Here is a 53,781-nt window from a genome sequence, read left to right as displayed (position 1 = left end):
ACCGGAAGGCATCATGCACGACCATGTTCGAACACTGGCTCTCGGACTCGCCTGCGCGGGCGGGCGTCGCCGGAACGACCGCTGTAATCGACGCGACGACGAGCATGACCGCGAGCGCGACCGCCGGATTTCGAGCAGTCACTTGAACCACCCCCAGGCCTTCGAGCGATAGGACTGTGCGTCCTCGTAGGCGTCCTCCCCCGCCTCACCCGTCCACAGTCGATGTGCCTTCCCCCGGATTCGCTGAATCGGGAGAACCACGTAGAGGAACTGGCTGAGGATGACGCCCGCGAAAACGACGATAACGACCGAATTCGCGGCCACACTCAACACGAGGAACACGAGCACAAGCGCGAAGAACAACCCTATCGAGACGCCCTTCGCTATCGAGCGCCCCGAGAACACGTCACGGTCCACGCTTCCGCTTCCGCGGAGTCGTTGACGGAGGTCAGGCATAATCAGTCACGCTCCCACCCGATAATATCGTAGTCGTTCTTGACGGGGAGTTTCGCCGTCGTGTCCTGCCACGTCCGATTCACGAACGGGATATTCCGACCGAGCGCGACAACCACCATGAGCGTAAGAACCACCGCCGCGCCGATGAGCAGGCCACCCGTCAGGAACGTCGCAAAATACGCGAGCACACCGAGAATCACAGCCGCCGAGAACTGCTTCGTGCGTGGCGTCCCCCGGAGTCCAAGCGCCTTCGGGAGAAGGTCGATTACTTCCTGAATCGCGCCCGCCAACCCCGACGGCATCAAGCGGTCTAGCGTAATCCATCCGAGGAATCCGCGAGTCCGCCGCCACGTCCCCACGGTCTGTCGGGCGAGGAACCCGAACAGGGTCATCGGGAGTCCCAGCACGAATATGAGCGCGTCCGTCACGCCCTCTCGTGACTTGCGTTTCACATGGTCCGTGGTGTTCTCCCACCGCGAATAGGCGGCTTCACGATGCTGTTTCGACTTCTCTCGACGGTCATCGTCAAACGGCATCAGGCGTCACCTCCGAGATAGAAGCCGAGTTCGACGAACACGAACACCACGTCGACGAGAAGGACTTGAGCGAGGCCGTCCTCGAACTCCGGGGGGACGATTTGGATATGCTCGTAGATGAACTGGCCCGCGTCAAACACCGGCCATGCCCGTGTTGTTATCCCTAGCCAGACGATGATCGAAACCGCGAGCAAGAGAAGGACATGCATTCCAAGCCGATTCATCCCGTTCCGTCGCTGTATTCTATCGAGATTCATTCCGAGTCACTCCGATTCCGCGCCCACATGTCGCTCTCAAGGCCACTCCCGTACTTCGCGACGAGCTTTAGCTGGTAGCCCCGCGTGAGGCCCTGGTTCAGTTCCGCGTACTCCTCGACGAACGTATCCAACTCGTCGGCGGTGTGCTTGCTCGCGTACCAGTCCGCCGAAATCCAGTGGTCGACACTCCGATTCGTCGACGCGACGACACGGGCGTTCGACCAGCTTCCGTTCGACACGTCCGCGACAACGTACCGCGTCACGTTCGCGCCGCTCTTGTCGTGGAAGTACACCGCGAACGTATCGTACCCAGTTGTGGGGTTCAGTCGCTCGCTCGCATACGACTCGATACTCTTGTTGTTCGAATTGAACTCCGACTGGAAATCATTCGCGTACTCGATCGCACTCCCCGACTCGTCACTCCCGAAGCCGGGGAAGTCCGCGCGAGCGAACCACCCCGAAATCCCGGCGGCTTTCACCGCGGCACGTTCAAGCAGACTCGGCCCATCGTCGTCGCTCACAAGACCGTCAAAGAAATTATCGTCTTCTTCAGCGGCAAGGGTTGGTGTTGCGACCGCACTCGACACGAGGAGCACGGCGAAAACGATACTCGCGAATCTGGGATGTACCTGTATCATGATAACAGTCTATAACGCCCACGTCCGGAGTCGAACCAGACCAACTGCTCCAAAGATGGGTTTCAGGTAGGGGTACTACTGGTGTCGGTGCTACTTCCGGCCCCAACGCGGACTGTCGGAATCACCGAACAACGCCCACGTCCCGGTGCCCTGCGTCTTCCTGTACGCTCGGGGCACCATACCGTCGTCGCTCAAGCCCTCCTTGCCAGTAACAAGCTGGTAGAGAACGTCGACGAGGAACCAGAGTATCGACACACCGAACAAGATCGGTGCGACGAGTATGAACGCAAGATAGTAGAACAGGCCGCCGCCGAAGCGAACGGCCGCATCTCTACGTTTACTTCCAGCCATCGTTCAGCAGAAACTCGCGGCCTTGATGGCGTCGAGCGCGCCGAACGACTTGAGGAGGCTGTAGGAGAACCCGTAGTTCTTGTTCCCGAACGAGTTCACCGTCACCTCGTCCTCGTCCTCGAACGTCTCACCGAGTTCGTACGTGATACCGGCTTGGCCGCCGATATCCGACGAGTAGACACCGTAGCTATCGCCGTCCGAAACGCTGTCGGGCGCTTCCTCGTTGTAGACCTTCACGGGCGTCGTACTGAGCAGCGATGCCTGACTGATGAGCCAGTCGCCCTCCGACGCATCGCTCGCGACCGCGTTCGAGTAGTCTTCTGCGACCGTGCCGTTACCGAAGACGACCGTCACGTCCGTCGCACTCCCATTCACGTTCCGGTCAAGGTCGGAGATCTGCGAGTAGTCCTTCGTCGTGAACGGAATCGTGAGGCCCGCAATCGTCGTGTTCTTGTTGAACGTCTCGATGTCGTTCGAATCCTCGACGTCGAAGTCCGAGACGTAGACGACGCTGTTGTTCGCGCCGTTTCGGAGCGTGACCTGGATGGTCGTCGTGTCGGAGTTGGCCGCCGCCGTATTGTTGATGATGGTGAAGTCGAGCGTGACGTTCTGGTTCACCTTCCGCGGAACGTCTGCGAGCTCCACTTCTGAGAAGTTCACCTTGTACGTGTTCGACGCGGAGTCGACGACCTCTGCCGAACTGTTCGCGTAGAACACGGCGTCACCTTCCTTGCTGCCGTTCAGCGTGACTTTGAGTTTCGAGTTCTCACTGTCGGCGGTGTACTGGATGGAGTGGTAGTCCGACGCGTTCGCACCGTTGCGAACATCGATGACCGACCCATCCGTAATCTCGGAGGTAGAGGTCGTGTTCGTAGTTTCTGTGTCGATGCTGGGTTTCGCCGCGAGTGCGCCCTGCATACCGCCCGTGACGAGGAGGGCGGCGATGGCGAGTGCGACGAACTTCTTGACGTAGGTCTTGCTGTTGCTCATTGCTGAAGACTGCCGGAATTGGGATGGTCAGAAGATGATTCACTGGGGAGTATGGCCGCCAGTTTCGGAGGCGGGGGTACTCCACCTGTCTCGTACCGGAGGTGGTTCTGTCGTGGATTCGTAAACATGGCTCTCACACTCTGTTGGTTCGGAATCTCGTAGAACTGTAGTTGCGGATTAGTTCGCAGAAACGTCCGGAAGCTTCGGTACGGTTGTGAAGCTGAGGACGTCCGGCATCGAGAACGAAACGCGCTTGTTGAGGCTGAAGAGCAGTCGGTCGATGTAACCGGGGTCGTTGTTCACCTTCAGCGTTAGCGTCCCGCTCGCGTCCGTGTACGTCTCGTAGACTGTCCCGTTCGCTGAGATGGAGTACTGGCCGTATCGCGTGCTTCCGTCCATCGTGAGTGGCTCTCCGTTCCGGTAGACGAGCGCGTTCTCCGAGAGTGCCTTCCCGTGAACCGTCACTTCGACGTGGCGCTTGAGTTCGCGGTGGTCGCCACAGCGAACGAGCCGAATCTCCGTCGTTGCGGTGCTACTCGGTTGGACACTCTCAGTGTAGACGTGAACGCTCGACGGTGCATCCACCTCGCAGGGGAGTTGGCCGACGATGCTCACTGACTGACCGTTCGATTCGACGTCGATGCTTCCGTCTTGGAACGTATCGCCTGTGAGGGCGTAGACGCCGACGACACCGCTCTTCGCGCGGATGCTCGGCGGTCGCGCCTCGCTCTTCTTTGCGGCCGATAGCCGGAACGTCTCAACGTGCTGCGTCCCATCCGTCGTCTCTATCCCGATTCGGAGCGAGTACACGCCCGCGCCCTTGGTCTTGAAGGTGAATCGATTGCCTTCTGAGACGTTCGACGTGTTCAGTTCAGCACCACTTGGTCCATACACCGTCGCACCGGTTACGCGCCGGAACGACGAGTCCTCGGCCGGATTCACTGCCACAGCGACCGTCTCCTGCGGCCCCGGTCGGAGTGTCGAAAGGTCGATGCTCGATATCTTCGGGGGTTCACCCTCCGCGTGCGGGTTGGAGAGACGATTCGTTGCACTGCCAATTCCGTTCTCGCCAGCAACGCGGAACGAGAACGATAGGCCCGCCGGGTCCGACTCCGTAATCGGGTAGTCCTCCACACGCACTGTTGTCGTCCCGAAGTTCACTCCAGGGATGTTCGTCGTCGTACTCTGGTCGAGCGTGATGTACTCATCGGGAACCACGAACGACGTCCCGTTCGACCAGTGGCCGGTTACGACCACTTGGTCTTTCGTGAGGTCCGCACCGAACGTCCGGATCGCCGTCACCGCGTTTTGGCCGACGTTCGTGCTTCCGTCGCCGACCTCTATCGTATCTCGGAGTTCCGTAATCGTCTGCTGGAGCGCCTGAATCCGTTGACGGAGCTCCTCATTGCTCGCGTCCGACCCATTAATTTCGACGTTGATGTCCTGGTTCTGGCGATTCAACAGTTCCTCGTAGCGGTCGCGAAGCCGGTCATTCTGTTTCGTCAGTTGGTTCAACTGCTCGTAGACCTGCTGGAGACGCTCGCGCGACGTCCCGTTCAACTGCTGTTGTAGGAACGCCGGAAGCTCCGAGAACGACTGATTCCGGAGTTGCTTGAGGAAGTCCGTCCACGACTGGTTGAACAGTGACGAATTGTAGAACGGCGGCGCAGACAGTTCGCGCGTCTCGACTGTGAGGCCTTGGGCGTTCTCGACACGAACCGTCTCGACTTCCGTAGAGATGTAGACGGAGCCGTTGTAGCCGCCGTTTTCCATCACCGTTCGAAGCCGCTCCATCGACGGGTTCTTCGCGTCTTCGAGAACCTGCCCTCCCTTGTACGCCTGAACAGCCACCGTCTTCAGCATCGGGTCGTCGACTTGATACGAGAACTTCCCGTTCTCATCCGCCTGGACAGTGATACGCTCGAACTTCCCTGACTGGAGCCGTTGGAGAGTTTGTTTCGCCTGTTCTGTCAACTGGTTCGCGTCATTCCGGAGGTCCTTCTGAATCGTCTCAGCGACCTCGTTCGGACTGCCGACAACCACGGGATACGAGACGGCTTCTTTGCCGTCCTTATTGACCGTGACCTCGTAGAAACCTGCCGAGAGACGCGTCCGGCCGTACTTGAGGCTACTCGGGTCGCCGAGCCCGCCACCCTTCGTTTTCGACAACGCAACCTCGTGCGGACTACCGACTTCATCTCCGAGGTGGTCAACGCGCTGGAACACTACCTTCCCATTCCGAACATGCTTGCCCGGAAGCTGGCAGTTATACTCGTTGCTCGTCACCCACGCACCGACACCACAGCCAACGCCGCCCCTCTCGGGATTCCAGGCTGTGACGATGATGGGTTCACCAGCAGGGAGTTGGAGTCGAGGCGTTCGGAGATCCGCGCTGTCGGACACCCACGGCGCAGTCCCCATGTCCTCCTGGGTGTAGAGCGCCGGGTAGAGCTTACTCGTGTTGCGGAAGATGCCCGTTTGTCCGGTGAGTGTGCGGTTCAACCGGAAGTTCGGTGGTTTCGGATTCTTTGCTTGTTCGAGGAGTTCCTTCGCACGGTCGAACTTCGACTGGACGCCCTCAGGCGTGATGTTCGCGTGCGACACCGCCCAGATTTCGACCGTCGCGTTCGAGACAGTCGGGCACGTAGCGTCAGAACCCTGCTGGATGCGAGTTATCGCTTGACCGTCTGAACAGTGAACGACCGTCCCCGAAATCGTCTGCTTCGCGGTGAGCGTGATGTCCACGGTCTTTGGACTGCCCGAGACTGTGAACGTCTTTGAGAACTCTACGTAGCCGTTCTTGTTTGCGGTTAGACGGTAGTCGCCATCTTCAAGCTGGGCAGAGAATTCCCCGGTGTTGTTCGACTGGCCTGAGAACACTTCGGAACTGTCAGATGTATCCGTGATGGTCAGATTCGCTTGAGCAATTGGGTTGCCGGATGAATCACTGACAGTCCCCGAAACCGGAGACGAATAAGACGCGACGTGCCCCGTATCGAGTGACCCAACCGAATCAATCCCGAAGTTAACGTAATGTACGTTACCGCCCCGTTCAATCGCTTCGCCCGTTTGGTCGGTGTTCGCCAGTCCGGTATATGCGTGTGCGACTCCTTGAGACGAAACGTTATAGGCATGAACTTCAGACGCCGACTGAAGGCCATAGTAGAGGAATTCTTCAAATTTTCGCATACCCCTTGGTTGTTCCCCCGCCGAAGCTATTTGGTCGGAGAACAGTTGATTACCCGATTTATCTACGCCCCCGATATATACCGGATTCCCGTCTCTCCCGCCGAAATAGACTCCTGTGGAATCAACAGTGAGAGTCTTATACTGAATTGTCGAAGGGCTATAGACCCATTCTCGAGAGCCATCAGTAGCGTTAACTGCATAGATACCGGCATCAGACGCAAGATATACGCGATTATCCGATTTTGAGTAAACGAGCTCCCTTCCCCAGTCCCCAGTTGGGCTAGTCCATTTTACTGAACCATCCTGGTTCATTGCCGTTATGTTTGATTGACCTGCGAAGAATATAGTTCCGGAGTCCGAAACCTCTATTGCTCTTATGTATTTCTGTTTTATAGAGATGTTCTTCACAAATTGTCCGTTTGACGCGTCATATATTCCTATGGTACTGGCCCTGTATGTTAGATAGAGGTAATTCCCCTCGTAGGATACCCCATAAACTTCTCCTGTGGAAATATTGTATTTATAAGAACCAGTCTCGGCATCTATAGCAACTACTTTAGAGTTAGACGCACCAAAGACGGTTTTGTTCTGCTTATCATATGCCGAATCCATGTAATCTCCATCCATTGGAGAATTTTGCCAGTCTATCGTTGAAGTCCCGTGAGCTTCTGCCGTGTCAGTCGGGGAAACATGAACGAACGGCCCGATACCGCTGGTAATGAGAAACAGGCAGAAAACGAGAGAAAGGGCTTTGCGAGGTAGTTTCCAGTCCATGAATCTAGCACGGCCGGCCAGGGCTCGCGGGTCGCGGCTCGAGGCGACCAGGGCGGCGAGCAGGCCCAGGACGAACACGGCCGCGGCGACGGTGACCGTCAAACCGGTGTTGGGCATTCCGATAACGATACCACTCTCAAACCAGGGTTCTTCTAACATGTTTGTAGTTTACTCCGTGTTGTCGCTTGCGCTCGCACCGCCGATGTCGATACCAGGAACTAACCCGCTGATGCTAAGCATCGAACTATAGAACAGCTTGTTCATGCTCACTCCGTCTCGTCCTTCCCGCCACCAGTGACGGCGGCCAGACCGTCCGGACATCTTCCAGGGATTCCGTGCAGTCCCAGGAGCCAGGTCGTCTTCAAGGCCATCGTCAAGCCAATTGTTGAAGACATCGAGCAGGTCTTCGACGGAGACGAACTCCGCTTCCGGACTTGCTCCGAGCGAGTACTGGTGCCACGGGCTAACTACCGTCGCCTCGGGGTGTCTCCCGTCATAGAGCGGTGGTACTGTCGCCCGGCCGCGAAGCCAGTGGTACGCGCTGTAGATGACCTCTCGGACCTCGCCCGTTTCGTCATCGACGAACACGTAGACCGGCTCATGGTCGCCGAGGTGCGAGTCATGCCCGAACGGTGAGAGGCCTGCTTGAAAGGAATAGGCAGTCCAGAACACGGCGACGTCCGTCGAATGCTCGGGACTCGATGCCTTCCATCCGTAGATCGCTTTCGGGAGAGTGTCCTCCGGGTTCGTCTTGACCGCCGTGAGGTCGAGACGCGGTTGGTAGGATTCGAGAAACACTCGGTCGAACGTCACCGAAACGTGGTCCGGTTGATGCTCACCGTGGTCGGCATGAACGTGCGTACTCCCTACGGCCGTAACGGTTCCAGCGAGGGCTGTCGCTCGGAGGAACTGTCGTCGAGAAACCTGACTCATATCCTTAGACTCCTTCTGCGATGACGGGTGCGACCGAGAACGGAAGCCACGACGTATCGCCCGCGAGAGCCCGCTGGAAATCGTCACGACGCTCGGCGGCCTTGGTCATCGCGCCCTCCTGCTCGGTCTTCGGGTCCGTCTTCGAAATCGAATTCGCGGCGTTGAACATCCCGTGTCCAACCTCAGTCTCAGCCGCGTGAGGGACGGCGACCGCGCCGTCTCGAATCCAGTCGCGGAACGTCTTGTTCTCCCACGACGGGTGTGCGTCGACGAGGAGCGCCGCACCACCAGCGACCATCGGGGTCGCCATCGAAGTCCCCGAGAGCTTCGAGAGCTTCGTCCGACTACTATCCTCAACGGGAACGCGCACGACGGTCGCCATTCCCGGCGCAACCACGTCGATGCTCGCACCGCGCGACATCCCAGTAGAGAGGTCCGTCGCCCCGCTGTCAGGGCCGTACTGCGAGAAGTACGCGCTCGCCGCGTGCGATGGTTCACTGCCGTTCGTCGCGCCGACCGTAATCACGTCTTGCGCGTCTCCCGGTGACGCGATACCAGGACTTCGCGCGAATCGACTGTTCCCGGCCGCGACCGTCACCACATCAACCCCGTGCGCGTACGCGTATTCGACGGCCGAGACGATTGCCTCGTCGTACACCGGCGAACCAAGCGACATCGTAACCACGTCGGCGTTCTGGTCGGCCGCGTACCGAATCGCCTCAGCAATATCCGACGTCGACCCACTGCCATCGTCCGAAAGCGCCTTCAAGACGAGCAGTCGAGCGCCCGGCACAACGCCGTCGTGCGAGTCGTTCGACGTATTCGCAGCAACCGCCGAACTCGTCCACGTCCCGTGGCCGTTTCCGTCAGCAATCGCGTCCCATCCCGCCTGCTCAACCGTCGTGTTCGTGATGAAGTTCTTCGAGGCATTCGAAATCCGGATTTCCGACCCCGAACTTCCGTTCCCGAACACGAGGCCGTCTGCGGTGTTGGTTCCCGTGTCGATGTTCGCTACGAGAACGCCCGTTCCGTCGATATTCGCGGAGACGTTATCGACGCCGAGAATCGCGCGTGACTCAGCCATCGTCGTCTTATTCGCGTCCCCGGAGAATGCCACGCCGTTCAGAGGATACTTGGGGTCGTCTAATGCTGTCCAACCCTGCGTCGGAATCGAGGCGTTCGACTTGTCTCGTAGGACCTCGATAGGCTTCGCGAGCGAGTGGACGTAGTTCGGTTGGACGTGCTTGATGTAGCCCTGCGACGAAAGGAGACTCCTACTCGACAGGCGGCTGAGGTCGTCGAGCGACCGGACACTCAGCACGCGGTTGAGCAAGCCCGCGTCGACGGCGACCCGTGGCGCGGCGACCGTCGCCGTCCCGCTCGCATTGTCGTACCGAATCAGTTTTCGCTCGCTACGCTTGCTCGCCCACTCGCGGAGGTCTGTGAGGCCGCCGTCCGAGTACGTGACGACGAATGACGGCTGTCCGTAGTGTTCGGCCGTCTCGATACTCGGAGTGTCGTTGAGTCCGAGTGCAGCGCTCGCGGGCACAACGGCACTCACGAGGACGAGCAGTACGACTACGAGGGTGGAGTACGGTCTTGACATGGTAGGATTCTGTCGTGGTTCGAATCGCCAGCGGGACGCTCAGAGTCCGACAGGATAGGACAGCGGTGACTCCAAGCAGTACGAGGGTTCGCTAGAAAGGCAGTGCTACGCAAAACCGAATCGACGGTGGCCCTCCCGCGCGGGGAGTGTTACGCCCGTAGAGTCACATCCCCTATCAGGGATGCACCGGTACAGACAGTATCCGCTCGGACCAGTCGATTCAGCAGTTACACATTCTTATAAGCGCCTGCTGGAAAAAGATTCCGACAGTTCACCGACGGAATAGGCCTTAGAGGCCAACGTCCGAGGCGACTGAGTTACTCGCCGCCGTCAGCAATCGGGCGCTTGCGGTAGTCCTCGGGGTCCTTACCGAGGTCTTCCGCCAGGGCTTCGCGGAGTTCTTCGGCCTGTTCGTCCATCGCATTCTCGAACTCCGTGAGTTCATCGTCCGTCATAGGTTCCTGATCCCGTGCCATTCCTCAAACCTCTTGATGTATCGTTCGGCGTGCTGGTTCAAGTGTTCTTCGGCGAACGTCAGCGCCTCGTCCGGCGGCATCGGCGGGAAGACCTCCTCCGACTGGATCTTCTCACCGTCGCGGTACACGTCCATGTGAACGCCCTCCTTTGAAACGTCGTGGCCGAAGTCGCTCGCAGGGTCGTGGTCAAACCGGACGATTTCAGCCCACCGGTCGTCCAGCTTGTACTCTAACTGCACGACGAATCGCGTCACTTCGCCGTGGTCGTGACTGTACCCGATCCGACGCCGAACTCGGTGTTCGTGTGGCGTCGAGAACTCTCGGTCGTACTCTCTCGGTCCATCCGTCATCGTCTCCTCTGAGAAGGTGTAGACATTGAGAACAGGAGATGCTATAGTTCGACGTTCGAGAAGTCTGCTTCGACGAGCGCGTTCATCCACGAACCGAATCGACGGTGGTAGGTCGCGGGCGCGTGCTCGCCGTGCTCGGCCATCTCCGCCGCTGTGGGGACGCGGCCGAGTTCGTCTGCGACGCGTTCAAGCTCTCGGAGCAAGTCCTTCTCCGATATATCGTTTGTATCGAGCATCGCCTCTTGGAGTGCGTTGTTCCAGGTGCCGAACCGGAGTTTGTAGGTGTTGTCGGCGTACTTCCCGTGCTCTTTCATGTCCTCCTGAGTCGGGGAGTGGCCGAGTTCTTGGGCGAGTCGCTGGAGTTCTGCGAGGAGTTCGATTTCGGAAATTTGGTTCTTACTTTCATCGGGGTCGAGACCCGCGACTTCGAGCGCGTCGTCCCACGACCCGAAGGCGTCGACGTACTGTTCGGGGTGGAAGTTACCCTGTTTGTGCATTTCGACGACGGTGGGTGTTTTGCCAAGGCGCGCAGCAAGGGCTTGGAGGCCCGTACGAAGTGTCTCGGGCGTGGAATCGCCACCGTCGCCGGGGTCAGAAGACGCCGGGGTACTCATTGTCTGAGAGGTACGTGTGCGTGTGTCTTAAACGGTCCCGTTCGATTGTAGTCGGTTGTGTGGTATGTTTTATCTCGGTTTTCTGGGAGTCTCTTCTCAGGTAATTGTATTTTCACATGGGGAAGCGTTTATATAATATAGCTGTGAAGCCCCGAGGTAAGCACGTACGACCTGAAGAGAAGTGCCGGACCGGGGCGGCTATGACTGGTCTTCCGCGCCGACGAGCAAAGATTGCTCGGCATGGTGCTTAAAGCGTCCGGCCATTCTCGTCAGTGAGAACGTGCAATGACAACGGAGAAACACAGAACATGAACTTCGACAAACTCAAAGCGAAGTGGTCAGAAGCACGCGCAGTTTCGCCCGTGATTGGCGTGATATTAATGGTCGCCATTACTGTTATATTAGCCGCAGTAATCGGGACGTTCGTCCTCGGGCTCGGAAAGAACATACAGACCACCGCACCTACTGCTTCAATTACTATGGATCAGTCGGGGTCGTTCGCTGCAAACGATGCAGAGATTACCATCAATCATGATAGCGGTGAAAAGTTGATGACCGGCAATATGAAGATAGTAGTCGGTGGCGATGATTCAAGCTCTACAAGTCTCGTTGACAGTTGGAATGGAAATGACAAAGAAATCACTGCGGGAGAATCTGTCACGCTAAAATCCGGCAATACACCCTCTACGTGGGGCCCCGACGTGACAATCAAAGTCGTCTGGACTTCCGATGATGGGAGCACGTCCAGCGTGCTTCGAGAGTACCAGGCGAATTAAGAGGAAAGGACTTTTAGGCGGTCGCTTTCTTTTAGCAAAGATGAGAGGGAAAGTTGGCGACACTCATTCCTGGGGGGTAATATACGATTCAGACAGAGATCCAATTTGGGAATATGTAGAATCGCACGCGCAGGTATTCCGATACCTCGAACTCGGCCTCTGGACACTCGCAATCCTCTTCGGACTCGGCGACGTACTCACAACGCTCATCGGCGTCACTCCCGTTTTCGGTGGTCCCTATGACGGTCTCTACGAGTCAGTTGCGCTCACGCGGTGGTTGCTCGATGCCTTTGGCCCCTGGACACTCTTCCCGAAGAAAGCGGTGATGCTCGGCATCGTCACGCTCATCTGGCATGTCTTCCCGAAGCCGTACCGTCTAGTTCTCGTCGGTGGCGCGGTCGTCGGGAACTACCTGCTATTCTGGGGAAACTTCCAACTGCTCATTGAAGTCGGCGCAGTTAGTTTGCCATTCTAATTCCCTTTACGGAAACCTGGATTCTGGGGTAACTATCTATCCCTCAACACCAACAACAAGGCAAGCAAGACTACTATCACACCGCCGACTTCCGGGGTGAGTAGTACTGCCCACCACGGTTGCGAGCTTGAGGCTGCTACGGCCGCGAACCCGCCACCACCGCCACTTACCTCCGTGGAATCGTCTGATTCAGTGCTATCGCTATCTGATGATGTCGATGGGTCCGTAGAATCTTGCACCGTTATGTCAGCAGTTGCATTCGCCCACACGCGTTCACCCGAGGAGAGCAAAAGCTGAATTGTCGTATCGCCGACCGAAGCGTTCGCTGGGACCGAAACTCGAATCGTGGTTGATCGGGATTCATTCGATTTGAATGGCCCACGGACGAGCGTCTGATTCGAGATATCCGCCTGCCAGCCGTCGGGGAGTGTTGAGTTGTTCACGGTGAGTGTATAATTTCCACCGATAGTCTGGTTGCCAGTATTCGTGGCTGTGACTATGAGCGTAGCAGTGTTCCCGGCTGTCGTGCTGGCGTTTCCAGTGGTGAGGTGGAGGTCTGTCTGTGGCGGCCCGCTGGCTGTCGCGACGCTTACGAGGAGAAGTGCCATGAGGGCAGTGCTGAGGAGTGTCCTTGCTTGCATTCTTGCGGTTTGATTACCCTCTAAGTGAAAGGTCTTTTGGAAATAATGAGTTCTGCATCATATGGAAGTGATTCATTTTGATAATAGTTGCATGCAGTTTCGTCTCGTGAATCAGAACCGAGTGACCGACCTGGACGGAGATATCGTGCGTAAGGTCTACACTTGCGAAAACAGAGAATTGAAGTCGGATTAATTACAATAGAAGTTCAATGACTCGCACATTCAACGTTTTCGGCGAAACGTCGATACTCGAAATCCGGCGCAGTCGAGAGCATAAAATGCATGATTCTGTCCGAAGTGCTGACTACGATGAAATTCTGGAAGACGATAAAGATGAGTACCTTGACGATTTGATTGCCGAGTACTCCTTCGACCTGCCGGAACTGGACTTCGAAAATCAGGACGGCGTCAAACAGACAAAGCGTAATCGTGAGGTTCTGGTCGTACGCATCCCCTTCGAAGGGGATGAGCAGCAACTCCGGTGGAACCCTTCTAGCAGCCAAGTTGCATACTATGATTGCTACGTTGAAGATGGTCGCCTTTGCTTCGATATTCCGCGGGACACACCGAATATTAATGATAAAATCCAAGACCGCATAGGCGCGATTCAGACCAACTTCCGACACCTGCGGAACGATATGGAGAAGTTTAACGAGAGATTCCAGAATATGGACTCGCTTGAGCGGGCCTATGATTCACGGAGAGAGGAAGCTGAAGCACACCAAGGAGAACTCGACGATCTCGACTTCCCAATTAAAGATGACGAGTGAATCCTATTTTGATTATCCGAACAGCGTGCGTATTCGGTAGACGGCTTGCTCCCAGAACGTCGGCGAGTTCACCGTCTGCACTCGAACAGTCCCGTCCGTGTCGGTGTACGTCGAGACAACTGTCCCGTTCAAGCGTCGGTCGTACTCACCGTACATCGTCCCCTCGTCCGTAATCGGTGAGTCGCCGCGGTAGAGGAGTGCGTTCTCGCTCACGGCCTTCGAGTGGATCGTCACGCCGACCGTCCAGTTCAGCGGACGGTGGTCGCGGCCGCGGACGTAGCGGAGTGAGAGGTCGGGTTCCCGGCCGGGTTGGACCGAGGAGAGGTAGACGTGGGTCGTCGACGGTGGGCGGGCGTCGGCGGGAAGCTGGCCGACGACCGAAATTGCGGTGTTGCTTCGGCTGAGTTCGACAGTGCCGCCCTCGAAGCCGTCGCCGACGAGTGCGTAGGTTCCCGTGGGGCCGCTGACGGCGCGGATGCTCGGCGGGCGGTTCCGGTTCGTCAAGTCGGCAGTGAGACGGAAGGTCTCGACGACCGACGCGCCGTCCGTCGACGCGATATGGACACGAACGACGTACCGGCCTGCGCCCTGGGTGTCGAACGTGAAGGTGTCGCCGTGCGTGATGTTCGACGTGGCGACCGCCGCGCCCGTCGGTCCGTAGACGGTGGCGCTCGTGACGCGCCGGAACGTCGAATCGGATTCGGGGTTCGCGTCAACGGTGACGGTTTCGTTCGGGCCGGGTTCGAGCGTCGAGAGGTCGATGCTGGCAAGCGTCGGCAAGTCGCCATCGAGCGAGGGATTCGTCGCCTGTGCGCTCGCGGTGCCGAGGTCGTCCGGGGTGGCGACGCGGTACTCGAAGCGAAGCGCGGCAGAGTCCGAGGCGGTGAGCGGATAGTCGGCGACGTGAACGGTGGTTGAGCGAAGGCCCACGTCCGAGACGGTGTGCTGGTCGAGTGAGACGTACTGCTCGGGGACGACGAACGACGTGCCGTTCGACCAGTGGCCGAGGACCGTCACCTGCTCGATGGAGAGTGGTGCGTCGAACGTCGCTTGGGAGGAAACAGAGTCGTCGCCGGGGCGTACACCGACGTTTCCGATGTCGAGCGAATCCCGGAGTTCGGTTATCGATTGGCGGAGTGCCTGAATTCGCTGGCGGAGGTCCGCGTCGGTCGCGTTTCCGACCGTCACGTCTATCGTCCGTTTGTCCTGGTCGCGCAGAAGGGCTTCGTAGCGGTCGCGCAGTTGGTCGTTCTGCTCGGCAAGCGCGTCAAGACGCTGGTAGACGGGTTCGAGACGGTCGCGCGTCGTGTTGTTCAGGCGCTGCTGGAGCGCCGGAGGGAGGTCGGCGAACGACTGGTTTCGGAGGTAGTCGGCGAGCAGCGCCGAGAGGTCCGCGTACCGTCCCGTAGACAGGAACGGTGGCGTCGACGCTTCCCGGACGCGAACGGTGACGTTCGACGTTGGCACGTCAACGGTCGTCGCGTCGGTCGGCAAGTAGAGCGAGGCCGTTGTGTTCGTCTCCTCGTAGAACGTGCGGATGTTGGCGAGCGAGACGTTCCGAGGGTCCGTCTTCAAACCGTCCGGTGCGCGGTAGGCGACCACGCCCGCGCGCTTGAGGTTCGCGTCCGTGACCGAGAGCGAGAATCGGCCCTCGTCGTCGGTCGTCGCGGTGAGCGGCGCGAATGTCTGCTGGTCGCGGAGGCCCTGGACGTACTTCGCGTGGTTCGACAGTCGGTTCGCGCGGTCGCGGAGATCCGCGGCGTACCCCGAAGCGATTTCCCGGGGGTCGCCGACCGTCAGCGGCACCGACACCGACGACCTTTCGGGGTGGAGGCGGTAGAAGCCCTGGTCGAGCGAGAGCCGTGCGACTTCGTGGGTCTTGCCCGCGATCGTCGTAATGCGAGGCTTAGTTTCGACGTGGTACTCGTCGAGCGTGCTATTGCCGGGACCGACCTGCTCGACGACGATAGTCTCGCTCGTCGTGACGCCGCGGAGGTCCTCGTCGATGTCGTCCTGATAGAACGGCGACCGCGACGGGTCATGGACTGAGAGGACGACCGGTTCGCCCGCGGGAACGTGCGTGCGCGGTGTGCCGAGCGAGGGGTCTTTTCGGAGGTCGGCGACGCCCGACCGGAGGAACGTGCCGGGGTTCCAGTCGCTTTCGGTGTGAATAGCCACGAACTCGGCACTCGCGGTCGCGTAGCGGCCGTCCGGTCCGGTGAGCATGGGGTTCGACTGCCAGTCGTCGGGCGTCATGTTCCGCGCCCGCGCGAGGAGTTCGTCGGCGCGCTCGCGGTATTCGTCGGGCGCGACGTCGAGCGCCGAGTAGTTCACCGCCATAACACGCACCGTACAGTTCCGGCACGGAGCGCCCGTCTCGGTACGGACGACACCCGAAATCGAATTCTCGGAAGCCAGTTCCGGAATGGCGTGGGCCTGCTGGCCGGAGTCGTAAACATGCAACTCGCTTTGGGTACCGATGGCGAGCGTCGTGTTCGCGCCGACAGTGCTGTACGCCGCTATCGAGTGTGGCGTGAAACTCGTATTGAGCGTGTCGTAGTGGACGGGGTTGCCCAGGTCCGAGAGGTTGTACGCCCAGAGTTTCGGGATGCCGCCGTTGTACGCGCCGTGGTAGAACGTCTCCGAGTACGCGTCGAACGCCCATCCCTTCGTCCCGCCCTGAAGCGTGACGTTCGTCTCGTGCACGAAAGCCGCATCCGTGACGTTCAGCACGCCGAGAACCGAACCGGTCGAATCGTATCGGGCGAGCAGACGGCGGTTCCGCTCGTCGAACAGCAAGCGCCGAACGTCCGCGGGCGGCGTGTACGCGCGCGAGCGACTGCCGTTGGTGGCGTAGAGTTCGTGAATCTGGCCGTCCGAGACGGGGAGGTACACGAGTTCGCGCTGGTGGTCGACCGCGAGCGTGTCGATACCGCCGGTCGTACTCCCGGTGTAGGAGTACGACCACTCGCGGCTGCCAGTTTCGGCGTCGAACGCTTCGACCGTCCGTCCGGAGCGGTTCAAGCCAACAACGAGGTCGTCGTGAACCGCCACGTCACCCCAGTCGCTTCCGTTCTTCGACCAATTGACGCTCCCATTCTCGGGATAGAGCGACATCAGGTACGCCGAGTTCGGTTCGGCGTCGAATCCGCTCGGGGACGCGGCGACCGCGAGCGTGCTGTTCGATGCCGCGAGCGTGTTGAAGGGTTCGTTTGAAATCGTCCGCTCATAGAGCTGTGTTCCGTCCGGACTGTACTTCCGAATTATGCCGTCGTTGAGCGTGTCGCCGCCGTCGTCGTTCACGTAGACGTTCCCCATACCGTCCGTCGCGACGGCCGTGGTGACGCTCGTCGGTGCGGACCACTCCGGCGATGTGCTCGCGGCGCTCGCCGTCCCGACGAACCCCAGGTCAAGGGCGGGTGCGACACCCCCGAACAGGAGGGTCGCGGTCAGGAGGATGGCTGTCAGGCGGTGCTGGCGGGGTGAAAACTCGACGTGCATCTGTACGGGACTCGGGTAAGGAAATCGTGGTCGGAAGTCGGGGTTAGTCGGAAGCCGATTCGGGGTTCAGGAGGTCGTGGACGAACGCCTCCATGATGTCGGTGTCGTGCTGTCGGCCGCGATTTTTCCGGGCTTTCGCGTCACTCCGCAGCTTCCGCTCGCGGTTCGGCGGAATGTCGAGCGCGTCGAGCACCTCGTCGACAAGCGCCATGAACTCGGCGGCGGGGCGATCCGCGACCACGCCGCCGAACGAGACGTACCCGCACTCCTCGTGCGGGCAGACGCGGCGGCGATGCCGGAGAACGTGGAGTTCGACGGTCCCAAAGGATGTCTCGACTTCCTTCGGGACGTACTCGCTCGGGTCCGAGAGCACGCTCGTTCGCTTGTGGTGGTGCATGCACTCGGGACAGAGCAGGTGCGCGCCCGACCGGAGGATTGTGTGGGCTTTGTACTCCTCGATGGAGGTCCCTGGGAGTTCCGCGTGGCCGGTTTCGCGGTCGGTGGTTTCGGTGTTCCCCCACCAGTTCTCGCGGGTGAACGGTGAGGTCGAAGTCGATGCATTGTCGCGTGGATGTGATGTGTCTACGTTCGTGTCTGCTGGCATTGACAGGTCCGCGGTACGCGTTGCTGGCGAATCCCGGTCGAGACGGACTACTGTCGGTAGTAAGACCCGTAGGGCGGCGTCGGTGTCTCCGACGTGCGTGCCACGGGCTTTCTGGTCCCGGCCAGGGCCAAGCCCGCGGCGTACCGATGTTAGGCGTGGGCGCGTGCGGGCTTACCCTACCAATCTAGTTTATAACACTTAAAGTTGCCTGAGAAAAGACCGAACGCGGGGGATGACGGTTACTCAGAGTCCTCGGATTGGGTGAGTCGCGCGAGATCTTCGAAGTCGAACTGGTCGGATTCCAGAATGAGTTCTTTCACGGCGTCTTTGATAGCGGATTCGAGTACGTCTTCGTCTTCGAGGTCGCTGATACCGCCTTCGAGGAACGCTTCTTTCGCGCTACTCCGGAGAATGCGTTCGTAGTCACGGTTGACCGAGAGAATGATTCGAAACCGTTCGGCGTCGCTCATCGCGTCTGGATACCGCTCTCGGAGTTCCTGAAGTGTTTCCTCGTCTATGGAGGCTTTGATTTCGGGCATTCAGTTGCTAGCCGGTTCGGATACGTTCCTAATAATCCCCTTGGTTGAGAAATAATCCGTCTACTCCGACGCCGTCATGCGATTAGAGAGTATCGAGAACTAGTAAAATATCGGTATTGAAGTCGGTGTGAGTCCATCAATGAACTTTTGCCGACCTTGAAGGTCTGTTAAGGGATTATTAAGTCGTCAAGGGTTCGCTTGGCGACTAGAAAACAGAGGTTATAGAGCCTCTAACTTTCGAAAACAGGCGTTTCGGATGCAAACCTTTTAGTGTGAAAAGTGCATGCCTACGAATGCACGCACGTACCCATTTAGGCGTGGGCGCGTCCCGGTCAGACATTGACTGGTTCCGTGACCGTGCTTGTTAGCCCGAAATCGGTCACGGGACTCTCCGTCCAACCGGGTTCCGAGGTCATGCTTGTTAGCCCAAAACTGACCTCGGGTGCATCCGTTCCGAACCTGAGCGGTAGCTGGTTCTCCGCGAATCGTCGAGTCGGTACAGTCGGGAGATCGTCGAGCAGCAGGACCACGAGAGCCGCGGTGTCGTGGGGAGTGACGTGAAACCACTTCCGCGAGTTCCGAAACCCCGTTCTCAGTTCTGAAAGAACCGGGGTTTTCGGCTGAAATCGGCCACCGTCTGGCGGTTTGGGACGTGACAGACCCCCTTCCCCCCACCCGTTCCGAAACATTCGTCCGGGAGAGGGTCGGGGTCTGCGAGACGAACTATTGGCGGGGAAACCTTTATGAGGTTAGAGTTGAAACGATAACCGTAAACCAACAAACCAGGCTTGGTTTTGCTGTGCTGTAGCTGGATGTAATGGGTGGTCTTCGACCACCCGTTCGGCCGCGCCAATCTTTCGGAACGGGTAGGGGGAGGGGGGTTCGTTCACCGTGAAACCGCGGGACGGCAGTCAATTTCCCGCCGTTTCCCGTGTTCTTCCGGAACCGAGAACGCCGTTTCGGAACAACCGGAACCCGCGGAACCGAAAAGGGGGTCGTGGAATTGGCGGAACTAATTTCTCCAAAGGTATAAATAACATTGCTTCTGAAAGGAAAGACGAAGGGCTAACAAGCAGATGAACGCCATAGACAAAAAGGCGCGTAGCTCGGTCTTCCGGGACCGAGACGCGCTCAGAGAGCAGTATTCGCCGGACTCACTCGTCGGCCGCGACGACGAATGGGACCGACTCACCGACGAATTGATGGACATCTACTGGGGCGACCTCCCCGACGACATCGTTATCTACGGGCCGAACGGGTCGGGGAAAACCGAAACCATCCGGAAAGCACTCGACGGATTCGAGACTGCCGAGGGTGTCCAAACAGACCTCGTTACTGCACGCGTCAATTGCACGAACGCGAAGAACGACACGGATCTCGCCCGTCTCGTCATCAACGAGTTCCGCTTTAAGCACGAGAAGGTGAAACGCGGTTCACACGACGTGTACGAGACGCTTTGGGAGGAACTCGACAGCCTCGGCACTGAAGACGAGGAGACGATTCTGCTGCTCGTGCTCGACGAGATAGCGCGGTCGAACTCGATAGACGAGTTCGTCTACCAGTTCTCGCGGTCAACCGACGAGTTCCTCGATACCGTGCGGCCGTGTCTCGTCGCGGTGAGTTCCGACGCCTCGATAATGGAGGACCTTGATTCGGACTCGGAGTCGTCGTTCAATCCGACCGAGATTCAGTTCGACCCCTACGACGCGAACCAGCTCCGCCAGATTCTCAAACACCGTGCGGACGTGGCGTTCCGGGACACGGAACTCGTCGAGACGGGCCAGGGCCTCGTTCTGGATAGCGAGGTGCTGGCCGACGATGTGATTCCGCTCGCCGCGGCGGTCTCGACGGCGGACGGCGCTGGCGACGCTCGGAAAGCCCTCGACGTACTGAGCAAGGCCGGGAAGCTCGCGTACCGCGAGCAGGCCGAGCAAGTCACTGCCGAGCACGTGCGAGAGGCCGAGGAACGTTACAGCGAAGAACAGGTGTTGCGGTTGCTCCGGAAGCTCGACGACAACGGGCAAGCGATTGCGTACGCACTCGTGACGCTCATCGCGGACGGGATGGAAGCGCCGTCGACGGCACGGGTCTACAAGCGGTACAAGCGGATCGTCAACCACGGCGGGAAGGACGCCGTCTCGAAGCGGTGGGCGCGTAACCACCTGAACCGACTCGACAAACTCGGGCTGACCGACGCGCACACGGAAGACGGCCAGGGGAGTCCGAAGGTCCATCCGCTGAGCGGGTACGAGGTCGAGACGGTGCTCGGCGCGCTCAGTCAACAGGTTGAGTTCTACGGCGCGCACGAGAGTATCGCGAACTTAGAGAACGTGGTTGCAGAATAGCAGTAGTTAGTAGACCGGTTTCTTTGTTCAGCCTGTAGCACGTAACTGATTCAGCTGTATTGCTCAATTCGTGGTGCAAATTTACCGCTTATCTACGACTAAGACCTCTTCTGTCCGTCTGCGCACAAAGACCTGCCAATAGTAGAGTATGGTTAGTAGAAGATAACAGACTACCATAAACCCGACTATGGATAGTTTGAACGATTCCGACAGGTGTGACCTTAGGGACCATAGTACAATGAGCAACCCGATATCAATCAAAGTGACCGCTAAGTATACACGGGGCCATTTTATAGATAAGGTCCACGCCAGAGAAATGTCCCCCATCTTATCACATTCTCACTACCACGCTCCGTGAAAGAGAAGTAAAACAATTATGGCTGAATACCCCCGTATTCGTCATTCTCCCCAACGATAGACTTACGCTCTGCATTGAGCAATGTCTCCGCAAACGATTCTGATGTAAGAAACCGCACTACCTACTACTGATGGACTACTCGTCCACACCCGATTTCCAGTGAAATCCGGAGCCGGATTCGAGTTTTTGGAGTTTCCCGTGGTCTGCGAGAGCTTCGAGTCGCGGGAGGGCAGTGGTTCGGTCGCAACCGACTTCGCGAGCGACGTCGCCGGTCGAGGCGAATTCGAGGGCTTCGACGGCCTGGATGAAGGCTTCGTCGGGGTACTTTGTAGTGATGCGGCCGTTGTCGGGGTCTGTCTCGTAGTAGCCTGAGTGTGTGTTCTCGTCGGCGGTGCCGTCCCGGTCGTCCATTACCCCTGTCTTCTCATGCGTCGCATATAAACCCTTCATCGACTGACGGAGGGAAAGTATTATTACACCTGCCTGAAATGAGGGTGATAAGGGAAGACCGACGGTCGGACCCTGCGACGAAAAACAGAAGCCCACGCCTACGTCGCGGGAACTCCCGGCCTACGTGCTTGCACGCATACCCGAACAAATCCTGTCGGCTTCCCGGACGGATGCACAATGTCAATGTCAGACCAGACCGCTCCTGCGGGAGCGGCACAACCAGACCAGTGGACGGCTCGTATTGACCCCGAACGCGACTACGAGGTCGTCTACGAGCACACCGAATACGATTTTGAAACCACGGACACCGCGTTCGTTGCCGAACGCACCCGCCGAACGCCGCGAGGTGGCGACTGATGCATCGGTCGCTCCGCGACAGCGGCGTGACGACCGGCTGTGAGTCAGCCAAAGCGTTCGCGAACACCTACGGCCGAAACCCGGACTTCTGCCACCGGCTTTGGGAACTGCTCGACGGGACGAACGCCGTTCTGCTCGTCGTCAGTCCGGAGGTCGAGCGCGACCTCTGCGGCGCGACCGCGACCGGGACCGGTGGCGTGCTCGCCCGGGTGACGCGCGAGAACGAACAGACGACGCACGCGTACGAACTCCGCGGTGCTGGCGTGCTCGAAGTCCATCAGCTACTCGTCGCCCGCGACCGGATGCAGAACAAACTCGCGAGGGTCCGGGCGGGCGACATCGACGAAGACGCGGCCGCTATCGAAACGGCCATCGAGCGCCTGCAAACCCGAGCGAACACCCGCAACGATTTAGAGTCGTCGTTCGCGGGGAAGTGGGTTGGCGAGAGCCAAATCGAGGCGGCGTACCTCCACCGGGAGCCGTCGACGCCCGCGGTAGGATTCCAGCAGGCAACGCTGGAGGCCCAGTGATGCAGTGCGGAATCTGCCGCGGGCGGACGAACCAGCGGGACGGAGAGCACCGTGACCTCGGCGACGAAGACCGGTCGCTCGTCTGTCCGGACTGCCAAGCTGTTGCGGACAAACTCGGCAGGGACGGCGAAGAGGCGACCGCCGAGGGCGACCGGGAGGTGTCGACGAAGTATGCAGTTTAACCGTGCGTACTTCCGGACGCTCCGGACGGCCGGAGCGCTAGCTCCGGCGCTCGCGTGCTTCGCGTGCGGCCACGAGTACGACTACCTCGGAGCAGGACCGCACCCTGGGGAGTGCCCGGCGTGTGGGTCGCGTCTCGTCTCGCCCGCGGGCGACTTCGAGATTACAGCGAGCAAGGCGAACCGGATGTGGACTGCGCACGTGAGCGTCCAGGTTCAGGCGACCGACGAGTCCGGCCGCGAGTGGCTGTTCACGTTCCAGTACGACGACGGCGAGGAGTCGGCGCGACTGAAGACGGTGCGTATCGACGGCCAGCTACTCGACTCTCGGAGCGATAACTGGGGCGACGCCTTGCTGTTCGACTCGATAGCGGCCGAAATAGCGAATGAGATGGACGCCAGCGGCCGCGTCAAGACGTACATCTGGGCGTACGAGGGTGATTCGACCGAAGTTAGCGAGGGCGAGGAGGATACTTGATATGCAACAAACTAAACAGGAAAGTAGAATAGACTGGCCGACCGGATTCGACCGAACCCCTGCGGCGGAACAAACGCGAAACAACCGCTTCAAGAAGTCACTTCGGCAGTCCATCGACGACCTCGCCGACGAGTTCGAACGCGTCGGAGTGGATGATTGGCGACTCTCGACGGGTGCGGAACACCAGAAAGAGAACCCGCGCTATCCCTACGCGGACGCTTCGCCGGACGACCCCGGAGCGGTGGCTCGCTGGCGGATGGACGGCGAACAGTACGCGGTGGCGTGCGACCGCTACTCGGGTCTCCGCGACAACATTCGGACGCTCTACCTCTACATCCGTGAGAAACGGAAGATGGAGAACCGGCCGGTGGCGACCGGAGAAAGTGAGTTCGCAAACGCTCGACTCCCGCCGGGAGACGACGACCGCGGAATGGTGGTCGCTCGACCACCGGCCGACGAGAAGGAACCGCACGAGGTTCTCGGGGTCGCGCCGGAAGCGCCAGAGGGCGTCATCAAGGCGGCCGCGCGGGAGTTGAAGAAAGAGAACCACCCGGACAACGGCGGTGACACGACCGCGTTCAAGCGGGTCGTGAGTGCCGAGACGGAGCTACTTGAATGACCACCGGCACCATGCCGGGGCTTGCGCCAACGGCCGTCTATCTCCGCGAGATACAAGCCGACGACGTGCTCGAAGCTGAACGTCTGTGGGTGAGTCGGTGGGGTGGCAACCCACCGGTTCCCGGCGAACCGGACGCGTGGGTCAAACGCGCGGTTGACGACGATTCGGAGCACGTGTATGGGGTTGTGGCGACGACCGGCGAGCAGATCGTCGGCGTCGGCCTGTGTGCGTCGGTCGCCCACAAGTACGTCCGGAAGTCGTACTACGATGGCGGGTACGTTGACGACCTGCTCGACCGGCATTCGGGTATCATGCACGTTGGGATTGTCCGGCAGGGCTTCGAGAGTCGCGGTATCGGCTCACGTCTGTTCAAGAACCGGCTGGCGTGGCTGGCCGAGTATGGCGTCGAGCGCGTGTTCGGCACGTCGTGGCTACGCAACGACCACCACGACAGTAGCGCACTGTTCGAAGCGTATGGATTCCGGCCTGTCGTAGAGGTAGAGGGCTACTACGGCGAGACGAACGACCGGGACCAATGCCCGGACTGTCCTGGTATCTGTGAGTGTACGGCGCGAATCTATCGGAGGGACTTGTGACGGGCCACTGGCACGCGACCGACCGCGTTGATGTGACGGCGGTCATGGAGTGTCCGAACGGGTGTTTCGAAATCGAACTTGAAGCCACGAACAGCGAGGAAGGCGCTGGCGTCCTCTTGAATCGGTTCGAAGTCTGTCCGAACTGTGGCGCTGACGTAGACTATCTCGCTGACGAGCGGCCGACGGAGGTGTTGGAATAGCCATGAGCGAGCGCACCTTCGACCGCCACCACGAGGACCCCTACGAGCACTACAGCGAGTGGGGGCACAAGCGGACGTTCGCCGCTGGTTGGGCGAAGATTCACGAGGGCTGTGGCGGCCTCTGCCGGTTCGTCGAAGCGTGGGATTCGCCGGGCGTCGGGTGGACCGCCGAGTGCCTCTCCTGTGGGACCGAGGGAATCGTTGAGGAGCACGTCGTGTTCGTGACGGACCCGGCGGTCCCGCACGAGGATGGCGTTCAGGCGCTCGTCGACGAAGTGCCGCCGTCCGACCGCGCCGACTTGGAGTACGACGTCGACTTACAGCAGCGAGAGGGATTCCGAGCGGCCCAAGACGACCTTCGCGACCAACTCGGGGAGGTGTTCGAGGGTGGATTCTGAACGAGCGCCGACCGCTCGCGAACTCCTGCAAGCGACGCGGGCGGTCCCCGAGGGTGAGACACCGCTGCTCGACGCCGAAGATGGCGTTGCCGAGTGGGGCGACCTCCGGCCCGAGGACGTGCTGAATCGTCTTGAAGCGACCGAGGGCCGTGTCGCGCTCTACATCTACGGCACGACGGACTCGGAGTTCTGGCTTCGCTACCGCCCGGACCTCGGCGAGTGGGAGGGCGTCTCGCGGTATCCGACCGGCGCGTGGGACAGGACGACCGCAGGTCGCCCGTTCGCCTGGTGTTGGTTAGAGGGTTGGCTTCCGTACGTCCATCGAGGGAGCGTGCGTCTGTCGAGCGAGTTCGAACAGTTCGAACCGGTCGGAGACGACGAGGAGGTGACTTGGGCGTGAGCACCTACACCGAAACGACTTGCTCAACGTGCGGCGAAGCCTTTGAGACGCGCGAGAACTGGCTGTTCGACCACGAGACGTGTCCGGAGTGTTTCGCGTTCCCGGACGTGCATCCCGATGACTCCGTGGACGACGAGTTCAACGTGTATCTCGTCTCTCGCGTCCAAGCACCGCCGAAGTGTGGGCCGGAAGCGAACTACTACCGAGTGGCCGCGCGCTCGGAGCCCGAGGCCCTGTGGTTCGCAGAAGCCTACATGATTCTCGAATACGAGCACCGTATGGACTCGCAGAATCGGCGGAAACTCGCAGACCTCGAAATTGCCGAGAACGGCCGCGCGAACACGAACACCTACCCGGAACTGTCGGCGTGCCAGAGTTCGATAGAGTGGCACGACGGCTATACGGTCCGTGACCTCGGGTTCCGTGGGACGCACGGCGACGACGAAGACCAACGCGACCTCGGACCGAACACCACCGACCAATTCACTCACATGAGCGCCGACGACTACCGCGACGTACTCGTACACGCGACCGAGGAACAGATCGACCACAAACTCGCCGAGAACGTCCCCGACGACCACCTGTGCTATTGGACAGTAAATGGGACGTCCCGGCAGACACGGCACGGCCAGCGTATCTGGTTCGAGAACGACGGCCGAATCGTTGCCGGTGGTATCATCGACCACGTTGAATCGGGCCGCATCTGGTTCTCGCCACTAGAGCGCGTGGACGCCGACCTGCCGAAGGACGCACCGAGTCGCGGGTTCACGTATCTTGACACCGAGAAGCGCCCGGAGGTGCTAAGGGTATGAACGGAATCGAATCGGTAGAGGTTCGGACTGCCGAGGACCCGACGAAGACGATTCTCTCCAAATCGGCGCTGTCGGAAAAGCACCTCTGCGACTACGTTATCAACGTCGCGACCGGCTGTCGGCACGGCTGCCAGTTCTGCTACGTACCTGCGACGCCGAACATCCGGACACGCGGGGAGATGCTGGCCGAGCACGCCGACGTCGCGGACAGCCAGCAGGAATGGGGCGAGTACGTCCTCTACCGGGACACCATCCCGGAGGAACTACCCGGTCTGCTTGACCGCAAGCGGACGTGGAAGCGGACCGAGAACGGCTGTGGAATCGTTGGACTGTCGTTCTCGACGGATTGCTACATGGATAGGCGAGCGGGCGACATCACGCGGGCAGCGGTCGAAACGCTCGCTGAGCATGGCCACTACGCGCGAGTCCTGACACGGAATCCCTTGAACGCCGTCCGTCACCTGGATACGTTTCGAGAGGCGGGCGAGCACGTTATCGTCGGGTCGTCGATTAACTCGCTCGACGCGAACGAACTCGGCGCGGTAGAGCGCCGGGCACCCTCTCCGGATGCGAGACTCCGGGGTCTCGAACGCTTCGCGGACGCGGGCGTTCCGGTGTTCGTCTCAATGAGTCCGACCTATCCGACGATGGACCGCGCGGATCTTCGTGAGCTGATGGTGCGAATCAGCGCGCTCGACCCGGCGGTCGTCTTCCACGAACCCATCAATCCGCGTGGGGCGAACTTCGATATGACCGTGGAGGCCGCCTGGAGTGCGGGCGAAGACGACCTTGGCGCGGCGCTGGCGCGACTCCGGGGTCGCGAGCAGTGGGTCGAGTACGCCTGCCAGCACTTCCAGTGGGTACAGGAACTCGCGGAAGAACTCGACGTGCCGATTCATCTGTGGCCGGACAAGCAACTCGTCGCGACCGTCGACGGTGAGCGTGAACGCTGGCTTCAGGCGTGGCGGGAACGCCAGTCCCCCGAGGCGTTTGCCGGACGTGACACACCCGACGAAGGACTGCCGCCGCTCCCGTCGGCGCTCGACGCCTACCAGGAGGACCGATGAATTCCTCAGCGACGGAGCGAACCACCGACGAGAGAGCGTGTTCGCTCGACGATTTGGCGAACGGTCTTGCCGACCGGCCGGAGGGAAGCGTATCGGGATGGACGATGGAGGGCCGGAGCAACGACCAATACGCTGTTCCGACCGCGCTCGACTACGTGCCGCTCGACTCCTGGATGTACCGCGACCTCCCATGCGTGCTGCTCGCGGTGACGCGGTATTTCATCGGAGGGTACGCGACGCGACCGCACGAGGAGTGGGAGTACGAGGAGATGGAAACCACGTATCTCGGCATGGTGTATGCACCGCCGGTCGAGACGCCGCTCGGTGGTTATTCGGGTGTATCGCCGACACAGACGGAAGACGGCGACTGGTTTCAGACCGGGGCGGCAGACGACCTGAAAAAGCCGAAGTATCCCTCCGAGACGCTAGCCGAAGCAGTGAAATCCCGGACGAACACGCTCGCGGGAGGGCTTCGGAGTCACGCTGAGGAGTCGGTCTGTGAGTGTGGGTGGTTGCGGACGAACTCGAAACGAGGCCACGACGAGGGCTGTCCGGCTGAGTCCGGCGACTGGCTCCCCGAACCGCTCTAAGTTTCTGTCCGTGGGAGTTCTCAGGTAGTCTTTCAACGACTAAGTTATATCCTCATGATAAAATTGAAGTAGGTTGAATATCAATACGCATTACAAGAAGAAGTCGCCCGCCTCAGCCACCTCAGGTGGCTCAGGTACCTTAGCCGACGCAGGTGCGAGGGTCGCCCGACCCCTCTGGTTCAAGTCCAGAATCGGCCATGTCCACCCGAAACGTGCGCTCAGCGCCCACGCCTATCTGGAGTGCGTTTCCGGTGGCGAGAGGACAGTATGTCCGAAGCACACCACCAATCGACAGACGCAGACGAATCGACCACGAACACCGACGACGCGCCCGCAGGTCTCACGCTCGCGTACCGGCGGAGCACCGCGTTCCGACAAGCGATGCTGAAAGTCATCGCGGCGAGCGGCGGGTCACGGTACGGCCTCGGAATCAAGGCCGACCTCGAAGAGTACTACGACGAGGAGGTCAACCACGGCCGCCTTTACCCGAATCTCGACGCGCTCGTTGACGCCGGGCTTCTGGAAAAGAGCCAGCTCGACCGGCGGACGAATGAGTACGCGCTGACCGCCGACGCGAAGCGTGTGCTCGTGAACGAACACGCCCGAGACGCCGAGAAACTGAACGAATTAGAGGACCTCGACGCGTGAGCATCGAGACGCCATTCCCGGTGGAAGGGACTATTACTCCCCGGGAAAACGGGTTCGGAGCTAGTCTCCCCTGTGAATCGGAGTGGCTCTCCGAAACGGAAAATGGAGACATTCTCCAGCGTGCCGTGGATCGGGCTAGTCGAGAGTATGGCAACGGAGTCGAAGTCGCAGTCGTGTTTCACGACGACGGACACGGGAACGCGCAAAGCTTCGACCTCCTCGGACTCGCGGAAGAAACCGATACGGCGAGTGCAACGCTTGACCGTGGCGACTGGGGAAAGGTTGTCGACGCTCTGCGGGAGTGTGCTGAAATCGAACAGTACGGGGACCACATCGACCGAGCGCAGGGGCGGCATTTCGAGCGTCTCGCGGAAGACCTACAGGAGCAGACCGATGCCTGCTGAACCGGAAAAAGACACGTACCAGGGTGAGCAGGTTGCGTTCATCGAAATCGACGACGGTGACGATATGTCAGCCGTTCTCGGCGCGATGGCGGCCGAGGGCGGGTTCACGGTCGGCGGGAGCGACAAGCCTGGTACGTACCGCCTAATCCGTGAAGAGGAGAGTCCAGTACGGGCAGACGGCGGTGTCACCACAGGCCAGAACGAGAACGCGGACTCGGCGCTTTCGCTGCTTGAGTTCGACGAGCGGTGCCGCGAGCGAACCGGCCGCGAGAAGCCGCACAACTTCGGGGTAACGTGGCCCAAGGAGTGCGTCGAGTGCGGGACGACCGTCGAAGAGGACGACAACTGGCGACTCTGGCAAGGCTGGCTGCTCTGCGGGAGCGACGAGTGTGCGCCAGAGGAGTACGTCGAGACGTATCCGAATCTCGTTCGGCAGGAGTACCATCTGGTCGAGTCGCACGCGGAGGCCGAGGGCTACCTGTTCATTGAGCGCGCACCGGAGAGTCACCCGCTCGGTGGGTTCTGGGTGCCAACGTCGGCCGAGTTCTCGGAACGCGACCACCCCGCAACGGGCGACCTCGTACGATACCCCGCTGACGACCGCGAACCGAGAATCGTCGGGAGCGACGGCGACGACCTGCCGGAGTGGGTCGAATGAGTCAGTCGAAATCGTCGCTGACCGACGCGACGGGACCACGGTCCGAGTTTGCGTTGCCGTGGCTGACCGGCCCCGCTATCGTCGCGGGCGCGCGCCTGCTCGTCGGCGATACGCTCGTCCACGATGAGCACGGAACGTTGGAAGTCCGGGGGTACGGATTCACGAACGGCGCGCTCGGCGAGTACGTGAAACTCGCCGCGACGAGCGACATGGACGCGCCGTCGAAGTGGTCGGTCGAGCGCGGTGCGCCGAACTCACTGCCGGAAGCGTTCGACGCGGCCGAGATGTCGCTCGGAGGTGAAACCGAGTAGGCCAACGTTCCCCGCTGTCGCGCACATCTCTCGTCGCGTGGTCGCCCCACGGTGGGTTCGGTTCGATTCCGAAGGCGAGACTCCCCGAGAGAGACCGGGACGCGCCCACGCCTACTCGACTCCGCTCTTGGTCTGTCTCGGGCCAATTCCAACACATGACATCGACCGAGACCACTTCGGACGACCCGTCCGAGTCCGACGAGCGAGAAGAACCGTTCCCCGAGAAAATCTGCCGCGTAATCCTGGGGCCGTGACGACTAGCGAGTCGGAAGTCACTATGTTCGAACGCAGTGTTTCGGAACTTTCGGAACCGAAAGAAGCGACGGAACCCGGTGGCGTCGAGCGACCGCCGGCGGTGCTTATCGGCGAGTATCCGGTTTGCCTACAGCTCTACCGAGAGTCGAACACGCTCTATGGGAACACGGCGACGGCGTTCGTTCAGTACGACCCGACGGACACGCGCGAGGGCGAGCAGTTCTACTGGTACGAGTCGGGCGAAGACGACTTCGGCAGGCAGACTCACCGCGACGGGTACGTTTCGCGAGAAGTTCTGCAAAGCCTCCTCGAATCGTGGACCGTCGTGACGCGGTGTCTCTCCGAGGAGATGGCGGCGTTCATCGTCGAGGACGCCCCGGAGACGTGGTGGTTTTGGGCGCGCGACTTCGAGGGCCTGAAAGCCCACATCAAGGCCGCGTACCACCGCGGCCTGTACGTCGCGTCGACGAGAGCGCACACGGGCACGCTCGCTATCGGCAACCTCTGGCCGGAAACCCAGTCAGACAGCGACGAGAGACGGCGGACACTCGAATCCTGTGTCTTCTACCGGACGCGCCTGTACGAGGGCCACGGGTTCTACGCGGTCGAACTGCCGCGGCCGGATCTGCTCCGCAACGAGTTCCGAACCGTGCGACCGAACGTCGCGACGCCGGAGACGTGCGGGCGCTGCGGGACGGTGTACGACGAGTCGGTCGGCGGCTGTGACTGGTGCGGGTGGTCGCCCCGCGTGGTCGACCCGTCGTTCGGCGAGCGCGTCCGCGAGCGCGCACGAAGGGTTGCCGGGCGTGCGGCCAGCTACACGGACAGGGCGCGGGCGACGTGCGGACAGGCCGTTCGGCGCGTCCGGGGCCGAGTCCGACGAGTGCTCGGCGACCTCGCCGCTCGCCGGTAGCCCTGCTGAGGTTTATATCAAGTACCGCGGGAAGCGAGAGACGACGCCTCTGCTGGCGCACGATGCCGGGGTTCGATTCCCCGGAGGGGACTACGCTCGACGCCGGGACGCGCCCACGCCTACCTTGTCCTCGCGCGTCGAGCACGGAGACACAGCAATGCACAACCGCGAATCCAACGCCAGCGACTCGACTGGCGATAGCGAGAGCAACGAGCATACGAATGAGACGGAACAGCCATTCGAGGTCTTGAACCGTTCAGTAGACACCGACTATGAGCGGGAGGGGTCGGCGTGACCGAGCAGTCTACGGACATCACCGAGCGTGAACAGTAGTTGAAAGCGGGTCAAATCCGGAAGTCTGTTCTGTTTCGTTCGTGTCATCTTGAGTCATTTTCTTGCGTGGTTGTTGCCAGTCTCAGGAATGATTCCTATCAGGTTCCTGTTCTCTATTCTGCACCAAGTGGTGCGTTCCCTAAAGTCTTGCCCCGCGTGGTGCAGTAAATCACTCCACGCGCTCCCATCGTGGATCGGCTTCGAGTGTCTTCGCGCTCTTGGCGATCTCGCTGGTCGGCTCTGGCGCACTAATGTGACGATTCCGCCGCGTCACAGTCAGCGCTACGTAGTCGTCGTGGACTTCGGCAACAACAGCATGGAACCGGACGTAGCGGTCGCCGAACGGATTCTCCGGCCAGTCGTGGTCTGGATCGTCCGCGCGACCCTCGTAGCACTCCCACGTATCGCCTGGACTCGTGGACGCCATTTCACTTCGAAGACGGGGTGTCGCCCGCCTGCATCTCCTCGATGAGCTCGCCCCACGGCACGATCTCCTCGAACTCGTAGCCGCGGAGCTTCATCAGGTTCGGGCGGCTCCAGTTCAGCTGAGTGCCTTTTTCCACACGGCGCTGTGCCGGGTGTGTCCAGTCCTCGGGGGGTTCACCAGCTTCTATGCACGAGCCGCAGTAGTCGGGATCTGTGCCGTGGCCGCAAAAGCTACCACAACACCGACAGCGGGCTTCCTGAACGGGTTGTTCAGTCACGGAACTCCACCTCGTTCAGACGGTCACGAAGTGCTTTGAACTCTTCCGGCGACCCTTCCCACCGTCGCCCGCCTGCCTCTAATTCTATGGTCGTCTCCGCGAACGGGAACTCTATGGTCTCGTCGGCGTAGACATCCTCAACGACCTCTTCGCGCCGCCCTACTGCGCAGTCATCACAGATCGCTAAGTCCTCGCGCGAATCCTGAGGTAGCCGGTGAACAGCCTCGTTGACGCCGCAGAGTTCACAGTTGCTCAAGATGAATCACCCCGCTCATATCTCAAGCCACTCCTTGCACTGCTGGATGTAGTTCCGATTGTTCTCCCGGTACTCCAGCGCTCGCTGGCAAATCTCTGGCCACTCCTCTCGCGGGACGCCGGGCTCACCGAGGTAGGGGACGCGATCTTCGTCGATCACCTTGGGCGGCATCCGCGCGACAGAGTAGATCGAGCAGAACTCTTCGCTGGTCTTGGCGACGTCCTCGCCGTTCTCGTGACGGACGCGGATAGCGACGTGGCCGAGCTCGTGCCAGAGCGTGATGTTCGTCGTGTGTTCGTCTGGTGGCAGGCAGATGAGTCGATTGTAGCCGAACGCCTGCGCCTGTGCGTCCGCGTTCTCGTAGAGGACACCGACGTTGATGGTCTCGTGGGCGAGCGCCGGGAAGTCCTTGAGTGCGACCGGAAGGCGTTGCTTGACGCTCTCCAGCACGTCCTCGTCGGCTTGCCCGCCGAAGTGTTCGAGAACACGCCAGGCGGCGAGACCGCGAACCTCCCGACCGTCTCGCTCGTAGTTGATGCCGACGCGCTGGCTCATGCTGGTTCCTCGTAGTGAAGAACTCCGTTTTCGTCGGCGTACACGCCATCCGCGTGGGGGCGTTCGCCTCCGCAGTCCCCGCAGAGGTAGTTGTAGGGGACGTGGCCGGTGTAACGGACGGTGGTGCCGCACGCGGGGCACTCGCCCTCAACGGTCACCTCACACATCGACCATCGCCTCTTCCAGAAGGTCTGCTTCTGAAACGAGATCCATCTCTACTGCCTCTTCGCCGTGGACGCAGTACAGCGTCGGCGGCACCTCGAACGCTCCCGCAGTGGTCGAATTGGTTGCGGTCTCGTGGCCACATCGTGGGCACTCGTGAAGGCTCATCGATAGTATTCCTCCTGAAGAAACTCCTCGACCTCGTCTGCGTGATGGCGCAGGCCTTCGATAACGTCGGTCAGGTGGTCGTCCACGTCGTCGCGGGCGGCCAGTTCGTCGGCCTCGCCACGCATGATCTTCGCGGCGTCTGCGAGGCGGTCGCCGTACATACTGATGTTCTCCTCGGCGATGCAGTCCTTGCAGAGCCGGTTGTGGTCGGAGTTGAAGACTCGGCTGGCGTCCTCGTTGCCGCACCGATCACAGGCGAGGCGGTCGGGCGTCGCTTCGAACCAGCGACCGCCGCAGTCCGAACACTGATCGACGGGCATCGTTCCGGTGACGTGCTTCCCACACCCGTCGCAGACCCAACCCGCGTACCGATCAGTCGCGCTCACGGGAAATGCACCCCCACACCGTTGATTTTGAAGTCGTGCATCTGCCCGCACTCGCCACACTCCAACGAAACGCCCGGCAGGTGAATCTTTCCGTATCCGTCCTTGTAAGCGGGGTCTTCGAGGTTGTACGACTCGCACCAGCCGTCGCAGAACTCCGGGGCCGTCTCTGGAACCATGCATTCGACGGCGATGTGCGTCTCCCCGACCAGTTCATCGAGCGGGTCTTGGAGAAACTCCGTGCCGCCGTCCGTTACCAGCTTCTCCTGTTCCGGGCCGTCGTCCACATCGCCGTCCTCGCTCCAAGAGTCGATGACGGCCATGCAACCCTCACAGAGCCCTTTCTTCACTTCGTATTCCGTCGTGAGATCGCCGTCGCAGTTGTCCGACCACTGTGGATCGGAGCATTCCACGAGGTGGCCGCAGTCCTCGCAGACCCACTGACCGTCGTCACGTCTGCGGTGTGGTGCCGAGAACTGGTCACAGCCCTTGCAGTAACTGTTCAGATGCTCTTTCATCGAGAAGCCTCCGTATCGACGACAGTGTCCGAGCTGATGTTCCGGTCGGACGCCGGGAGCGCGCCGTCTTCCTCGATCCGGGCGAAGCCGCCCTCAGGAACTTCGACCGGTGAATCAGCCGTGACGCGGAGTCGGATAGCACCCGTCGCCCACACTGACTCGTCTCCGACTTCTCGGATGGTCGCCTGCGCATACAGAAGGCCACCAGCCTCGAAGTAGACTCGGTCGCCGTCCTCGACGCCGTCCGGGAACCGTTCTGTGTCGAAGGTAGCAACCTCTCCATTTTCGAGGTCTGACTTCCAGTTGCCGGAAAGTTCGTCGTTGGTCATGTTCACGACGATGTCCCCCTCCGATGCGATGGTGGAGAACCCGCCGTCGGCAACCAGCTTCGGCTCAGGAGCGACGATATTCACGCACCGCTCGCAGGCGAGACAGTTCCGGCGCTCATCGTCTTCCTCGCGGTTGGTAGCTGCGTGGACGAAGACGTACTCGATCTCGTTTCCACAGGGCTTGTACTCCTCAGTATCTTCACGCCAGAGCGAGCACTCCCCACCCTTCTCTTCCTCTGGTAGTTCGACTGAACCGTAAATTTCCGGTGGTTCTGCTTCTCTCATGTTAATCACGGCGTAGGTCGCCACCCAATGGGCCAGTCGGGATTCGAACCCGCTCACCGCCGTTTCTTCACCGTGGGGTAGTCCCTCTCCCTCGCGGACTAACTGGAGCGTCCTCCAGCTGCGGGACATCCCACGACTCAGTTGATTCGGGCGGCCACTCCCATGTGGCCCGATGGATGGAGCGGGACTCGAACCCGCACGTTGCGATGCGCCACTCCGTGGGAACGGAGCCGCTCTTCCACACCGACAGGGGGCAACATCGGGCGCGTCTCCCGGCCAGCCTGTCGGGGGTAATCTACGGGGGCAGACGCGAGTCATCCTCTCTACCCTTGAGCTATCCATCCGAGTGCCCGCCCCGGGAGTCGAACCCGGCAGCACGCGACCGTTTCCCACCCGTCGCCTTAGCGCCGTGTGGCGCGCCCCGTCATGGGGAACATCGGCGAAGGGGCGACCGTTGGCTTGGATTCGCCGTGTCTCTCGCCCCCAACGGCGTGGTACTCGTGTCGCGCTCCACCACAGTGCGGGCAGAAGCCCTGCGCGGGAATCGAACCCACGTACGCCGACCAGGGCGACGTTCACTCGCTGCATCTCAGTAGACCTCTTGAAGCCCGCGTCGAACCATCTCGCCGTCGATGCTGAGGTACTTGTTCGGCGTCTTGTTGTCCCGCCACCCGAACATCCCCTTCAGCGACTGCATCTCCAGCCCGTTCCCGGCGTGGTACGACGCCGCAGTCCCTCTAAGGCCGTGAACCGTCGTCGCGTCCTCCGACAGCCCCGGTGCCGCTTCGAGCGAGCACTCCAGTCGGCGCTGGAGCGTAGAGAACGACGTCGGCCAGCCGTCGAACTCATCGAGGAGCTCCTCCAGCGCGACCTCAACACGAACACTCCAGTCGAACGGGATGTCGCGGACAGCCGCGTCGGTCTTCGGCTGCCAGTAGTCTTCGACGATCTCCTCTACTGGCCGGTCATCGCCGTGCTGTTGGCGCTGTTCGGCGGCCTGCCGACAGGAGCCACACGGCCCGCCGTCGCGCCCCTTCGTACACGAGTCGTGCTCAGGAATGCGTACGAGGTGGTGTCGCCAGTCGATCCACGACTCCGAGAGGTGGATCAGTTCACCGCCCCGAAGCCCGAGTCGGCCCATGATGAGGACGGCGGCACGGGCCTCGATCCGATCCGTCCCGGGCAGCCGCCCCGCGCCTAAGAGAAGCCGCTCGAACTCACGTTCCCGAAGGACATGCTCACGAGTGACCATCTCAGTCGGACGCCTCCTTGGCCGCCGCTTTCAACGCGCGGTAGGCCGAGTGGTCTTGATTGCTCGTATCGACAGCGCCCGAACAGACGTCGCACACGTCCACGTCGTCGGGGTAGACATCGCGTGGCCGCGGGTTGACGACGCGGGAGTTCCTGACGGTGGGGCAGTCTTCGTCGGTGTGGATCGTCGGGCCGCCGCCCCCGTTGTGCCCGCCCGTGACGTAGACGATCTCTTTCTCCGCCGTCATACCTTGTAGACGTGAACTTTCTCGGTCTGCGCGTTCCGGCTCATGTACCACTTGCTGGTTCGGAAGCTGTACCAGAGGTCGTAGCAGGCAGCGCCGTCCCAATCGCCCTTGACCTTGAACCAGTCCTCGTGGTCTTCGCCCATCTCGGGCTGCTCTTCGACCGTCTTGCCCCACGAGTCGAACGAGCCGCCGTAGTTCGTGATGATCTCGTCGCCAGTCTCCAGGTCGTGGCTGCTTCCAACGAACTGCTCCGGTTCGACGGATTGGCTGGTGGCGCTCACCGTTACCTCGTGGAGCGCTGGCCGATGACCTCGATGGTGCCGTTCTCCACGGAGTTGGCGAGGTCGCGGTGGGTGTGCTTCTCGCCGTTGTCGAAGGCGACGTACGTGTCGGTGACTTTGACGGCCTGGTAGGTCGCCTTGTCCCACTTCGACCGCACGAGCGTGTTCTTCTCGATTCCGTGTTCATCCGCGTAGCGGCTGAGGTCTTTTCCTTCGACGTAGGCTGGAACGCTCATTGTATATGCACCGTGTGGTGCAGACCACATAAGTTTTGCCCCGTGTGGTGCAGAACGGACGGCAGCCTATTCTGCACCGTGTGGGGAAGAATAAAGGTCGTTGCCCCACATGGTGCATCTATAAGGATGCCCGAGACTGACAGCAACAATGTGCCGCGGACACCCGAGGAGCCGACGCCGCAGCAGGTTCTCGAAGAGATGAATCGCTGCGAGCCCTACATCGTCTCAGACCTTGTCGATGTCTTCCCTGACGCCTCCCGATGGACGGTTCAACGACGGCTTGACTCCCTGGTTGAAGAGGGCGAACTCTCCAAGAAGAAACACACAGAGAACCGCGTCTCGTACTGGATTCCCGAGTAGGCTTCCCTTACTCCACGCGGAGCAGAGCTTATAAACCAAGAGAGACATGTCCCCGGTATGGACAAAGGCCCCGACCAAGACACCCGGGACGACCCCGATGGATTGGTCGAGGCCATCGCCGAAAACGATTCTGACGACCTCTACGCCCCACCCGAACAAGTTCCCGAGAAGACGGTGCGGGAACCGCACGACGACGCTCCGGACAACTCTCCTGAAGACCTCGATCTCGATTCGCTTGACGGCGCAATCGAAGCCCTCCGCGGCGAACTCGCCGACCGCTACGACGACGTCACCGACGTCATCAGGCCGCCGCTCATCGACGCCGTCCCCGAGGACGACCTGAAGCCCGGTTCCGACTACGACTTCAAGCCGATGGTGTGCGCGTGGATCTACCGCCTCATCGCGCCCTCCGACGGCTACTCCGTTGTCAGTTGGGAGCAACTGGCCGACCGCCTGGACGAGAACGACGACCTCGCCACCAGCCTCGGCTTCGACGGCGAGACACCGAGCGAGCGGACGCTCCGGGAGCAGTGGATGACGCGCGTACGTCCCGGCTTCCGCGACCACGTCCGGTACATGGCCGCCGAGTGCGCGGTGAAGGCCGAGGACTACGAGCTGGAGACTGCGGAAAACATCCGCGACAACCTCATCACCGACCACACCGCCGACGAACCTGACGTAGACCCCATCGGCGAGATGGAGCAGGGAATCAAGGAGGACGCCTACACCATCCAGGCCGACATCATCCGGGACGTCTGTTCGTACGACCGTGACGACTCCTTCGAGTGGGACGGCGACCTCATCACCGACGCCGGGGCGCACATGTGCCGGCGGAACGACTACGCGGAAGAAGGCATCAGTCGGATGGGCAAGGACTACGGCCTGATCGAGGAGCGCGAAGACGGCACCGAAGAGTGGGGCGTCTTCACTCCACAGACGTTCCGACGGACAGTTCGGAACGTCGAACGCACGAAGATCGAGGGCTACTACGAGGACGATCACGACGCCTACGGCGCGCGGTGGATACCGCCGCACGACCTCGTAGACCCGCACCTCGTGACCGGCGATCTCCGCGACGCCCTCGAAGAGGAATGGACTATCGACCCACACAATCCGGAGGGAGAGACCGCGACGTGGCACCTCAGGACGGAAGACGCCATTGAGCGCCAGATAGAGTGGCTTCGGGACGAAGAGGAGGTCATCGACGAAGACGACACGTTCAACCTCCGGATCGACTACACCACGCACGACCACAGCCGCCACTCCTCGGTGAAGAGCGACCCGCCGGTTGGCGTCCACAAGCAGAGCCACCTCGATACCGGCTACGCCTGGAAGGAACTCCAGGGCACCATCAAAATCAACGGACGGGCGTTCATCATCGCCTCCCTGTCGTACCTCCCACCGAACGACCAGTTCCAGGGCGTTCGGTACATCCTTGACCGCGCTCGGGAGCTCGTGAACATCGACACGGTGATGGCCGACGCCGAGTTCGTGGACACGAAGATATGCCGGTACATCCGCCAGTGCGGCTGTGACTACGCGATTCGGAAAGGCGCGACCGACGCGGTGAAGGACACGGTCGAAGGCTTCGATGGCCGCGCGGATTGGGACAGCAACTGGACGCTGTCAAGTAGCGGTCGCCGCCGCACGCACAACACGACGCTCGTGGGGCTGGAGAAGGACTTCAAGAGCGTTCCCGACCACAAGAAGAAGGACGACGAAGAGGACGAACCAGACACCACGCTCGATGACTTCGGCGACGACGAAGAGGAGGATGTCGCCGAGGGGCAGCTGACGCTTGACCAGGCCATCGAGGAGCCCCACGAGGACGAAGAGGAGATCGACTACTTCTGCATCATCACGAGCAAGAGCGTTGACCGCGCCGGGATCGACCCGGACGAGAACCCCATCGGCCACGATCCGGAAGGGTCGGCGTGGGGAATCGGTCGGCTCTACCGTGACAGGTGGGGCGTGGAGACGGCGTTCCGGGACAAGAAAGGGACGTTCGCGGCCAAGACGCGGTCACGCGACCTCGGCTACCGGCGGTTCCTCTGGATGATGGAGAACCTGCTGTACAACGGGTGGGTGATGCTGAACACGGCGGTCGCCGACCAGAGTCCCGACCGGGACGATGACGAGATCGTGGTGAAGCAGGCGACGTACCTGGACGAACTTGACCGGCGCGTCCTCAGTGGCCTCAGTCTGAACTTGGAGTTCCCGGACGCGGAGTTCGGCTGACGCCTGAGCGCCTTTTCGTGGTAGCAAAACGGTGAGCCGCAGCACTCGTCAGTAGTCGCTCGTTCTCGCGTTTCGTCCGTGATTCTCCGCCATCCTATCAGAAACAGCGCACTTCTCAGAAGAGTCTTCGTAGCCAGTCGCGTCTTCGTCGATAATCTGCACCGAGTGGGTCAGTATCGGTTCCGGTTTTGTCCCGTGCTTTCAACTACTGGTGAAATCGTTGCCGTCGACCTCTTTTGTGGTGCAGGCGGCTTCAGCGAGGGCCTCCGACAGGCCTACGAGGAACTTGGCTACGAACTCCGCGAAGCCGCCATCAATCACTGGGACCCAGCCATCGAGACGCACAAGGCGAACCACCCGACTGCGCACCAGTATCATAGCAAGGTCGAGCAACTCCACCCACCGGACGTCATCCAGAAGCTCGCCGACGACGAGCAGGCCGACCTCGACGTCGACCTTCTCGTCGGCGGTCCCGAATGCACGCACTTCAGTCGTGCTCGCGGCGGCAAGCCAGTCAGCGAGCAGAAGCGGATGTCGCCGTGGCACGTCCTCGACTGGCTGGAGAAGCTCGACGTCGACGCGTTCGTCATCGAGAACGTGCCCGAGATACAGGATTGGGGTCCCGTCGAGGACGGCCAGCCCGTCAGAGACGGTTCGATTTTCGACGCGTGGATAAATGCGCTGAACCAACTCGGCTACGCGGTCGACTGGACCCAACTCGTCGCGGCCGACTACGGCGACCCGACCACCCGAAAACGCTTCTTCATCATCGGACGGCAGGCCGGGAGCGTCACCTTCCCCGCCCCAACGCACAGCGACGACCGCGACGATCTCCCCGACCACCGGACGGCCGCGGAGATTATCGACTGGTCGGACCTGGGCGGCTCGATTTGGACCCGTGACATCGACGACGGCCGGAAGACTCCGCCGAAGAACTCGACCATGCAGCGTATTGCCGAGGGACTCCGCCGCCACTGCGGTGACACGGCCGTTCCGTTCGCAGATGTTCTCGAAACGCTGGGCAAAGACGACATCTATCGGCTTCGCGAGGAGCGCATTGTCCCTGCCGAGCACGCTGCGACGGTCGCCAGCATCGCCGACGAACCGTTTCTGGTGCCGCTCCCCGGCCGTGGGGCCGCGATGGCGACGACGCACCTTCTGCGCCAGCAGGACGGCGCACATCCGGTCGACGTCGAGGAGTCCCCGGTGCCGACGATTGCGACGCGTGGCGGTCACGCTATCGTCACGACGGAGACGCACTCGCTCGTGATGCCGAAGAATGGCCGCTATCGCGGCCTGCACAGTAACCCGCTCTACCCGGCGGGTCGCCAGCCGTTCCACACGATTACGGCTGACCCGCGGGCGAAACTCGTCTCGCCGTCGCTGGTCCGGTACTCGCACGGTGGCAGGGCGCTCGACGTCACGGACCCGATGCCGACCATCGCGACCGAGAGGGGCGGCGTCTTCGCGCTCTCTTCGCCGTACCTCTGCCCGCTCTACAACGGCCGACCGGGACAGCGCCCACGGACGCGGGCGGTTGACCGGCCGCTCATGACGGTCACCGCATCGAAGAGTCCGGCAGGACTCGCCTCACCAGTCGTTCATCCGTTCATCGACGACTACGAGGGGCCGCCGAAGTCGCTCGACCAGCCGCTCGGCACGGTCACCAGCCGCGACCGCTTTGCGCTCTGCGTCCCGGAACTCTGGCCGTGGGGCATCGACGTCCGCTACCGGATGCTCCAGCCGCGCGAACTCCAGCAGGCCCAAGGCTTCCCCGCCGAGTACGAAATCGCCGGGACGAAGACCGACAGAACTGCGCAGATTGGGAATGCGGTGCCGGTGAATTTGGCGAAGAGCCTGTGCAAGCACGTCCTGACCGCCGAGGACCCGAGTCTCGCAACGTTCGGCGGCGGTCTCGCTGATGAGTCCGAGGCTGAAATCCCGTCCTACGAGGAGGTGGTTTCAGATGACCGAGCAATCAACGGACGCAACTGCTCACGGTGTTCGCCTCGGCCACGAGCAGGACCCGACGGACAACGAGTACGCGACCCCGCCCAAGATTTGGCGGCCACTCGCTCGCGCCGTCGACGGCTTCGATACCGACCCGGCCTCCGGCGCGGAACTGGAGCCTATCGCGCCCACGCGGTACACCACCGAAAACGACGGCCTCCGGCAAGGGTGGGACGGCTGGGTGTGGCTGAATCCGCCGTGGTCAAGCAACGGCGACGGGAACGCGAAGAAGAAGAAGTGGGCACGGAAGGCTCGTAACGAGGCCGCCCGCGACACCGTCGATGGCGTCGTGATGCTGCTCCCCTGCGATACCAGTAGCCACGTCTTCCACGACCATGTGGCCGCTGCGGACGTGTTCTGTCTCGTCGGGCCGGGGCGCATCCCGTTCCGCGGCGAAGACCGGAACCCCAGCTTTGAACTGGTGCTCGCTGTCTACGCTGACGACGTTCCCGGCGACCTCGTTGACGCGCTCAACCAACTCGGCATAGTCGTCGAGGGTCGCACCGTCGTCAACGAACATCCACAGACGGAACTCGGAGGTATGCGGTGATGTTCGAACTGCTGTTCTTCGAGTATCTCGCCCACCTGCTTTGGGGACTACTCATCGGGACGCTGGCCATGACGGCGTTCCTCTCGACCTACTATCTGGTTCGAATTCAGTTGCTCCGAACGCGAGTGCATCGAGCGTGACCGGGACCGAGTAGATTCCGGTCCCGAGTCCGACGATTGAACGTCCGTCTCGGAGTTCACTTCTCGGGGTTGTTCCGTTCTGAAAGACGGTTACGCCGGGGAACCAGAAACATTTATAGCCGAGACTGAATGACTACCAGTAGCGTAGAAGTCGGTGGGAGTCCTCTTCCGAACTCCTGCCGACTGCCAGCGGGATGGACGCGCCCACGCCTATTCAATTTCCGTCCCCACTGATTCGGTGTCCCCAGGGGCGACCGTGCAACTACGACCGGCGACAGCAGAACTCCAAAGCCGTCAAGGCCGGAGGCCTGCTGTTGTCCGTCTGAGACTGAGAGAGTATTTTTGCGTCGCGACCTCAGCCACCTCAGGTACCTGCGGTAGGTAAGCCACCGGAGGTAGCTAAGGTGAGTGCCATACATCAGAAGCCTAAGGAACCTGCGGTACCTTAGCCACCTAAGCCACCTGAGGTGCCTAAGGTAGCTGAGCTACCTTGGGTACCTTAGGTGACTCAGGCACCGTGGCAAGGAAACTCGTTCGTTTGAAGCGGATCGTTGACTCCGATTTTCGATTTCGAGCAGATAGCCGAGAACCAGCGAGTCAGCGCGTTTGGTCGTCAATATCGAGACTTTCGGAATTCAAAGCCACGCCACCTTAGTCACCTAAGCCAACTAAGCCACCTCAGCCACCTCAGGTGCCTAAGCTACCTCAGCCACCACAGGTGCAAAAGTTTATACCGGTTCGATGAGCAGTCTGGCGTGTACCGGCAGAAAACCGCACCTTAGGTACCTCAGGTGGCTCAGCCACCTCAGGTACCGCAGGCAATAACACAACCCAAATGGCACACGACACGCACGCGGAGATACTCACTCCGTACGACAGCATCAACTCGGAACCCCGCGCCGTCGCAATCAACCTCTTGAAAGGCGGGTCCGGCAAGACCACGACGGCAATCAACCTCTCGCGCGAACTCGCCCACCGCAACGAACGCGCGCTCGTCGTCGACCTCGACGACAACGGCCACATGACGCTGAACCTCGGCTACGAGGACATCTATGCGAGCGCCGACGACGAAGAGGATAACCACGCGAAGGACGTGATCGTCGACGGCGACGACCCCCGAGACCACATCGTCTCCGTCGCGGGCGGCCTCGACCTCTTCCCCGCGCACGAGGACCTCGAAAGCGTCCAGAGCGACCTGAAAGAGGCGACGATGGGAACGACCCGGCTCAAAAAGAACCTCGTCGATCCGCTCCTCGGCGACGACTACGATTACATCATCGTGGACTGTCCCGCTAACCGCGGGAAGCTGAACGACAACGCGATGTACGCGACCGGGAACATCATCCTGCCGCTCCGGCCGGAGAACGGCTACGAGAGCGGGCTGTCGAACACGATGAACCGTCTCGTCAAGGAGGCGCGCGAGTACTTCGACCTGGATATTCTCGCGGTCGTGCCGACCGACCTGAGCGGTCGTATCGACCATGCGACGCGCGACCGCCAACTCCTCAAGGAACTGAACGGCCGGGAGAACGCGAGCAAGTTCATCCCAAACTTCGCGAGACTCACCGAAGCGGACTGGGAGGCTGTCGACGCGGGCGAGTACGAGGGACCGCTACCGGGGATTCGCCATCGGTCGGCCATCGACAAGGCCCACGACGCCGGACAGCCGCTCCGAGACTACGACGTGGACTGCGACCAACTCGGCTACTACGCGGAACTCGCGGCTATCGTCGAGTCTGGCGAGGTGGCCCGATAATGGGATTCGATGACCTCGAAGAAGCGGTGGGCGAGCAGACCGAGAGCGATGACGGTTCCGCTCAGTCGACCGACTCGACAGCGGAGAGCGAATCCGAACCAGCGCGGACGGGCTCGACGCCGGAGAAAGAGAAATCGGAAGCCGAAGAACCGGACCCGCGAGAGGAACCGGCGTTCCCGTACGATTCCAACATGCAGCACGCGATTTACGGCCGCAAGGAATCGATGGACGCCTGGGAGGACGCTCGCGACCTGGACGTAAAGCGTATCTTGAAGCGCGAGCACGGCGTGAAGAACGCGGCGAAGCGCGAAATCGGGGATGCTGTTCTTCGAATCGCGGCGGATCGGCCGGAACTCGTCGCTCAGTACGTGCTCGAAGCGCGCGGGTTGGACGTCGACCGCGACGAGTAGGCGACCCCCGCTTTTTTCGCCGAGGATATTCATGGGTAGCAACGCTTTCCTAGCAGTACGCCGAACACTCGCTTAATGGCGAAGTCGGACGAACTCACGGCGGACGCGGTTCTCGCGACGCTTCGAGAAACCACAGACCCGATGTTGACCGCTGACGAGATTGCGGAGTTCTTCGAGGCCGACGCAGTAGACGTGCAGGAACTTGTCGAAGAGTTGGCCGCCGAGGACATTCTCCGCTCGAAGACCGTAGAGAACGAAACGTTGTACTGTGCATGGCAGGCGTCCGGCCAACCACTGATTCGGTCCCGGCAGGACGCGGAACTCGTCGCAGACGCGCTCGGGACTTACAGCACGGGTGGCGACGATCCGGCGGAGAGTCTCGCTATTCGCGCGCGGGACATCGAACAGATGTACGCGGGGCGGACGAAGGATGCGCTCGAATCTGAGTCGTAGGTCGGTCGTGTCGTTATCGGGAGAGTCTCTCGATACCTTAGACCTCAAGCCTTATTGTGTTAGTTTTCTAGGAAATTCTTTTCTTTGACGGGGTACTACTACCATTTGCTCCTCTAGGAGGAGCACTGTGGCGGGCGTCGGCGGAGGTGAGGGGCCGCCAACACGCCTTTTCAGACTTTCAACTGGGTAGCCCGTGCCGTCAGAGCGTCGGATAAGGTACTGCCGACAGCGCCAGCTGTCGAGTGTCGGAACAGGGACTCAGAAGAAGCTCAACCCAAATGGCATTCTGTGTTGTCGTTTCTGAGTCCCGTACCAAACCGTCGGGCGTCCGGCATTAAAAACGTTCGGTGCCAGACTACCGAATTGGGTCTCAAAAGTCGGTACAGAGACACGCAACGCGGACCACTCCGCGAGGTCGGATTGCCCGGCTGCTACTCCGTCTCGCGTCTCGCCCGTCTCTTCGCAGACGTACTCGCGTGCGAGCTTCAACGCAACCGCCAAGCCACACTCGTCAGGCGTATCCACCACTTCGTGCATCTCGTCGTCGTGCGCTCGAAGCCAGGGCGCGAGCGCAATGGTCGAGTTCCCGCTGCCGCGCCACGTCTTGACGACGAGGTACGCACGTGTCCCGAAACTCGGTTCGGTCTCCGGAACTCGGCCGCCCGCCATGTTAACGGCTTTCTCGGCGTCCTCCTGCCGGTAGTAGACTATGTGCTCGCGCTGTTCGAGATAGTAACGGTCGAGCACGAACCCGACGGGTGGGTCGAAGACGGCTTCTTCCACAGCCGGATGGTCCCACGCTTCGGGCGCGTGCTGCTGCATCCACGCGACTGCTTGCTCGACGCCCCACGCTGTGGCTTCCGCCTTCGTTTCGTCCTCTCCGAAGGACCGTTCAACCGGGTCAATGTGGTTGCAGAAGCCGTCTGCGCGGTCGTCGAAGACGGCGACGTACACGCGGTCACTAACTCCCGAGAACACGCCGACAGATCGCTCGGCGTCTTCGCCGGTCCAAACGTGGCCGTTCCGGTTGGAATCTGCGTCGTGCATCCAGCCGTTGACGGCTTCGGGGAGTTCGAACCCTTCAGGAAGCGGGGGCTTGGCGACCATCAGCAATTGGTCTCCAGCTTATCGGTGAGCCATTTCATCTGGCCGGGAAGCCCGCCGAGTCCTTCGAAGGGATACCGGACGGTCGGCGGCGCGGTCGCGAGGTAGTCGGCGAGCGGGTCGGAGTAGTCCCGACCGGCGAGAATCACGATTTCGTCTACGCCGTCGAGGAGTGACGTGAGGTCGTGACTAACACTCTCGGCCCATACCGATACGGCGTCGTCTCCGATATAGGCGTCCAAGCGCGAATTTAGGCTTGCGTCGTAGGGTTCATGAACGGCGTCCGGGTGGACAAGGCCGTGTTCGGCCGAGAGGATACGCCACTCGTCGGCGTACGTTTCGGCGTACGCTCGCTTCTTGGCGAAGTACGTCGACGTGTAGAGGTCGCTGGCAGGCGCAAGCTGTTCTCGCTTGGTTGAACCACACCCGACGAGTGCAAGCGTCGTTCGGTTTGCTGCTGTCTGCATAAGCCCCGGCGCGGAGTCGAACCACGCTACTCCCACGGGGCGGTTAGTTCAGGTCGAGTTCGACCAAGGTGTACGGCGCGGCATCGAAGTTCGTGATTCCCGCGACCGTTCGGCCGCGTCGGATTGGGGCGATGTTCGTCCCGTCTTCGACGAGTACCGCCACGTCGCAGTCGTCCCATGTCGAGACTGCTCGGGTAACGTCGTCACGGGATTCAAGGTTCAATGCCACGTCGCCCGGGGTCTGCATCTTCTCGCTCATACTCTACCAGATACACCCCGGCCCTAAATATGTTACTATCTTATTGTGGGTTTTAGAGGTGGCCCGCTACTTGGACGAACTCCTGAAACCGCTTGCGAATCGTTGCGCGACTGCACTCCGCGACCCGAGCGGCGTCGCCCTGGGCGAACGCGTCCGGGGATTCGCGAGCGGCCGTGTAGAGCGCGGCCGCCGCGATGGGCGCGCTGCGCTGGCCGCCGACCAAGCCGTTCTGCTCGGCGTGCTCGACGAGCGCCCGCGCTCGACGCCGCGTCTCGTCGCTCACTCCGAGTTCCGCCGCGTACCGCGGGACGTACGCCCGGGGCGCGACCGGTTGCACCGGCAGGGACAGCTCCGCGTTCATCACGCCGTAGGCGTTCTTCGTCTGCTCGGGACCACACCGCGAGAGCGTCTCGAAGTCGCTGAGTTGCCACGGCAGGCCGAGACAGCGACACGTCGCGTAGACGCACGCCGTCGCGAACCCTTCAAGCGTCCGGCCCCGGGTCAGGCGTTCGCCTTGGGCGGAACGGAAAAGGTCACAGGCGCGGTCACGGACGGTCGAGGCGAGTCCGAGTGCGCTCGTGATGCGCCGAATCTCGTTGAAGACGTAGCACTGGTTGCGCTCGGCTTTCGACTCGAAGCGCGAACGCGCGTGGTGCTTTCGAAGCCGTCGAAGCTGGCGGCGCTTCCGGGCGGACAGCAGCGTCCCATGGCTGTCGTAGGTGCCGTAGAGTTCGGTCGAGAGGCCCTTGTCGTGGCGCGAGACGGTGCGGGGAGCGCCGGTTCGCGACGGGTTTTCGTCGTCGGTTTCGTGGTACTGCCAGTCGCGGCCGTGGTCGATTTTCGCGTCGTCGACGATGAGGCCGCAGTCGTCGCAGGTGGTTTCGTGGCCGGTCGTTCGGAGTGTGCCCACGCATTCCGGACAGGTGCCGGAGTGGGCTTCTCGGGGGTGTTCGACTGTGATTTGTCGTGCCATTTGGGTCTTGCACCCAAGTAGACCGATTCACCCCCGCTACTTACATTTTACTATCTTATCCGGGGTTTTGCGAGTAGAAACCCAATATAAGATAGTAAACTACTTGTAGCGGGGGTACATCTCTACACACGAGGCAACCCAAATGGCACTTACCGAGCAGCCCCCGAGAACCAGCGTCGAACCGAAGCCCGCCCGGATTCCGCCGGGAATGCAGACCGAGGAGACGACCGGCGGTCTCCTCGTCTACGAACCGACCGCGGACCGCCACGGCCGCCGCCTTGCCGGGTTCGCTGACGTGACCGACTGGGACGTGCTCCGCGACGAACTCGCGAAGCACGGCCACGGCGTCGGCGCGCTGTACCACCTCCCGACGTTACGCGAGTAGCACCTAGAATGACCGATTCTCTTACTGCCGAGACGAGCGTCGAGCAGGTCTTGACCGGCCTCCAGGTCGGCCGCCTCGGACCGAGCGCGGCGTGCTGTACGACGTGCGGCCGCGACCTCCACGACGGCCACCCGGTGACGGTCTATGCCACGAAGCCTGCCGACAGCGACCGGTGGGCGCTCCCACGCGTCTATTGTCGTCGCGAGGACTGTGACCGCGAGGAAATCCGGTCGCCGACGCTTGGTGTGACGGAGGTGCTGGCGACGGCGTTTCTCGCGTCGACGCAACTCGGGGCGGCTCAGACGGTGCGGGTGTCGCTCTCGTCGGTCGAGATTCGCGCGTGGAGTGGGCCGACCGAAGGCACCACACTCTAAAGCCCAGAAAAGGTAGTAAAGATTAAGGCAGAGGGGTGCATCTCATCGAATGAACTCCAATGCCAGACTCCGACGACCGTGAACAGACGAGCGGGTCACTCTGGGTGTCGAGACGACAACCCGAAGCGGTGCTCGGACAGTCACTCCGAGACGCCCACGGCCTCACCCATAGCCAGCCCGTCGCCATCACGCCCTACCTGGACGAGTCGGCGTTCACCTACCGAATCTCGACCACCGTGACCGAGGAACGTGCGGGCGTCCGGCGACTCAAGCTGAACGAGCGCAACAACAGCATGACCGTCCGGATGAACCCCGTCACCGCGGCCGCGACCGGCCTGCTCGACCATATCGAGAAATGGAGCGAGCTTCGCTTCCGATACGACTCTCACCCCGAGGAGGGCTACATCGACGCGCGGCCGTCCGTCCCACTCCGCCCACAGGTCGCTGCGAATGCGGGCGAGTCGCTCGACGTCGCGCCGATGGTCAAGTCGCTGTTCGAACTCGACACAAAGTTCGGCATCGACCTCACGAACCGGTTCGTCGACGCGTTCGGGCTGGCGAAACGCGACCCCGTGGCCTGGCGGGTCTCCGTCCGGGACGGCGACCTCGTGCTCGTCGGAGACTTCGACGTGCTCGACGAGGACACGCCGAACGTCCGACTGGTTCAAACCCACCAGTCCGGCGTCGACGACAACCTGACCGAGCAGTACCGCCTCTACATCCCGAAGGCGCTCGTATACATGTTCGACTGGCAGACCGAGAAACTCCACTTCGGTGCGGAACCCGGCCGAATCGTCGTCACCTCCGCCGTCGAGACGGGACTGAAGCAGTTCACGGGAGAGAACGACTAATGACCACCACAATCGGCGCTCAATTGACGGCCTGGATGATAGATGACAGTCCCGAATAGTCTCGAAAATTATATCTATAGAAAGATATTACTGAGGCGTCCGGCATGAAAGACAAGACCCAAGAATCCCCGCTTCAAGATACCCGAAGCCGAGCAGTCCTCAGCGACGACCGAGAGTACCGCTACAGACTGACCCGAACCTGGGACGTAAACAAGCCGACGCTCGCGTTCATCATGCTTAACCCCAGTACGGCCGACGAGACAGACGACGACCCGACTATCCGGCGCTGTCTCGGCTACGCGAAAGACTGGGGATACGGTAGTCTGGTCGTCGGGAACCTGTTCGCGTACCGGGCGACCAAGCCGCGTGAACTTCACGACCATCCTAATCCGGTCGGTCCTGAAAATGACGACCACCTCCGCGCTATCTGTGACGATGCCGAAATGGTTGTCGCTGCCTGGGGGACGGACGGAAGCCTTCAAAACCGTGGTCGCGAGGTTGCAGCGCTTCTCGACGCAGATCTCTACGCGCTCAACACGACAAAAGACGGGCATCCCAATCACCCGCTCTATCAGCCGAAAGACGCCGAGCCGGAGGAATTCAAGCCAGATGTCTGACGGACCGACTCGGACGGCCCTCTCGGACATTTCGAAGGCGTGCCACGGCGACGTGATTCTCGAATACATCCGCGAGGGGACCGTCTAGTCGAACTCGCACGGTTTTTCAACGACCCTACTCCAACAGTATGCTAGCAGACACCCAAATGGCACGAGACATCCCTACGCCGGGCATCCCTCGAATGCGCGACCTCGGCGAGCTAATCGACCGCGTGCTCGATATCGCCGCGGACGAACTCGACCGCCAGACGCTCGACGTGGACGCCTACGACGACGGCGACTACCGAATCCGCGTCTTCGAAACCCTGCCAATCACGAACGGGAACGTCGAGGAGCGCGTCGAGATTCGGTACGACCGCAAGACCGAGACGATTCAACACCGCCACTACGAGTACCACAAACGCAACGGGGAGTTCCTCCGCGACGACGTTCGGGACCTCGAATCGTATCCAGATCCACTCCCTGAAACCCGCGACCGAGACGACACGCCGACCGACAACTCGGCGGGTGGTTCTGGTTCGAAGTACCATCGCGAAGAGGGAGACCCAATTCGGCTCATGAAAGAGTCCTCGGGATGGCGTATCGGATTCGGGATGGAAGCGCGCGCCGCCGGAATCGAAGCGGGCGACTACCTCTACAGCGACCTCGAAGACGCCGAGACCGACCCCCTCCTAATACTGAATCGCGCCGACGACCCCGGCGAGAATCCGGACAGTAATCCGGAACTCCGCCGCGTCATGGACACCGGAACGAGTCTGTCGGTGAAGATTCCGCGTCGCCACCTCGATGAGTTCGGCCTCGGCCTCAATCTCGACGACTACGACAACGAGAATCCATTATTGTTCGAACCGCTCGTCGACGATGGCTTGGTCGGCCTCGTGCCACTCGGCTATGTGGACGGCCGCGAGTTCGTCCCGCGAGCGTTCCGCGACCAGGACTCCGGAGAGACAACGCCGGAGGAATCGGAGAGCGAGCAGGCGACGCTCGGCGGGAGCGTCGAATCGACGGCGACGCCGATCTCCGAGCAGGCGATTACCGCGGCCGCCCAGACAGTCGGCGTCAACCGCGACCGCCTCGTCGACGTGCTCGAAACCATCAACGAATCCGTCTCGGAAGACGATCTCAACCTCATAGACGAGGCGTCGCCGGTTCAGTTAGACGACGTGACGGTCTATTTCGTCACGCCCGAGACGTGGCCGGACGCCGCTGACGACTTAGCGCTTGACGAGGACTTGCTCGAAGCTGCGAAGCTGGCATACGTCCGAGCGTCCGAAGAAATTATATTAAAAACGGGTGTCGAGGAGTCTCAGCAGTGGGTTCAGAAGTACGACGTACTACTTCTAACCAGTTGATATCCTCCGCGCCTGAAGGGTGGAATCCCCGAGCATTGGAATAATAACCCCGGCGGAATCTTAGGAGCTTGTTAGGGTTAGGTCGGAAGAAATGGGAGAACAGCGATTGAGAGTGTGTGGTCGGCCAATAGCCCGATTTTCGTTCCAGCAGTATAGAGAATATGGTGGATAGGCAAGTCGCATTTAGCGTACTGCAATTAGTAGCTCTTTCTTTACCGGCATTCGCTATTCTCCTTCCGCTTCAGACCGGTACTCAACAACGTCGTCTTCAAGATAGAGATTGACTGCTGTGGTCACTGGTCCCCGACAGTAACACGTTCGAATGATTCTCCGTTGCATGATGGACAGGTTGGTGATCCGCATGCAGTAATAGCCCCATCGGGATGGATGTTCACAGGACAGACGAGTTTACAGTCCAAGCATCTGCCGAATGCCCGACCCACATGATTTGCCATCATTATTCCCCGGTTGTATAACCGTGCTCCATCTACATGAAGAAAACTTAGAGCATTTTGCATAACATTACTCATCTATAACAAGGGTTGCAATTAGAAGAGGGGTTGAATTCAGAGAACTTTATTAAATTCGGACTATATTTAGTCCGACAGCGCCTCGTTCGTCGAGGTGTACTGTTGGACGCTCTCGTGAATGCCGACGCTCTCGATGGTTTCGCTGAGCGCATCAAGGACGATTTCTAAGTCCTGGCGGAGTTCATGCTCCCGGTAGAGACCACCGCGTCGGCCCTCGTTCTTCTCCTCGACGTACGCGAGTCCGAGCATATCGAGTTCGTCGGTCTGCTCGCGCATCCACCGCTCGGAGAGCGAGTCGCTTCCAGCCCGCTCGGTCAGTTGCTTGTAACGCTTGTAGTGCATTCGGGACTGAACCGGCGTCTCGCCTTCCGCCGCGAACGTCGCCAGCGCGTAGAGTATCAGGCGTTCCTGTTCGTTCAAGTCGATGATGCCCTTCTGGATTTCCTCGCGCTCCAGCATCTCCCGGCCCTCCCGGACGTGCGTCTCGGTGACAATTTCGGTCGACCCCGCGTCCTCGCGGGCTTTATCCCCCGCTTTCATCAGAAGATCGAGCGCCTTCCGTGCATCCCCGGATTCTTGCGCGCCGTAGGCGGCACACAGCGGTACGACGTCCTCAGAAAGCACGTCCTCCTGGAAGGCAACCTGCTGGCGTTGGTCAAGCACCGCTCGAAGTTCGTTGGCGTCGTAGGTCGAGAAAGAGATCGCGCGCTCGCAGAGCGACGACCGTACTTTGGGCGACAGCGAGTCCTTGAACGTCAGGTCGTTGCTGATGCCGATGACGGCGACCCGTGCGTTCTCGATTTTCTCGTTTTCGCGCGCTCGCGAAAGCTGGTAGAGCATCGAGTCGTCGTTCATGTGGTCCACTTCGTCGAGGACGATGATGTGGAGGCCGCCTCGGTTGTCGAGTTCCTGCCAGAGCATGTCGTAAACTTGCGAGCGGGCGTAGCCGGTTTCGCTGATCTGGTTTTCGGGGTCGCGGTAGTTGTTGACGAGTTCGACGGTGACGCGGTACGAGGAGTTGAGGCCGTCGCAGTTGACCATCTCGGAGTGGATGTCGACGGCATATTCGTCGGCGTCCTGTTCGAGGCGGTCGAGCAGGAAGCGCGTCGAGGCGGTCTTGCCGACGCCAGCTTTGCCGTAGAGGAAGATGTTGTCGGGTTGTTCGCCGTTGATGGCGGGGAGGAGGGCGGCGTGGTACTCTTGGAGTTCGTCGTCGCGGCCGACGAGGGTGTCGGGGGTGTAGTCGTCCAGGAGTGCTTCGCGGTTCTTGTAGGGGAATTTCTGTGGTGTGAAGCTGTATCCGTCTGTAGGCGTGGGCATCGTTTCAGTTGACGGGTCTATCGGACGTGACATAAAACTACCGGACCACCACTTCCAACGTTTCCACCGTATCGGTTGCATATAAAGACTGTCGGTGACTCCCCCACCCCGCACTTCCAACGTTCTGGCGAACAATCGAACCCCTGCTAATTTCTACGGGAGTCTTTAGTAACCGAAGAGCTTAAGGGAAATACTGTTAAACCAAATCCGTATTGCAGTTGGTCTATTAGAAGAAAGACGGCAATATGCCGTCTTGACCACCATCCCTCCTGTCCTTCCTGCCGAGAACGTTGGAACTCCGGGGTGGGGGTCTCGTCCAGTCCGTGCTCTCTCACTCGATCCCCGAGGAACGTTGGAAGTGTGGGGTCCCCGTCCTAAACGACCGCGATCACCGCCACTCGAAAGAACGTTGGAATTCCGGGGTTGGTCCTCTCGACACATCCCGGAAAACCACCCGAGAACGTTGGAAATCTGGGGTGGAAACGTCCGAGCGCCAGCCGGTCACTACCGCCGAAAGAACGTTGGAAGTACGGGGTAGGACGATGCAAATTTTCTCTTTCCATCAAGATTGAGACCGATAAACAGCCAGACCAGATGTGTTAACAAAGGTAGTACTTTAATAGGTACATCCTGTCTAAACTAACATGTCTTCACTGCCCCATTCGCTTTCCCCCGACGACAAGACACTTGTAGGAGATCTTCTTGCCGCTCATGGTTTCAACTCCCTCACTGACACCCAATACCGAGCATTTGACGAACGAATTCTTGACGGTGGGAACCACCTCCTCGTCGCTGAGACTGGAAATGGTAAAACACTCTGCGCAGAAGCCGTCACGAAGCAGATGCTTGATGCGGGTGGCCGCGTTGCTTACCTCGTAC

At 60.7% G+C, this 53,781-nt stretch carries 68 protein-coding genes and 1 pseudogene (2 of these 69 running past the window's edge); 34 read left to right on the top strand and 35 right to left on the bottom strand.

What is annotated here, in order from left to right; genetic code table 11:
* The 13 genes from NGM07_RS25150 to NGM07_RS25090 all read right to left on the bottom strand — a co-directional run.
* Positions 1-142 carry the 5' portion of a hypothetical protein gene (locus tag NGM07_RS25150; RefSeq protein ID WP_253521865.1) on the bottom strand. Its footprint begins 791 nt before the window's first position, so 142 of the gene's 933 nt are visible here — the first part of the coding sequence; it begins with the start codon at positions 140-142; the stop codon falls past the left edge of the window.
* Positions 139-417 carry a hypothetical protein gene (locus tag NGM07_RS25145; RefSeq protein WP_253521863.1) on the bottom strand — a complete coding sequence of 93 codons (279 nt, stop codon included), beginning with the start codon at positions 415-417 and terminating at the stop codon, positions 139-141. The genes NGM07_RS25150 and NGM07_RS25145 overlap by 4 nt, the downstream gene beginning before the upstream one ends.
* 41 nt (positions 418-458) lie before the next feature.
* Positions 459-992, bottom strand: a complete 534-nt coding sequence (locus tag NGM07_RS25140; RefSeq protein ID WP_253521861.1) for a hypothetical protein — start codon at positions 990-992, stop codon at positions 459-461.
* On the bottom strand, positions 992-1,249 hold the full coding sequence (locus NGM07_RS25135) for a hypothetical protein (protein ID WP_253521859.1): 258 nt from the start codon (positions 1,247-1,249) through the stop codon (positions 992-994). Before NGM07_RS25135 ends, NGM07_RS25140 begins: the two co-directional genes overlap by 1 nt.
* The gene (locus tag NGM07_RS25130) at positions 1,246-1,770 is read right to left on the bottom strand and encodes a hypothetical protein (RefSeq protein ID WP_253521857.1); all 525 of its coding nucleotides are present in this window, start codon (positions 1,768-1,770) and stop codon (positions 1,246-1,248) included. The genes NGM07_RS25135 and NGM07_RS25130 overlap by 4 nt, the downstream gene beginning before the upstream one ends.
* 207 nt (positions 1,771-1,977) lie before the next feature.
* Positions 1,978-2,238 carry a hypothetical protein gene (locus NGM07_RS25125; protein WP_253521856.1) on the bottom strand — a complete coding sequence of 87 codons (261 nt, stop codon included), beginning with the start codon at positions 2,236-2,238 and terminating at the stop codon, positions 1,978-1,980.
* A 3-nt stretch (positions 2,239-2,241) separates the two neighbouring features.
* The gene (locus NGM07_RS25120) at positions 2,242-3,228 is read right to left on the bottom strand and encodes a hypothetical protein (RefSeq protein ID WP_253521854.1); all 987 of its coding nucleotides are present in this window, start codon (positions 3,226-3,228) and stop codon (positions 2,242-2,244) included.
* 177 nt (positions 3,229-3,405) lie between these two features.
* Positions 3,406-7,350 carry a carboxypeptidase regulatory-like domain-containing protein gene (locus NGM07_RS25115; RefSeq protein ID WP_253521851.1) on the bottom strand — a complete coding sequence of 1,315 codons (3,945 nt, stop codon included), beginning with the start codon at positions 7,348-7,350 and terminating at the stop codon, positions 3,406-3,408.
* 9 nt (positions 7,351-7,359) lie between these two features.
* A complete protein-coding gene (locus NGM07_RS25110) occupies positions 7,360-8,124 on the bottom strand; it encodes a twin-arginine translocation signal domain-containing protein (RefSeq protein WP_253521850.1) in 765 nt (254 codons plus the stop codon).
* A 4-nt stretch (positions 8,125-8,128) separates the two neighbouring features.
* Complete coding sequence (locus tag NGM07_RS25105; RefSeq protein WP_253521848.1) at positions 8,129-9,730, bottom strand: S8 family peptidase; 1,602 nt, start codon at positions 9,728-9,730, stop codon at positions 8,129-8,131.
* 317 nt (positions 9,731-10,047) lie between these two features.
* Complete coding sequence (locus tag NGM07_RS25100) at positions 10,048-10,185, bottom strand: hypothetical protein (RefSeq protein WP_253521846.1); 138 nt, start codon at positions 10,183-10,185, stop codon at positions 10,048-10,050.
* A complete protein-coding gene (locus NGM07_RS25095) occupies positions 10,182-10,646 on the bottom strand; it encodes a DUF7718 family protein (protein WP_253521844.1) in 465 nt (154 codons plus the stop codon). The genes NGM07_RS25100 and NGM07_RS25095 overlap by 4 nt, the downstream gene beginning before the upstream one ends.
* The gene (locus tag NGM07_RS25090) at positions 10,598-11,170 is read right to left on the bottom strand and encodes a homing endonuclease associated repeat-containing protein (protein WP_253521842.1); all 573 of its coding nucleotides are present in this window, start codon (positions 11,168-11,170) and stop codon (positions 10,598-10,600) included. Before NGM07_RS25090 ends, NGM07_RS25095 begins: the two co-directional genes overlap by 49 nt.
* Positions 11,171-11,478: 308 nt before the next feature.
* On the opposite strand from NGM07_RS25090, the gene NGM07_RS25085 reads away from it, so the two are divergent.
* Together NGM07_RS25085 and NGM07_RS25080 are read left to right on the top strand one after the other, a co-directional pair.
* Positions 11,479-11,946: a type IV pilin domain-containing protein gene (locus NGM07_RS25085; protein WP_253521840.1), complete on the top strand. Its 468-nt coding sequence runs from the start codon at positions 11,479-11,481 to the stop codon at positions 11,944-11,946.
* 40 nt (positions 11,947-11,986) lie between these two features.
* Positions 11,987-12,421: a hypothetical protein gene (locus NGM07_RS25080; RefSeq protein ID WP_253521837.1), complete on the top strand. Its 435-nt coding sequence runs from the start codon at positions 11,987-11,989 to the stop codon at positions 12,419-12,421.
* Between the two features lie 32 nt (positions 12,422-12,453).
* On the opposite strand, the gene NGM07_RS25075 is transcribed toward NGM07_RS25080, so the two are convergent.
* Positions 12,454-13,062 carry an NEW3 domain-containing protein gene (locus NGM07_RS25075; RefSeq protein WP_253521834.1) on the bottom strand — a complete coding sequence of 203 codons (609 nt, stop codon included), beginning with the start codon at positions 13,060-13,062 and terminating at the stop codon, positions 12,454-12,456.
* A 209-nt stretch (positions 13,063-13,271) separates the two neighbouring features.
* Here NGM07_RS25075 and NGM07_RS25070 point away from each other — a divergent pair, with 209 nt between their 5' ends.
* Positions 13,272-13,832 (top strand): hypothetical protein, encoded by a 561-nt coding sequence (locus NGM07_RS25070; RefSeq protein ID WP_253521832.1) that lies wholly within the window; start codon positions 13,272-13,274, stop codon positions 13,830-13,832.
* A gap of 12 nt (positions 13,833-13,844) precedes the next feature.
* Here the strand turns inward: NGM07_RS25070 and NGM07_RS25065 are convergent, their stop codons facing one another.
* The 3 genes from NGM07_RS25065 to NGM07_RS25055 form a co-directional block, all read right to left on the bottom strand.
* Positions 13,845-17,333, bottom strand: coding sequence for an outer membrane protein assembly factor BamB family protein (locus NGM07_RS25065; RefSeq protein WP_253521830.1), 3,489 nt, complete (start codon positions 17,331-17,333; stop codon positions 13,845-13,847).
* Positions 17,334-17,376: 43 nt separating this feature from the next.
* Positions 17,377-17,937 (bottom strand): hypothetical protein, encoded by a 561-nt coding sequence (locus NGM07_RS25060; protein WP_253521828.1) that lies wholly within the window; start codon positions 17,935-17,937, stop codon positions 17,377-17,379.
* A gap of 239 nt (positions 17,938-18,176) precedes the next feature.
* Positions 18,177-18,476 (bottom strand): hypothetical protein, encoded by a 300-nt coding sequence (locus NGM07_RS25055; RefSeq protein WP_253521826.1) that lies wholly within the window; start codon positions 18,474-18,476, stop codon positions 18,177-18,179.
* 1,076 nt (positions 18,477-19,552) lie between these two features.
* Between NGM07_RS25055 and NGM07_RS25050 the strand changes: the two genes are divergently transcribed.
* Complete coding sequence (locus NGM07_RS25050) at positions 19,553-20,821, top strand: Cdc6/Cdc18 family protein (protein WP_253521824.1); 1,269 nt, start codon at positions 19,553-19,555, stop codon at positions 20,819-20,821.
* 493 nt (positions 20,822-21,314) lie between these two features.
* Here NGM07_RS25050 and NGM07_RS25045 read toward each other — a convergent pair whose 3' ends face one another.
* Positions 21,315-21,590 (bottom strand): hypothetical protein, encoded by a 276-nt coding sequence (locus NGM07_RS25045; protein ID WP_253521823.1) that lies wholly within the window; start codon positions 21,588-21,590, stop codon positions 21,315-21,317.
* A gap of 395 nt (positions 21,591-21,985) precedes the next feature.
* On the opposite strand from NGM07_RS25045, the gene NGM07_RS25040 reads away from it, so the two are divergent.
* From NGM07_RS25040 to NGM07_RS24965, 16 genes are all read left to right on the top strand, one after another.
* Positions 21,986-22,516, top strand: a complete 531-nt coding sequence (locus NGM07_RS25040; RefSeq protein ID WP_253521820.1) for a hypothetical protein — start codon at positions 21,986-21,988, stop codon at positions 22,514-22,516.
* Positions 22,516-22,698, top strand: coding sequence for a hypothetical protein (locus NGM07_RS25035; RefSeq protein WP_253521817.1), 183 nt, complete (start codon positions 22,516-22,518; stop codon positions 22,696-22,698). The genes NGM07_RS25040 and NGM07_RS25035 overlap by 1 nt, the downstream gene beginning before the upstream one ends.
* Positions 22,688-23,173, top strand: a complete 486-nt coding sequence (locus NGM07_RS25030; protein ID WP_253521814.1) for an FmdB family zinc ribbon protein — start codon at positions 22,688-22,690, stop codon at positions 23,171-23,173. Before NGM07_RS25035 ends, NGM07_RS25030 begins: the two co-directional genes overlap by 11 nt.
* A complete protein-coding gene (locus NGM07_RS25025; RefSeq protein WP_253521811.1) occupies positions 23,082-23,792 on the top strand; it encodes a J domain-containing protein in 711 nt (236 codons plus the stop codon). The genes NGM07_RS25030 and NGM07_RS25025 overlap by 92 nt, the downstream gene beginning before the upstream one ends.
* Positions 23,789-24,388 (top strand): GNAT family N-acetyltransferase, encoded by a 600-nt coding sequence (locus NGM07_RS25020; RefSeq protein WP_253521809.1) that lies wholly within the window; start codon positions 23,789-23,791, stop codon positions 24,386-24,388. Before NGM07_RS25025 ends, NGM07_RS25020 begins: the two co-directional genes overlap by 4 nt.
* Positions 24,385-24,588: a hypothetical protein gene (locus tag NGM07_RS25015; RefSeq protein WP_253521808.1), complete on the top strand. Its 204-nt coding sequence runs from the start codon at positions 24,385-24,387 to the stop codon at positions 24,586-24,588. Before NGM07_RS25020 ends, NGM07_RS25015 begins: the two co-directional genes overlap by 4 nt.
* A 2-nt stretch (positions 24,589-24,590) precedes the next feature.
* Positions 24,591-24,986 (top strand): hypothetical protein, encoded by a 396-nt coding sequence (locus tag NGM07_RS25010; RefSeq protein WP_253521806.1) that lies wholly within the window; start codon positions 24,591-24,593, stop codon positions 24,984-24,986.
* Positions 24,976-25,386, top strand: coding sequence for a hypothetical protein (locus tag NGM07_RS25005; protein ID WP_253521804.1), 411 nt, complete (start codon positions 24,976-24,978; stop codon positions 25,384-25,386). Before NGM07_RS25010 ends, NGM07_RS25005 begins: the two co-directional genes overlap by 11 nt.
* Positions 25,383-26,198 (top strand): hypothetical protein, encoded by an 816-nt coding sequence (locus NGM07_RS25000; RefSeq protein ID WP_253521802.1) that lies wholly within the window; start codon positions 25,383-25,385, stop codon positions 26,196-26,198. The genes NGM07_RS25005 and NGM07_RS25000 overlap by 4 nt, the downstream gene beginning before the upstream one ends.
* Positions 26,195-27,265, top strand: coding sequence for an SPL family radical SAM protein (locus NGM07_RS24995; protein WP_253521800.1), 1,071 nt, complete (start codon positions 26,195-26,197; stop codon positions 27,263-27,265). Before NGM07_RS25000 ends, NGM07_RS24995 begins: the two co-directional genes overlap by 4 nt.
* Positions 27,262-27,855: a hypothetical protein gene (locus NGM07_RS24990; protein ID WP_253521798.1), complete on the top strand. Its 594-nt coding sequence runs from the start codon at positions 27,262-27,264 to the stop codon at positions 27,853-27,855. Before NGM07_RS24995 ends, NGM07_RS24990 begins: the two co-directional genes overlap by 4 nt.
* 267 nt (positions 27,856-28,122) lie before the next feature.
* Positions 28,123-28,503: a PadR family transcriptional regulator gene (locus NGM07_RS24985; RefSeq protein ID WP_382196167.1), complete on the top strand. Its 381-nt coding sequence runs from the start codon at positions 28,123-28,125 to the stop codon at positions 28,501-28,503.
* A complete protein-coding gene (locus tag NGM07_RS24980; protein ID WP_253521796.1) occupies positions 28,500-28,907 on the top strand; it encodes a hypothetical protein in 408 nt (135 codons plus the stop codon). The genes NGM07_RS24985 and NGM07_RS24980 overlap by 4 nt, the downstream gene beginning before the upstream one ends.
* Positions 28,908-28,971: 64 nt before the next feature.
* Positions 28,972-29,565 (top strand): hypothetical protein, encoded by a 594-nt coding sequence (locus NGM07_RS24975; protein WP_253521794.1) that lies wholly within the window; start codon positions 28,972-28,974, stop codon positions 29,563-29,565.
* Positions 29,562-29,876: a hypothetical protein gene (locus tag NGM07_RS24970; protein WP_253521792.1), complete on the top strand. Its 315-nt coding sequence runs from the start codon at positions 29,562-29,564 to the stop codon at positions 29,874-29,876. Before NGM07_RS24975 ends, NGM07_RS24970 begins: the two co-directional genes overlap by 4 nt.
* A gap of 277 nt (positions 29,877-30,153) precedes the next feature.
* Positions 30,154-31,044: a hypothetical protein gene (locus tag NGM07_RS24965; RefSeq protein ID WP_253521791.1), complete on the top strand. Its 891-nt coding sequence runs from the start codon at positions 30,154-30,156 to the stop codon at positions 31,042-31,044.
* Positions 31,045-31,546: 502 nt separating this feature from the next.
* Here NGM07_RS24965 and NGM07_RS24960 read toward each other — a convergent pair.
* From NGM07_RS24960 to NGM07_RS24905, 12 genes are all read right to left on the bottom strand, one after another.
* The gene (locus NGM07_RS24960) at positions 31,547-31,804 is read right to left on the bottom strand and encodes a hypothetical protein (RefSeq protein WP_253521789.1); all 258 of its coding nucleotides are present in this window, start codon (positions 31,802-31,804) and stop codon (positions 31,547-31,549) included.
* A 269-nt stretch (positions 31,805-32,073) separates the two neighbouring features.
* Positions 32,074-32,337 carry a hypothetical protein gene (locus NGM07_RS24955; RefSeq protein WP_253521787.1) on the bottom strand — a complete coding sequence of 88 codons (264 nt, stop codon included), beginning with the start codon at positions 32,335-32,337 and terminating at the stop codon, positions 32,074-32,076.
* 15 nt (positions 32,338-32,352) lie between these two features.
* The gene (locus tag NGM07_RS24950) at positions 32,353-32,892 is read right to left on the bottom strand and encodes a hypothetical protein (protein ID WP_253521786.1); all 540 of its coding nucleotides are present in this window, start codon (positions 32,890-32,892) and stop codon (positions 32,353-32,355) included.
* Positions 32,889-33,050: a hypothetical protein gene (locus NGM07_RS24945; protein WP_253521784.1), complete on the bottom strand. Its 162-nt coding sequence runs from the start codon at positions 33,048-33,050 to the stop codon at positions 32,889-32,891. Before NGM07_RS24945 ends, NGM07_RS24950 begins: the two co-directional genes overlap by 4 nt.
* A gap of 1 nt (position 33,051) precedes the next feature.
* Positions 33,052-33,222 carry a hypothetical protein gene (locus tag NGM07_RS24940; RefSeq protein ID WP_253521781.1) on the bottom strand — a complete coding sequence of 57 codons (171 nt, stop codon included), beginning with the start codon at positions 33,220-33,222 and terminating at the stop codon, positions 33,052-33,054.
* Positions 33,219-33,608, bottom strand: coding sequence for a hypothetical protein (locus NGM07_RS24935; protein ID WP_253521779.1), 390 nt, complete (start codon positions 33,606-33,608; stop codon positions 33,219-33,221). The genes NGM07_RS24940 and NGM07_RS24935 overlap by 4 nt, the downstream gene beginning before the upstream one ends.
* Positions 33,605-34,123, bottom strand: coding sequence for a hypothetical protein (locus NGM07_RS24930; protein WP_253521776.1), 519 nt, complete (start codon positions 34,121-34,123; stop codon positions 33,605-33,607). The genes NGM07_RS24935 and NGM07_RS24930 overlap by 4 nt, the downstream gene beginning before the upstream one ends.
* A complete protein-coding gene (locus NGM07_RS24925) occupies positions 34,120-34,737 on the bottom strand; it encodes a hypothetical protein (protein ID WP_253521773.1) in 618 nt (205 codons plus the stop codon). Before NGM07_RS24925 ends, NGM07_RS24930 begins: the two co-directional genes overlap by 4 nt.
* 589 nt (positions 34,738-35,326) lie before the next feature.
* Positions 35,327-35,989 (bottom strand): tyrosine-type recombinase/integrase, encoded by a 663-nt coding sequence (locus NGM07_RS24920; RefSeq protein WP_253521770.1) that lies wholly within the window; start codon positions 35,987-35,989, stop codon positions 35,327-35,329.
* Between the two features lies 1 nt (position 35,990).
* Positions 35,991-36,236 (bottom strand): hypothetical protein, encoded by a 246-nt coding sequence (locus tag NGM07_RS24915; RefSeq protein WP_253521767.1) that lies wholly within the window; start codon positions 36,234-36,236, stop codon positions 35,991-35,993.
* Positions 36,233-36,517, bottom strand: a complete 285-nt coding sequence (locus NGM07_RS24910) for a hypothetical protein (protein WP_253521766.1) — start codon at positions 36,515-36,517, stop codon at positions 36,233-36,235. Before NGM07_RS24910 ends, NGM07_RS24915 begins: the two co-directional genes overlap by 4 nt.
* A gap of 2 nt (positions 36,518-36,519) precedes the next feature.
* A complete protein-coding gene (locus tag NGM07_RS24905) occupies positions 36,520-36,753 on the bottom strand; it encodes a hypothetical protein (protein WP_253521764.1) in 234 nt (77 codons plus the stop codon).
* A 126-nt stretch (positions 36,754-36,879) separates the two neighbouring features.
* On the opposite strand from NGM07_RS24905, the gene NGM07_RS24900 reads away from it, so the two are divergent.
* From NGM07_RS24900 to NGM07_RS24865, 8 genes and pseudogenes are all read left to right on the top strand, one after another.
* Complete coding sequence (locus NGM07_RS24900; protein ID WP_253521763.1) at positions 36,880-37,113, top strand: hypothetical protein; 234 nt, start codon at positions 36,880-36,882, stop codon at positions 37,111-37,113.
* Positions 37,114-37,170: 57 nt separating this feature from the next.
* Entirely contained in the window at positions 37,171-39,351 is a 2,181-nt protein-coding gene (locus tag NGM07_RS24895; protein ID WP_253521761.1) for a hypothetical protein, read from the top strand.
* Between the two features lie 78 nt (positions 39,352-39,429).
* Positions 39,430-41,208: pseudogene (locus NGM07_RS24890) on the top strand (DNA cytosine methyltransferase); the annotation flags it as partial.
* A 64-nt stretch (positions 41,209-41,272) separates the two neighbouring features.
* Positions 41,273-41,911, top strand: a complete 639-nt coding sequence (locus NGM07_RS24885) for a DNA N-6-adenine-methyltransferase (RefSeq protein WP_368410338.1) — start codon at positions 41,273-41,275, stop codon at positions 41,909-41,911.
* Positions 41,911-42,051, top strand: a complete 141-nt coding sequence (locus NGM07_RS24880) for a hypothetical protein (RefSeq protein WP_253521758.1) — start codon at positions 41,911-41,913, stop codon at positions 42,049-42,051. The genes NGM07_RS24885 and NGM07_RS24880 overlap by 1 nt, the downstream gene beginning before the upstream one ends.
* 835 nt (positions 42,052-42,886) lie before the next feature.
* Positions 42,887-43,807, top strand: coding sequence for a ParA family protein (locus NGM07_RS24875; RefSeq protein ID WP_253521756.1), 921 nt, complete (start codon positions 42,887-42,889; stop codon positions 43,805-43,807).
* Entirely contained in the window at positions 43,807-44,217 is a 411-nt protein-coding gene (locus NGM07_RS24870; RefSeq protein WP_253521754.1) for a DUF7970 domain-containing protein, read from the top strand. The genes NGM07_RS24875 and NGM07_RS24870 overlap by 1 nt, the downstream gene beginning before the upstream one ends.
* 75 nt (positions 44,218-44,292) lie before the next feature.
* Positions 44,293-44,670, top strand: a complete 378-nt coding sequence (locus tag NGM07_RS24865; RefSeq protein WP_253521751.1) for a hypothetical protein — start codon at positions 44,293-44,295, stop codon at positions 44,668-44,670.
* A gap of 258 nt (positions 44,671-44,928) precedes the next feature.
* Here the strand turns inward: NGM07_RS24865 and NGM07_RS24860 are convergent, their stop codons facing one another.
* The 4 genes from NGM07_RS24860 to NGM07_RS24845 are packed head-to-tail and all read right to left on the bottom strand — an operon-like array spanning position 44,929 to position 47,473.
* Complete coding sequence (locus tag NGM07_RS24860) at positions 44,929-45,777, bottom strand: hypothetical protein (RefSeq protein WP_253521749.1); 849 nt, start codon at positions 45,775-45,777, stop codon at positions 44,929-44,931.
* A complete protein-coding gene (locus NGM07_RS24855; RefSeq protein ID WP_253522046.1) occupies positions 45,777-46,277 on the bottom strand; it encodes a DUF6884 domain-containing protein in 501 nt (166 codons plus the stop codon). The genes NGM07_RS24860 and NGM07_RS24855 overlap by 1 nt, the downstream gene beginning before the upstream one ends.
* A 7-nt stretch (positions 46,278-46,284) precedes the next feature.
* Entirely contained in the window at positions 46,285-46,500 is a 216-nt protein-coding gene (locus NGM07_RS24850) for a hypothetical protein (RefSeq protein WP_253522044.1), read from the bottom strand.
* A gap of 52 nt (positions 46,501-46,552) precedes the next feature.
* A complete protein-coding gene (locus tag NGM07_RS24845; protein WP_253522042.1) occupies positions 46,553-47,473 on the bottom strand; it encodes a transcription initiation factor IIB in 921 nt (306 codons plus the stop codon).
* Positions 47,474-47,615: 142 nt separating this feature from the next.
* On the opposite strand from NGM07_RS24845, the gene NGM07_RS24840 reads away from it, so the two are divergent.
* The 5 genes from NGM07_RS24840 to NGM07_RS24820 all read left to right on the top strand — a co-directional run bounded on the left by NGM07_RS24840 (position 47,616) and on the right by NGM07_RS24820 (position 51,052).
* Positions 47,616-47,858, top strand: a complete 243-nt coding sequence (locus NGM07_RS24840) for a hypothetical protein (RefSeq protein WP_253522040.1) — start codon at positions 47,616-47,618, stop codon at positions 47,856-47,858.
* An 8-nt stretch (positions 47,859-47,866) separates the two neighbouring features.
* The gene (locus tag NGM07_RS24835; RefSeq protein WP_253522038.1) at positions 47,867-48,232 is read left to right on the top strand and encodes a DUF8112 family protein; all 366 of its coding nucleotides are present in this window, start codon (positions 47,867-47,869) and stop codon (positions 48,230-48,232) included.
* Positions 48,233-48,291: 59 nt separating this feature from the next.
* Positions 48,292-49,083 (top strand): hypothetical protein, encoded by a 792-nt coding sequence (locus NGM07_RS24830; RefSeq protein ID WP_253522037.1) that lies wholly within the window; start codon positions 48,292-48,294, stop codon positions 49,081-49,083.
* Between the two features lie 104 nt (positions 49,084-49,187).
* Positions 49,188-49,700, top strand: a complete 513-nt coding sequence (locus NGM07_RS24825) for a DUF1643 domain-containing protein (RefSeq protein WP_253522034.1) — start codon at positions 49,188-49,190, stop codon at positions 49,698-49,700.
* Positions 49,701-49,846: 146 nt separating this feature from the next.
* Positions 49,847-51,052, top strand: a complete 1,206-nt coding sequence (locus tag NGM07_RS24820) for a DUF8048 family protein (RefSeq protein ID WP_253522031.1) — start codon at positions 49,847-49,849, stop codon at positions 51,050-51,052.
* A gap of 596 nt (positions 51,053-51,648) precedes the next feature.
* Here NGM07_RS24820 and NGM07_RS24815 read toward each other — a convergent pair.
* Positions 51,649-52,902, bottom strand: a complete 1,254-nt coding sequence (locus tag NGM07_RS24815) for a Cdc6/Cdc18 family protein (RefSeq protein ID WP_253522028.1) — start codon at positions 52,900-52,902, stop codon at positions 51,649-51,651.
* A gap of 644 nt (positions 52,903-53,546) precedes the next feature.
* Between NGM07_RS24815 and NGM07_RS24810 the strand changes: the two genes are divergently transcribed.
* On the top strand, positions 53,547-53,781 hold the start of the coding sequence (locus NGM07_RS24810; RefSeq protein WP_253522025.1) for a DEAD/DEAH box helicase. The gene runs 2,015 nt beyond the window's last position; 235 of the gene's 2,250 nt are visible here — the first part of the coding sequence; its start codon is at positions 53,547-53,549; its stop codon lies beyond the right edge, outside the window.

Origin of the sequence: Halorussus vallis (assembly GCF_024138165.1) — an archaeon.
GTDB classification, from domain to species: Archaea; Halobacteriota; Halobacteria; order Halobacteriales; family Haladaptataceae; genus Halorussus; species Halorussus vallis.
Note: the sequence above shows the minus strand (reverse complement) of the source record. Positions and strands in the feature narration are given on the sequence as shown.

Excerpts from the sequence above, each read along its gene's own strand:
- NGM07_RS25140 (WP_253521861.1), bottom strand. The coding sequence starts at position 992 with ATGCCGTTTGACGATGACCGTCGAGAGAAGTCGAAACAGCATCGTGAA.
- NGM07_RS25135 (WP_253521859.1), bottom strand. The coding sequence starts at position 1,249 with ATGAATCTCGATAGAATACAGCGACGGAACGGGATGAATCGGCTTGGA.
- NGM07_RS25125 (WP_253521856.1), bottom strand. The coding sequence starts at position 2,238 with ATGGCTGGAAGTAAACGTAGAGATGCGGCCGTTCGCTTCGGCGGCGGC.
- NGM07_RS25120 (WP_253521854.1), bottom strand. The coding sequence starts at position 3,228 with ATGAGCAACAGCAAGACCTACGTCAAGAAGTTCGTCGCACTCGCCATC.
- NGM07_RS25115 (WP_253521851.1), bottom strand. The coding sequence starts at position 7,350 with ATGTTAGAAGAACCCTGGTTTGAGAGTGGTATCGTTATCGGAATGCCC.
- NGM07_RS25110 (WP_253521850.1), bottom strand. The coding sequence starts at position 8,124 with ATGAGTCAGGTTTCTCGACGACAGTTCCTCCGAGCGACAGCCCTCGCT.
- NGM07_RS25105 (WP_253521848.1), bottom strand. The coding sequence starts at position 9,730 with ATGTCAAGACCGTACTCCACCCTCGTAGTCGTACTGCTCGTCCTCGTG.
- NGM07_RS25100 (WP_253521846.1), bottom strand. The coding sequence starts at position 10,185 with ATGACGGACGATGAACTCACGGAGTTCGAGAATGCGATGGACGAACAG.
- NGM07_RS25090 (WP_253521842.1), bottom strand. The coding sequence starts at position 11,170 with ATGAGTACCCCGGCGTCTTCTGACCCCGGCGACGGTGGCGATTCCACG.
- NGM07_RS25085 (WP_253521840.1), top strand. The coding sequence starts at position 11,479 with ATGAACTTCGACAAACTCAAAGCGAAGTGGTCAGAAGCACGCGCAGTT.
- NGM07_RS25080 (WP_253521837.1), top strand. The coding sequence starts at position 11,987 with ATGAGAGGGAAAGTTGGCGACACTCATTCCTGGGGGGTAATATACGAT.
- NGM07_RS25075 (WP_253521834.1), bottom strand. The coding sequence starts at position 13,062 with ATGCAAGCAAGGACACTCCTCAGCACTGCCCTCATGGCACTTCTCCTC.
- NGM07_RS25070 (WP_253521832.1), top strand. The coding sequence starts at position 13,272 with ATGACTCGCACATTCAACGTTTTCGGCGAAACGTCGATACTCGAAATC.
- NGM07_RS25065 (WP_253521830.1), bottom strand. The coding sequence starts at position 17,333 with ATGCACGTCGAGTTTTCACCCCGCCAGCACCGCCTGACAGCCATCCTC.
- NGM07_RS25060 (WP_253521828.1), bottom strand. The coding sequence starts at position 17,937 with ATGCCAGCAGACACGAACGTAGACACATCACATCCACGCGACAATGCA.
- NGM07_RS25055 (WP_253521826.1), bottom strand. The coding sequence starts at position 18,476 with ATGCCCGAAATCAAAGCCTCCATAGACGAGGAAACACTTCAGGAACTC.
- NGM07_RS25050 (WP_253521824.1), top strand. The coding sequence starts at position 19,553 with ATGAACGCCATAGACAAAAAGGCGCGTAGCTCGGTCTTCCGGGACCGA.
- NGM07_RS25045 (WP_253521823.1), bottom strand. The coding sequence starts at position 21,590 with ATGGACGACCGGGACGGCACCGCCGACGAGAACACACACTCAGGCTAC.
- NGM07_RS25040 (WP_253521820.1), top strand. The coding sequence starts at position 21,986 with ATGCATCGGTCGCTCCGCGACAGCGGCGTGACGACCGGCTGTGAGTCA.
- NGM07_RS25035 (WP_253521817.1), top strand. The coding sequence starts at position 22,516 with ATGCAGTGCGGAATCTGCCGCGGGCGGACGAACCAGCGGGACGGAGAG.
- NGM07_RS25030 (WP_253521814.1), top strand. The coding sequence starts at position 22,688 with ATGCAGTTTAACCGTGCGTACTTCCGGACGCTCCGGACGGCCGGAGCG.
- NGM07_RS25025 (WP_253521811.1), top strand. The coding sequence starts at position 23,082 with ATGAGATGGACGCCAGCGGCCGCGTCAAGACGTACATCTGGGCGTACG.
- NGM07_RS25020 (WP_253521809.1), top strand. The coding sequence starts at position 23,789 with ATGACCACCGGCACCATGCCGGGGCTTGCGCCAACGGCCGTCTATCTC.
- NGM07_RS25010 (WP_253521806.1), top strand. The coding sequence starts at position 24,591 with ATGAGCGAGCGCACCTTCGACCGCCACCACGAGGACCCCTACGAGCAC.
- NGM07_RS24995 (WP_253521800.1), top strand. The coding sequence starts at position 26,195 with ATGAACGGAATCGAATCGGTAGAGGTTCGGACTGCCGAGGACCCGACG.
- NGM07_RS24990 (WP_253521798.1), top strand. The coding sequence starts at position 27,262 with ATGAATTCCTCAGCGACGGAGCGAACCACCGACGAGAGAGCGTGTTCG.
- NGM07_RS24985 (WP_382196167.1), top strand. The coding sequence starts at position 28,123 with ATGTCCGAAGCACACCACCAATCGACAGACGCAGACGAATCGACCACG.
- NGM07_RS24975 (WP_253521794.1), top strand. The coding sequence starts at position 28,972 with ATGTCAGCCGTTCTCGGCGCGATGGCGGCCGAGGGCGGGTTCACGGTC.
- NGM07_RS24970 (WP_253521792.1), top strand. The coding sequence starts at position 29,562 with ATGAGTCAGTCGAAATCGTCGCTGACCGACGCGACGGGACCACGGTCC.
- NGM07_RS24965 (WP_253521791.1), top strand. The coding sequence starts at position 30,154 with ATGTTCGAACGCAGTGTTTCGGAACTTTCGGAACCGAAAGAAGCGACG.
- NGM07_RS24960 (WP_253521789.1), bottom strand. The coding sequence starts at position 31,804 with ATGGCGTCCACGAGTCCAGGCGATACGTGGGAGTGCTACGAGGGTCGC.
- NGM07_RS24950 (WP_253521786.1), bottom strand. The coding sequence starts at position 32,892 with ATGAGCCAGCGCGTCGGCATCAACTACGAGCGAGACGGTCGGGAGGTT.
- NGM07_RS24940 (WP_253521781.1), bottom strand. The coding sequence starts at position 33,222 with ATGAGCCTTCACGAGTGCCCACGATGTGGCCACGAGACCGCAACCAAT.
- NGM07_RS24930 (WP_253521776.1), bottom strand. The coding sequence starts at position 34,123 with ATGAAAGAGCATCTGAACAGTTACTGCAAGGGCTGTGACCAGTTCTCG.
- NGM07_RS24925 (WP_253521773.1), bottom strand. The coding sequence starts at position 34,737 with ATGAGAGAAGCAGAACCACCGGAAATTTACGGTTCAGTCGAACTACCA.
- NGM07_RS24920 (WP_253521770.1), bottom strand. The coding sequence starts at position 35,989 with ATGGTCACTCGTGAGCATGTCCTTCGGGAACGTGAGTTCGAGCGGCTT.
- NGM07_RS24915 (WP_253521767.1), bottom strand. The coding sequence starts at position 36,236 with ATGACGGCGGAGAAAGAGATCGTCTACGTCACGGGCGGGCACAACGGG.
- NGM07_RS24905 (WP_253521764.1), bottom strand. The coding sequence starts at position 36,753 with ATGAGCGTTCCAGCCTACGTCGAAGGAAAAGACCTCAGCCGCTACGCG.
- NGM07_RS24900 (WP_253521763.1), top strand. The coding sequence starts at position 36,880 with ATGCCCGAGACTGACAGCAACAATGTGCCGCGGACACCCGAGGAGCCG.
- NGM07_RS24895 (WP_253521761.1), top strand. The coding sequence starts at position 37,171 with ATGGACAAAGGCCCCGACCAAGACACCCGGGACGACCCCGATGGATTG.
- NGM07_RS24885 (WP_368410338.1), top strand. The coding sequence starts at position 41,273 with ATGAGTCCGAGGCTGAAATCCCGTCCTACGAGGAGGTGGTTTCAGATG.
- NGM07_RS24880 (WP_253521758.1), top strand. The coding sequence starts at position 41,911 with ATGTTCGAACTGCTGTTCTTCGAGTATCTCGCCCACCTGCTTTGGGGA.
- NGM07_RS24875 (WP_253521756.1), top strand. The coding sequence starts at position 42,887 with ATGGCACACGACACGCACGCGGAGATACTCACTCCGTACGACAGCATC.
- NGM07_RS24870 (WP_253521754.1), top strand. The coding sequence starts at position 43,807 with ATGGGATTCGATGACCTCGAAGAAGCGGTGGGCGAGCAGACCGAGAGC.
- NGM07_RS24865 (WP_253521751.1), top strand. The coding sequence starts at position 44,293 with ATGGCGAAGTCGGACGAACTCACGGCGGACGCGGTTCTCGCGACGCTT.
- NGM07_RS24860 (WP_253521749.1), bottom strand. The coding sequence starts at position 45,777 with ATGGTCGCCAAGCCCCCGCTTCCTGAAGGGTTCGAACTCCCCGAAGCC.
- NGM07_RS24850 (WP_253522044.1), bottom strand. The coding sequence starts at position 46,500 with ATGAGCGAGAAGATGCAGACCCCGGGCGACGTGGCATTGAACCTTGAA.
- NGM07_RS24845 (WP_253522042.1), bottom strand. The coding sequence starts at position 47,473 with ATGGCACGACAAATCACAGTCGAACACCCCCGAGAAGCCCACTCCGGC.
- NGM07_RS24840 (WP_253522040.1), top strand. The coding sequence starts at position 47,616 with ATGGCACTTACCGAGCAGCCCCCGAGAACCAGCGTCGAACCGAAGCCC.
- NGM07_RS24835 (WP_253522038.1), top strand. The coding sequence starts at position 47,867 with ATGACCGATTCTCTTACTGCCGAGACGAGCGTCGAGCAGGTCTTGACC.
- NGM07_RS24830 (WP_253522037.1), top strand. The coding sequence starts at position 48,292 with ATGCCAGACTCCGACGACCGTGAACAGACGAGCGGGTCACTCTGGGTG.
- NGM07_RS24825 (WP_253522034.1), top strand. The coding sequence starts at position 49,188 with ATGAAAGACAAGACCCAAGAATCCCCGCTTCAAGATACCCGAAGCCGA.
- NGM07_RS24820 (WP_253522031.1), top strand. The coding sequence starts at position 49,847 with ATGGCACGAGACATCCCTACGCCGGGCATCCCTCGAATGCGCGACCTC.
- NGM07_RS24815 (WP_253522028.1), bottom strand. The coding sequence starts at position 52,902 with ATGCCCACGCCTACAGACGGATACAGCTTCACACCACAGAAATTCCCC.